Source organism: Kitasatospora sp. NPDC093679, assembly GCF_040683455.1.
In the GTDB taxonomy this organism is placed as follows: domain Bacteria; phylum Actinomycetota; class Actinomycetes; order Streptomycetales; family Streptomycetaceae; genus Kitasatospora; species Kitasatospora arboriphila.
In genome coordinates this window covers 1-51,435 of the sequence record NZ_JBFBDW010000058.1, presented here as the reverse complement: position 1 = coordinate 51,435, position 51,435 = coordinate 1, and the positions used below count along the sequence as shown (strand labels likewise).

The 51,435-nt window shown below is 73.9% G+C and carries 46 protein-coding genes and 1 pseudogene; 24 read left to right on the top strand and 23 right to left on the bottom strand.

Annotated elements, in window-relative coordinates:
* Window positions 1-29: 29 nt before the first annotated feature.
* Together AB0O09_RS32620 and AB0O09_RS32615 are read right to left on the bottom strand one after the other, a co-directional pair.
* Window positions 30-1,247, bottom strand: coding sequence for a hypothetical protein (locus AB0O09_RS32620; protein ID WP_363548156.1), 1,218 nt, complete (start codon window positions 1,245-1,247; stop codon window positions 30-32).
* A 231-nt stretch (window positions 1,248-1,478) separates the two neighbouring features.
* Window positions 1,479-2,120: a helix-turn-helix domain-containing protein gene (locus tag AB0O09_RS32615; protein ID WP_363548153.1), complete on the bottom strand. Its 642-nt coding sequence runs from the start codon at window positions 2,118-2,120 to the stop codon at window positions 1,479-1,481.
* 91 nt (window positions 2,121-2,211) lie between these two features.
* On the opposite strand from AB0O09_RS32615, the gene AB0O09_RS32610 reads away from it, so the two are divergent.
* Window positions 2,212-3,795 carry an FAD-dependent oxidoreductase gene (locus tag AB0O09_RS32610; RefSeq protein ID WP_363548150.1) on the top strand — a complete coding sequence of 528 codons (1,584 nt, stop codon included), beginning with the start codon at window positions 2,212-2,214 and terminating at the stop codon, window positions 3,793-3,795.
* Window positions 3,796-3,838: 43 nt separating this feature from the next.
* Here the strand turns inward: AB0O09_RS32610 and AB0O09_RS32605 are convergent, their stop codons facing one another.
* Window positions 3,839-5,101, bottom strand: a complete 1,263-nt coding sequence (locus AB0O09_RS32605; RefSeq protein ID WP_363548147.1) for an SUKH-4 family immunity protein — start codon at window positions 5,099-5,101, stop codon at window positions 3,839-3,841.
* 155 nt (window positions 5,102-5,256) lie between these two features.
* Between AB0O09_RS32605 and AB0O09_RS32600 the strand changes: the two genes are divergently transcribed.
* The gene (locus AB0O09_RS32600) at window positions 5,257-5,466 is read left to right on the top strand and encodes a hypothetical protein (protein WP_363548144.1); all 210 of its coding nucleotides are present in this window, start codon (window positions 5,257-5,259) and stop codon (window positions 5,464-5,466) included.
* Entirely contained in the window at window positions 5,463-5,834 is a 372-nt protein-coding gene (locus tag AB0O09_RS32595) for a fic family toxin-antitoxin system, toxin component (RefSeq protein WP_363548141.1), read from the top strand. The genes AB0O09_RS32600 and AB0O09_RS32595 overlap by 4 nt, the downstream gene beginning before the upstream one ends.
* 258 nt (window positions 5,835-6,092) lie before the next feature.
* Here the strand turns inward: AB0O09_RS32595 and AB0O09_RS32590 are convergent, their stop codons facing one another.
* The gene (locus AB0O09_RS32590) at window positions 6,093-6,347 is read right to left on the bottom strand and encodes a methyltransferase domain-containing protein (protein WP_363548138.1); all 255 of its coding nucleotides are present in this window, start codon (window positions 6,345-6,347) and stop codon (window positions 6,093-6,095) included.
* 217 nt (window positions 6,348-6,564) lie between these two features.
* Here AB0O09_RS32590 and AB0O09_RS32585 point away from each other — a divergent pair, with 217 nt between their 5' ends.
* Together AB0O09_RS32585 and acs are read left to right on the top strand one after the other, a co-directional pair.
* Window positions 6,565-7,230, top strand: coding sequence for an acetate uptake transporter (locus tag AB0O09_RS32585; protein WP_363548135.1), 666 nt, complete (start codon window positions 6,565-6,567; stop codon window positions 7,228-7,230).
* Window positions 7,223-9,202 carry an acetate--CoA ligase gene (gene acs / locus AB0O09_RS32580; protein WP_363548132.1) on the top strand — a complete coding sequence of 660 codons (1,980 nt, stop codon included), beginning with the start codon at window positions 7,223-7,225 and terminating at the stop codon, window positions 9,200-9,202. Before AB0O09_RS32585 ends, acs begins: the two co-directional genes overlap by 8 nt.
* Before the next feature lie 48 nt (window positions 9,203-9,250).
* Here the strand turns inward: acs and AB0O09_RS32575 are convergent, their stop codons facing one another.
* A complete protein-coding gene (locus AB0O09_RS32575; RefSeq protein ID WP_363548129.1) occupies window positions 9,251-10,279 on the bottom strand; it encodes a substrate-binding domain-containing protein in 1,029 nt (342 codons plus the stop codon).
* A 926-nt stretch (window positions 10,280-11,205) separates the two neighbouring features.
* On the bottom strand, window positions 11,206-12,978 hold the full coding sequence (locus AB0O09_RS32570) for a cation:proton antiporter (RefSeq protein ID WP_363548126.1): 1,773 nt from the start codon (window positions 12,976-12,978) through the stop codon (window positions 11,206-11,208).
* 778 nt (window positions 12,979-13,756) lie between these two features.
* On the opposite strand from AB0O09_RS32570, the gene AB0O09_RS32565 reads away from it, so the two are divergent.
* From AB0O09_RS32565 to AB0O09_RS32555, 3 genes are all read left to right on the top strand, one after another.
* Window positions 13,757-14,677 carry an AsnC family transcriptional regulator gene (locus AB0O09_RS32565; RefSeq protein WP_363548123.1) on the top strand — a complete coding sequence of 307 codons (921 nt, stop codon included), beginning with the start codon at window positions 13,757-13,759 and terminating at the stop codon, window positions 14,675-14,677.
* A 156-nt stretch (window positions 14,678-14,833) separates the two neighbouring features.
* Window positions 14,834-16,288, top strand: coding sequence for an APC family permease (locus tag AB0O09_RS32560; RefSeq protein ID WP_363548120.1), 1,455 nt, complete (start codon window positions 14,834-14,836; stop codon window positions 16,286-16,288).
* On the top strand, window positions 16,285-17,931 hold the full coding sequence (locus AB0O09_RS32555) for an amidohydrolase (RefSeq protein ID WP_363548118.1): 1,647 nt from the start codon (window positions 16,285-16,287) through the stop codon (window positions 17,929-17,931). The genes AB0O09_RS32560 and AB0O09_RS32555 overlap by 4 nt, the downstream gene beginning before the upstream one ends.
* Window positions 17,932-18,042: 111 nt before the next feature.
* Here the strand turns inward: AB0O09_RS32555 and AB0O09_RS32550 are convergent, their stop codons facing one another.
* The 3 genes from AB0O09_RS32550 to AB0O09_RS32540 all read right to left on the bottom strand — a co-directional run bounded on the left by AB0O09_RS32550 (window position 18,043) and on the right by AB0O09_RS32540 (window position 21,798).
* The gene (locus tag AB0O09_RS32550) at window positions 18,043-19,080 is read right to left on the bottom strand and encodes an ABC transporter permease (protein WP_363548115.1); all 1,038 of its coding nucleotides are present in this window, start codon (window positions 19,078-19,080) and stop codon (window positions 18,043-18,045) included.
* Window positions 19,077-20,648 (bottom strand): sugar ABC transporter ATP-binding protein, encoded by a 1,572-nt coding sequence (locus AB0O09_RS32545; protein WP_363548112.1) that lies wholly within the window; start codon window positions 20,646-20,648, stop codon window positions 19,077-19,079. The genes AB0O09_RS32550 and AB0O09_RS32545 overlap by 4 nt, the downstream gene beginning before the upstream one ends.
* A 103-nt stretch (window positions 20,649-20,751) precedes the next feature.
* Window positions 20,752-21,798 carry a substrate-binding domain-containing protein gene (locus AB0O09_RS32540; protein ID WP_363548110.1) on the bottom strand — a complete coding sequence of 349 codons (1,047 nt, stop codon included), beginning with the start codon at window positions 21,796-21,798 and terminating at the stop codon, window positions 20,752-20,754.
* Between the two features lie 310 nt (window positions 21,799-22,108).
* Between AB0O09_RS32540 and AB0O09_RS32535 the strand changes: the two genes are divergently transcribed.
* Complete coding sequence (locus AB0O09_RS32535; protein WP_363548107.1) at window positions 22,109-22,462, top strand: VOC family protein; 354 nt, start codon at window positions 22,109-22,111, stop codon at window positions 22,460-22,462.
* A gap of 59 nt (window positions 22,463-22,521) precedes the next feature.
* Here AB0O09_RS32535 and AB0O09_RS32530 read toward each other — a convergent pair whose 3' ends face one another.
* Window positions 22,522-22,650 carry a hypothetical protein gene (locus tag AB0O09_RS32530; RefSeq protein WP_363548159.1) on the bottom strand — a complete coding sequence of 43 codons (129 nt, stop codon included), beginning with the start codon at window positions 22,648-22,650 and terminating at the stop codon, window positions 22,522-22,524.
* Here AB0O09_RS32530 and AB0O09_RS32525 point away from each other — a divergent pair.
* Window positions 22,588-23,031: pseudogene (locus AB0O09_RS32525) on the top strand (LysR substrate-binding domain-containing protein); the annotation flags it as partial. The gene AB0O09_RS32530 and the pseudogene AB0O09_RS32525 overlap by 63 nt on opposite strands.
* 119 nt (window positions 23,032-23,150) lie before the next feature.
* Here AB0O09_RS32525 and AB0O09_RS32520 read toward each other — a convergent pair.
* Window positions 23,151-25,295 (bottom strand): NPCBM/NEW2 domain-containing protein, encoded by a 2,145-nt coding sequence (locus tag AB0O09_RS32520; RefSeq protein ID WP_363548104.1) that lies wholly within the window; start codon window positions 25,293-25,295, stop codon window positions 23,151-23,153.
* 541 nt (window positions 25,296-25,836) lie between these two features.
* On the opposite strand from AB0O09_RS32520, the gene AB0O09_RS32515 reads away from it, so the two are divergent.
* Window positions 25,837-26,202 (top strand): hypothetical protein, encoded by a 366-nt coding sequence (locus AB0O09_RS32515; protein ID WP_363548101.1) that lies wholly within the window; start codon window positions 25,837-25,839, stop codon window positions 26,200-26,202.
* Window positions 26,203-26,230: 28 nt separating this feature from the next.
* Here AB0O09_RS32515 and AB0O09_RS32510 read toward each other — a convergent pair whose 3' ends face one another.
* From AB0O09_RS32510 to AB0O09_RS32495, 4 genes are all read right to left on the bottom strand, one after another.
* Complete coding sequence (locus AB0O09_RS32510; protein ID WP_363548098.1) at window positions 26,231-26,689, bottom strand: carboxymuconolactone decarboxylase family protein; 459 nt, start codon at window positions 26,687-26,689, stop codon at window positions 26,231-26,233.
* A gap of 26 nt (window positions 26,690-26,715) precedes the next feature.
* Complete coding sequence (locus AB0O09_RS32505; protein ID WP_363548095.1) at window positions 26,716-27,315, bottom strand: hypothetical protein; 600 nt, start codon at window positions 27,313-27,315, stop codon at window positions 26,716-26,718.
* Window positions 27,316-27,503: 188 nt separating this feature from the next.
* On the bottom strand, window positions 27,504-27,806 hold the full coding sequence (locus tag AB0O09_RS32500) for a hypothetical protein (protein WP_363548092.1): 303 nt from the start codon (window positions 27,804-27,806) through the stop codon (window positions 27,504-27,506).
* Window positions 27,807-27,962: 156 nt separating this feature from the next.
* Window positions 27,963-28,799 (bottom strand): EamA family transporter, encoded by an 837-nt coding sequence (locus AB0O09_RS32495; protein ID WP_363548089.1) that lies wholly within the window; start codon window positions 28,797-28,799, stop codon window positions 27,963-27,965.
* A gap of 117 nt (window positions 28,800-28,916) precedes the next feature.
* Here AB0O09_RS32495 and AB0O09_RS32490 point away from each other — a divergent pair, with 117 nt between their 5' ends.
* Together AB0O09_RS32490 and AB0O09_RS32485 are read left to right on the top strand one after the other, a co-directional pair.
* On the top strand, window positions 28,917-29,501 hold the full coding sequence (locus tag AB0O09_RS32490; RefSeq protein WP_363548086.1) for an XRE family transcriptional regulator: 585 nt from the start codon (window positions 28,917-28,919) through the stop codon (window positions 29,499-29,501).
* 217 nt (window positions 29,502-29,718) lie between these two features.
* On the top strand, window positions 29,719-29,850 hold the full coding sequence (locus AB0O09_RS32485; protein ID WP_359985878.1) for a hypothetical protein: 132 nt from the start codon (window positions 29,719-29,721) through the stop codon (window positions 29,848-29,850).
* Window positions 29,851-30,011: 161 nt separating this feature from the next.
* Here AB0O09_RS32485 and AB0O09_RS32480 read toward each other — a convergent pair whose 3' ends face one another.
* The 4 genes from AB0O09_RS32480 to AB0O09_RS32465 form a co-directional block, all read right to left on the bottom strand.
* Window positions 30,012-32,726 carry a BTAD domain-containing putative transcriptional regulator gene (locus tag AB0O09_RS32480; RefSeq protein WP_363548083.1) on the bottom strand — a complete coding sequence of 905 codons (2,715 nt, stop codon included), beginning with the start codon at window positions 32,724-32,726 and terminating at the stop codon, window positions 30,012-30,014.
* Window positions 32,727-32,841: 115 nt separating this feature from the next.
* On the bottom strand, window positions 32,842-33,396 hold the full coding sequence (locus tag AB0O09_RS32475) for a hypothetical protein (RefSeq protein WP_363548080.1): 555 nt from the start codon (window positions 33,394-33,396) through the stop codon (window positions 32,842-32,844).
* Window positions 33,397-33,400: 4 nt separating this feature from the next.
* Window positions 33,401-34,231: a Crystal protein ET79 gene (locus AB0O09_RS32470; RefSeq protein WP_363548077.1), complete on the bottom strand. Its 831-nt coding sequence runs from the start codon at window positions 34,229-34,231 to the stop codon at window positions 33,401-33,403.
* Window positions 34,232-34,414: 183 nt separating this feature from the next.
* Window positions 34,415-34,939, bottom strand: a complete 525-nt coding sequence (locus AB0O09_RS32465) for a hypothetical protein (RefSeq protein ID WP_363548075.1) — start codon at window positions 34,937-34,939, stop codon at window positions 34,415-34,417.
* 281 nt (window positions 34,940-35,220) lie between these two features.
* Here AB0O09_RS32465 and AB0O09_RS32460 point away from each other — a divergent pair, with 281 nt between their 5' ends.
* Window positions 35,221-36,078, top strand: a complete 858-nt coding sequence (locus tag AB0O09_RS32460) for a HEAT repeat domain-containing protein (protein WP_363548072.1) — start codon at window positions 35,221-35,223, stop codon at window positions 36,076-36,078.
* A gap of 194 nt (window positions 36,079-36,272) precedes the next feature.
* Here the strand turns inward: AB0O09_RS32460 and AB0O09_RS32455 are convergent, their stop codons facing one another.
* Entirely contained in the window at window positions 36,273-36,569 is a 297-nt protein-coding gene (locus AB0O09_RS32455; protein ID WP_363548069.1) for a hypothetical protein, read from the bottom strand.
* Window positions 36,570-37,166: 597 nt separating this feature from the next.
* Between AB0O09_RS32455 and AB0O09_RS32450 the strand changes: the two genes are divergently transcribed.
* The gene (locus tag AB0O09_RS32450) at window positions 37,167-37,526 is read left to right on the top strand and encodes a hypothetical protein (protein ID WP_363548066.1); all 360 of its coding nucleotides are present in this window, start codon (window positions 37,167-37,169) and stop codon (window positions 37,524-37,526) included.
* 25 nt (window positions 37,527-37,551) lie between these two features.
* On the opposite strand, the gene AB0O09_RS32445 is transcribed toward AB0O09_RS32450, so the two are convergent.
* From AB0O09_RS32445 to AB0O09_RS32435, 3 genes are all read right to left on the bottom strand, one after another.
* Window positions 37,552-38,211 carry a helix-turn-helix domain-containing protein gene (locus AB0O09_RS32445; protein WP_363548063.1) on the bottom strand — a complete coding sequence of 220 codons (660 nt, stop codon included), beginning with the start codon at window positions 38,209-38,211 and terminating at the stop codon, window positions 37,552-37,554.
* 186 nt (window positions 38,212-38,397) lie between these two features.
* The gene (locus tag AB0O09_RS32440) at window positions 38,398-42,351 is read right to left on the bottom strand and encodes a beta-ketoacyl synthase N-terminal-like domain-containing protein (protein WP_363548061.1); all 3,954 of its coding nucleotides are present in this window, start codon (window positions 42,349-42,351) and stop codon (window positions 38,398-38,400) included.
* Between the two features lie 310 nt (window positions 42,352-42,661).
* Window positions 42,662-43,279, bottom strand: a complete 618-nt coding sequence (locus AB0O09_RS32435; protein ID WP_363548058.1) for a TetR/AcrR family transcriptional regulator — start codon at window positions 43,277-43,279, stop codon at window positions 42,662-42,664.
* A gap of 297 nt (window positions 43,280-43,576) precedes the next feature.
* Between AB0O09_RS32435 and AB0O09_RS32430 the strand changes: the two genes are divergently transcribed.
* The 9 genes from AB0O09_RS32430 to AB0O09_RS32390 all read left to right on the top strand — a co-directional run.
* Window positions 43,577-45,175 (top strand): acyl-CoA carboxylase subunit beta, encoded by a 1,599-nt coding sequence (locus AB0O09_RS32430; protein WP_363548056.1) that lies wholly within the window; start codon window positions 43,577-43,579, stop codon window positions 45,173-45,175.
* Entirely contained in the window at window positions 45,172-45,411 is a 240-nt protein-coding gene (locus AB0O09_RS32425; protein ID WP_363548053.1) for an acyl-CoA carboxylase subunit epsilon, read from the top strand. The genes AB0O09_RS32430 and AB0O09_RS32425 overlap by 4 nt, the downstream gene beginning before the upstream one ends.
* Window positions 45,387-45,611 carry a hypothetical protein gene (locus AB0O09_RS32420; protein ID WP_363548050.1) on the top strand — a complete coding sequence of 75 codons (225 nt, stop codon included), beginning with the start codon at window positions 45,387-45,389 and terminating at the stop codon, window positions 45,609-45,611. Before AB0O09_RS32425 ends, AB0O09_RS32420 begins: the two co-directional genes overlap by 25 nt.
* A complete protein-coding gene (locus AB0O09_RS32415; protein ID WP_363548048.1) occupies window positions 45,608-46,948 on the top strand; it encodes a fatty acid--CoA ligase family protein in 1,341 nt (446 codons plus the stop codon). The genes AB0O09_RS32420 and AB0O09_RS32415 overlap by 4 nt, the downstream gene beginning before the upstream one ends.
* Window positions 46,945-47,706 carry an SDR family oxidoreductase gene (locus tag AB0O09_RS32410; protein ID WP_363548045.1) on the top strand — a complete coding sequence of 254 codons (762 nt, stop codon included), beginning with the start codon at window positions 46,945-46,947 and terminating at the stop codon, window positions 47,704-47,706. Before AB0O09_RS32415 ends, AB0O09_RS32410 begins: the two co-directional genes overlap by 4 nt.
* Window positions 47,700-47,987: a phosphopantetheine-binding protein gene (locus tag AB0O09_RS32405; RefSeq protein WP_363548042.1), complete on the top strand. Its 288-nt coding sequence runs from the start codon at window positions 47,700-47,702 to the stop codon at window positions 47,985-47,987. The genes AB0O09_RS32410 and AB0O09_RS32405 overlap by 7 nt, the downstream gene beginning before the upstream one ends.
* Window positions 47,988-47,991: 4 nt before the next feature.
* Window positions 47,992-49,035, top strand: a complete 1,044-nt coding sequence (locus AB0O09_RS32400) for an AvrD family protein (protein ID WP_363548039.1) — start codon at window positions 47,992-47,994, stop codon at window positions 49,033-49,035.
* 38 nt (window positions 49,036-49,073) lie between these two features.
* Window positions 49,074-49,778, top strand: a complete 705-nt coding sequence (locus AB0O09_RS32395) for an AAA family ATPase (RefSeq protein WP_363548036.1) — start codon at window positions 49,074-49,076, stop codon at window positions 49,776-49,778.
* 103 nt (window positions 49,779-49,881) lie between these two features.
* A partial coding sequence (locus tag AB0O09_RS32390; RefSeq protein WP_363548034.1) for an MFS transporter occupies window positions 49,882-51,435 on the top strand: 1,554 nt, incomplete at its 3' end.

Genomic DNA, 51,435 nt, shown 5'->3' with positions numbered 1-51,435 from the left:
GCCGCCCCCCCCGCCGCCGTCCGTCCGGATCAGTCGGGGAGGCGGTCCAGGATCCATTCGCCGAGTTCACGCGTGACGGCGGTGTGTTCGGTGGTGGTGCTGGAACACAGGAAGTCGTCGAGGTCGCTCTCGGACGGGTCGAGGTCGTCGATGTCGGCGTACAGGGCCTTGTTGTCGTCGAGGTCGCGGATCGAGACCGCACTGACGGAGGGGACGAAGCAGACGTGTTCGTGGCGCAGGTCGACCTGGGCCCCGAACTTCTCGAGCATGTCGGCGAGGATGCCGTAGGAGCGCAGCGTGCCGCCGGGGGCGCCGTCGAGCTCGGGGAATCCGCTGGTGGTGACGGTCTTCTCGGCCTGGGGGAAGCGCCGCTTGAGTTCGGCGACGACGGCGTTGTCGCCCTGGGACTGGGCGTAGAAGGTGGTGCCGGGGTAGATCCGGTTCACGGTGAGGGTGATGTCGCCGGGCTCGACGGCGAGGCCGGTGCCGTCGCCGCGGCCGTTGGCGACGCCGATCAGGCGCGGGAGGCGCGGCCAGCCGCCGAGCCGTTCCAGCTGCTGCAGGAACTCGGTGCGCTCGGGGGCCACGCCGATCGTCCCGGTGGCGGGGTCGTAGTGCCGCCAGAGCATCTGCCGCGCGGCCGGGCTGTCCATCTGCCGCGCGAAGTCGTTGGGCACGGGGATGAAGTGGGAGAACGCCTGGAGCCCGATCGGGACGACACCGCCGCGGTGCGGGCTGTCGTACGAGAAGTACAACCGCGTGCGGTGGTCCATCCGCTGCATCTCCAGCCTCGCCAGGGCGTAGCGGGTGATGATGCCGCCCATGCTGAAGCCGCCGACCGTCAGCCCGGCGGAGCCCAGTTGCTCGGCGTTGGTCCGCATGATGCAGGCGATCGCGGCCTCGGCGTTGGCCGTGATGGAGGCGGAGCGCTCGTCGAAGCCGAGCAGGACGACGTCGCGCCCGCGGCTGCGGAGCTCGGTCAGGAAGGGGTAGTCGCGGTCGAGGCCGGCGTAGAGCCAGGTGAGGTCGCTGCGGCCGAGGTTGAAGCCGTCGGCGATGATCACGGGGTGGGTGATGCCCTGGTTGCGTTCGCCGTAGAAGACGTGGGCGAAGCCGTTGGGGAGCTGCCACTCCTCGTCGGGCGTGGGTACGGGGTACGGCAGCGGGGTGGGGGCGGTGGAGTCCAGCGGGGCCGCGAGGGTGAAGGCGCCGACGCTCTGCTCCGCCTTCTCGTCCTGGTCGGACAAGGGGTTACCTCCTTCGGGTACGCACGGGCCGCAGCAGCCGCGGGACGGGGCTGGGGACCGCAGGCCCGTGCGGGTGACGCCTGCATCATCGGACGGTGCGGAGCGGGGCGGCCGGTTCCCACGCGAACGGTTCCCCTCGACGGACGAATCATCAGCTGATCGCACAGCGCGGCGCCCGGGGCGGGCGCCCCCTGCCCACGGGGCACCCCCGGGGCCCGGTGCAGCCCCGGGTCACCGGCGCGGCGTCAGGTCCCGCAGCCCGTCGGCGAGGAGGGCGAACGCCTGTTCCGCGTCCGCGACGGCGCCCGGGTGGCGGGTGTCGGCGGGCGTGCCGGCGGCGAGGCGGGCGGCGTTGTCCTGCGCCAGCACCCACTGGACGCCCACGATCTGGACGGCGGCGAGGCGCGCCGTGAGCTCGGGGGTGCCGGCCGTCTCCTGCAGGGCCCGGGCGAGAGCCTGTTCGGCGCCGGCCTTGAAACGGTCCATCCGGGCGGCGAGGGAGGGCGCGTCCTGGATCATCCGGGTCAGCCGCAGCACGTGGGGGTGGTCGTTGAGTCCGGTGATCGGATCCCGTTCGTGCAGCCCGCGGAGGAAGTGCGCGCGCAGTTCGGCCAGCGGGGCGGTGCCCGGCGGGCGGGCGCGGACGACGCGGGCGGCCTCGGCCTCGTGGTCGGCGAGGCGGTGCAGCACGAGGTCTTCCTTGGTCGGGAAGTAGGCGAAGAGCGTGCGCTTGGACACCTCGGCCGCCTCGGCGACCTGGGCCACCGAGACCTGGTTGAAGCCGTGTTCGAGGAACAGGGCGATCGCCGCGTCGGAGATCGCCGCGCGGGTCCGCTGCTTCTTCCGCTCCCGCAGCCCTGGCGTGCCGTCCACGGCGACCAACCTAGCAGAGGGCTTCTCCCGGGATATTTCTGCACCTGGTATACATTTGCCCCGAGGCGAGAAACAGAGCGGAGCGAGGACCTTGACCGAGAACGAGACCGAGAACGGGACCGTCGACGAGACCTGGACCGCGGCCGGGACCGAGGTGGTCGTCGTCGGTGCCGGCCCGGCCGGGCTGGCACTGGCCTGCGAACTGGCCCTGGCGGGCATCGACACCCTGGTGCTGGAGCGGCTGCCCCGGCGCGTCGAGCAGGTGAAGGGCGGCGCGATCCAGCCCCGTACCGCCGAACTGCTGGAGCTGCGCGGACTGCTGGAGCCGGTCCTGCGCCGGACCACCCCCGGCGACCCGGTGGGCGGCCACTTCGCGGCCCTGCCCGTCCCCCTGGACTGCACGCCCTGGCAGACCCGGTACCCCTTCCCGATCGTGCTCCCCCAGTGGGAGATCGAGGAGGTGCTGGAGGAGCGGGCGACCGCCCTCGGCGCGCGGATCCTGCGCGGCACGGCCGTCTGCGCGGTCGACCAGGACGAGGACGGCGTCGTCGTCACGGCGGACGGGCTGCAGGTGCGGGCGCGCCACCTGGTCGCCTGCGACGGCGCGCACAGCACGGTGCGCCGACTCCTCGGCCTCCCGTTCCCCGGCCGGCCGGGAACCCACCGGGCGGTGCTGGCCGACATCCGCCTGTCGGCCGCGTCCCCGCTGGTGCCGCAGCAGCTCGGACACATGAGCACCCTGATCCGCCGCGCCGAGGACCACTGGGCGATGCTCGCCCCGCTCGGCGGAGACCGCTACCGCTTCACCTTCGGCCGCACGGACCGCACGGACCGCACGGACGGGACGGACCGCACGGACCAGGAGGACGCCTCCCGCGACTCCCCCGTCACCCGCGAGGAGATCGCCGAGGCGCTGCGGGCCGTGTACGGCGAGGAGACCGCGCTCGGCACGGTGGACAACTCCTCGCGGTTCACCGACGCCACCCGGCAGCTGGAGCAGTACCGCACCGGGCGTGTCCTGTTCGCCGGAGACGCCGCGCACGTCCACCCGCCGCTCGGTGCCCAGGGCCTCAACCTCGGCATCCAGGACGCCTTCAACCTCGGTTGGAAGCTCGCCGCCACCGTCCGGGGCCGCGCACCGCACGGCCTGCTGGACAGCTACCACGCCGAACGCCACCCGGTCGGCGCCCAGGTGCTGCACCACACCTCGGCGCAGCGCGTCCTCGCGGACCCGAACCCGAGCGAGGACGTGGCCGCCCTGCGCGACATCGTCACCGACCTGCTGCGCCTGCCCGACGCCAACCGCCACCTGGCCGGGCTGATGTCCGGCCTCTCCCTGCACTACCCGCCGCAGGACGGCCACCCGCGGCACCACCCGCTCACCGGTCGGCGCGTCCCGGACACCGAACTCACCCTCGGCACCGGCACCGTCCGACTGTCGGCCCTGTTCGCCGCGGGGCACGCCGTCCTGCTCGACCTCGCCGGAGCCGTCCCGGCCGGTCTCCCGCTCCCGCCGCAGGTCGACCTCGTCCGCGCCACCTGCACCGACGGGCCCGCTGCGGCGGCCGTGCTGATCCGCCCCGACGGCTACGTCCGCTGGGCCACGGACGGCACCCCCGCCGACGCGGACGGCCTGCTCGCCGCGATCGCCGGCCACCTCGTGCGGCTGCCCTGACTTCGTGCGGGGCCCGCTGACGGTGCGGCGCCCGCGGGCGTCGTCAGGCGCCCAGGGAGTAGCAGTGGTCCTCCGTCTGTTCCAGCCACCACCAGTCGTCGTCCTCCGCGGCGGCCGCCGCCTCCGGATCGATCCGCACGAGCGAGGAGCGGACGAAGGCGAGGAAGGCGTAGTGCTCGCCGAACCCGTCGTCGCCACGGGTCGCACGGCCCACCGACAGGCAGAGCGCCCAGTCGCTCATCGCGAGGCAGGCGGCGAAGGCGGTGAGCGAGGTGTTGACCGTGTCACCGTACGAGTCGACCACCCGGCCGGTGGCCAGGTCGAGCCGGAGGGCCGGCTCGCCGTGGACCTCGGCGATCACCAGGCGGCCGTCCGTGACGGTGAGTTCCTTCATGGCCCGGTCGGTGTCCAGCCAGCCCAGCGCCGAGATCCTGGGCAGCCCCAGCGTCGCCAGCGCCCGGGCCGTCGCCGCGTCGCCGGTCGCCGCGGCGAGCTGCCCGGGATCGGCGAGCACCACGCCGCTGTAGTACGTCTGCACGTCCTCGGGCGTGAGCCGTGCGGCGTCCCACCAGGCCTCCCGGGGCAGCAGGTTGGGTGCGGTCACCCGGTGGTGCGCGCCGGCGACCGCGTCCTGACCGGTGAGCGCGGCCGTGGGTGCGGGTGCGGCTGCCGGTGCGGCCGTGGCCGGCGGGCCGAAGTCGAACAGTGCGGCGCCGCTGTAGCCCGCGATCAGCACCCGGTCGCCGGGCAGCACCTGGATGTCGTCGTCGTGGGCCACCGGGTAGAGCGCGTGGACGGAGGCCGTTCCGGCCCGGGTGACGGTGACCTCGACCATCGAGTGGAGCGGGTCACCGGTGTCCAGCGCGGAGGCCACCGCGGCCGGCGGCTCCTCCTGCGCCGGTTCGTCCGGCGACGGCTCCCCGAGCGGGGCACCGTCCGCCAGGGCGTACCACCGGTAGGTGTGGTCGTAGCGCGACTGCAGGCAGACCTCGCTGCCACCCGCCCGGAAGCCGTGCAGCGCGACCGGGCCGGTCCAGCCCGGCGCGACGGTGCCGGTGTCCCACACCTCGATCGGCCGCCAGTGCGCCCACAGCACCCGCCAGGGCATCGCGAGGCCGAGGCCGTCCAGCCAGTCGGCGAGCGCCCGGTCACCCCGCATCAGGGCCGCGAACCGCAGCCTCGCCGCCCACTCCTCCGGTCCGGCCCCGTCCTCCGTCCCGTAGACCCGGGCGACCTCGGACAACGCCTCCCCGTACTCCGCCACCCGCGCCGGAAATCCGTCCGGCCGCCACGCCGTCGTCCCCATGCCCCGCTCCCCCGTTCCCCCTGATGATCTTCGACCATGAGCCTACGCCACCTCGCCGACAGCCCTCGGACGGCCGCCAACGGTGCGGCGCGCACCGGGATCACGGGCAGTGAACGCCCTGACGCGACCCTGCTATCACCTGCTATCTTCGGGGTATGGCGAAGACCCAGGTGAACCTCCGCATGGACGAGACCGTCGCCGAGATGGCCAGACACGCGGCCGAGACCCGGCGGATGCCCGTCAACGACTACGTGGCGCAGCTGATCCGGGACGACAACGAGAAGCTGCGCGAGGTCTTCCTGGCCGGTGCGCAGGAAGTGCTGGACGAGTACGGGGACCTGCTCGACGGGATCGAGGCCGCGTGATCCTCCACGTCGATCTCGCCTGGATCCTCGAGGTCGCCGAGCGTGCCGGGGTCGGGGACCCGGCACCGGTGGACTACGGGGTGGCGATCTCCGCGGTGGAGCGGCACCGGGCCGTGGTCGCCGGGCAGGAGGTCTACGACGGGCCGTTCACCCGGGCTGCGGCGCTCGCCCACACGCTCGGCCGGCTGCCGTGGCTGGAGCGTTCGAACCTGCGGGTGGCGGTGGCCGTCGCGCACGGCTACCTGCTGGCCAGCGGGGTCTCGGTCAAGCTCGACCAGGAGCGGGTGTCCGCGGTGGCCGAGGAGCTGAGGCGGCGCGGATCCACCGCGGCCGATCTCGCCGCCGTCCTCAGGACGTGGCTGGCCTGACGGGCGTCCGTCCGGCCACCGGGTGCCGACGGGTGAACCCGCGCGACGCGCGGCGCGCCTGCCCCCGTCCCGCCGGCCGCCCCGTAACGTCGGGGACGGAGGGGCCACCGCCCCTCCTGCGCCGGCCGGCCGCCCTGCCCCTACTCAGGTAGCGGCCCGGCCCGCGCCTCACCCTGCCGGGCGCCGGGTCGTTGCCGGCGGCCCCTCCTGCGCCGCCGTCCCTCAGCCGAAGCTGGCCTCGGTGAAGCAGCCTCCGCGTCAGGCGGCGGACAGGTCGATGCCGAGCACGGGCAGTCCGAGCTCGGCGAGGTACCCCGTCACCCGGCCCGTCCCGCAGCCGACGTCGGCCACCGGGCCCGGCAGGCCGGACGCCTTCACGAGGCCGGCGAAGCCGGTGATCTGCGCCCGGTCGAGCGGCTTCGCCGCGAGCTCGGCGCGGAAGTGGCCGGCGTAGTCGGCCGCGACGGCGTTGTAGGAGTCGCGGGTGGCGCGCAGGAAGTCCGGTTCGGTCACGGACGAGCAGCCTACCGGGCGGCCGGTTTGCGGTGGGGTGGACGGGATAGGCGCGCCCGTGCGACGGGCTGCCGTGCCGGCGGGTGCATCCGACGGCCGGCGGCGCGACCCGCCGACGAGCGGGTGCCGGAAGACACGCTGTCTCGTCCCGGTGCCGTGTCCGGTCGTCGGACGCGGGTGGGCGAGCACGTCCGGCACGCCGCGGAGAGGAGTCATCGTGGCAGGTCCCGTGCTTCCCCCGAAGGCGCCGGCGCCGCCGGTCTCCCCCGCCCCACCCGCCGTCATCGCCGATCCGGGCGCCCTGGGCCTCGCCGCGTTCGCGATGACCACCTTCGTGTTGAGCTGCTTCAACGCCTCGCTCGTCAACGAGTCCGTGGTCGCCGTGGTGCTGCCGCTGGCGCTGTTCTACGGCGGCATCGTCCAGATCCTCGCGGGCATGTGGGAGTTCCGGCGCGGCAACACCTTCGCCGCGACCGCGTTCGCCTCCTTCGGCGCGTTCTGGCTGGCGTACTGGGGGTTCGTGGAGACCGTGGTGCCCCACCTGCTCCGGGTCCACCAGCTCTACCAGGCGACCGGGCTGTTCCTGCTGGCCTGGACGATCTTCACGGTCTACATGACGGTGGCCGCGCTGCGGACGACCGTCGCGGTCCTCTCGGTGTTCGTCACGCTGAGCCTGACGTTCCTCTTCCTGACCGTCGGCGCGTTCGCCCGGTCCGACACCTGGACGGAGGTCGGCGGATGGGCCGGGCTGGTGACGGCGGTGGTCGCCTGGTACGCCTCGTTCGCGACGGTCGCCAACGCCACCTTCAAACGGACGCTGCTACCGGTGTGGCCGCTCGCCGGCCCTCCCGCCGCGGCGGCCCCGGGGAGTGGCGATGAGTGAGCGGACGCTGGCCAACCTGTCGCACGAGGAGCGCCGTTTCCCGCCCCCTCCGGAGCTCGCCGCGGCCGCCAACGCCACGGACCGGACGGTGCGCGAGGCGCAGCAGGACCGGCTCGCCTTCTGGGCCGAGCAGGCGGGCCGGCTCAGCTGGGCGGAGCCGTGGACGGAGGTCCTGGACTGGTCGCAGGCGCCGTTCGCGCGGTGGTTCGTCGGCGGTCGGCTGAACGTGGCCTACAACTGCGTGGACCGGCACGTCGAGGCCGGGCACGGCGACCGGGTCGCCTTCCACTGGGAGGGCGAGCCCGGCGACACCCGGACGATCACCTACGCGGAGTTGAAGGACGCGGTGTGCCGGGCGGCCAACGCGCTGGCGGAGCTCGGGGTGGCGGCCGGCGACCGGGTGGCGATCTACATGCCGATGATCCCGGAGACGGCGGTCGCGATGCTGGCGTGCGCCCGGATCGGGGCGCCGCACACCGTGGTGTTCGGCGGATTCTCCTCGGAGGCGCTGAAGGACCGGATCGTCGACTGCGACGCCCGGGTGGTGATCACCGCCGACGGCGGGTACCGCAAGGGCTCCGCGGCGGCGCTGAAGCCCGCGGTCGACCGGGCGGTGGCCGAGTGCCCGGGGGTGCGCAACGTGCTGGTGGTCCGCCGCACGGGTCAGGAGGTGCCGTTCACGGCGGGTCGGGACCTGTGGTGGCACGAGCTGGTGGGGCGGCAGTCGGCGGAGCACGAGGCGCAGCCGTTCGACGCCGAGCACCCGCTGTACATCATGTACACCTCGGGGACGACGGCGAAGCCGAAGGGCATCCTGCACACCTCGGGCGGTTACCTGACGCAGGTGGCGTGGACGCACTGGGCGGTCTTCGACCTGAAGCCCGAGCGGGACGTGTTCTGGACGGCGGCGGACATCGGCTGGGTGACCGGCCACTCGTACATCGTCTACGGCCCGCTGGCGAACGGCACGACCTCGGTGATGTACGAGGGCACCCCGGACACCCCGCACCGGGGACGCTGGTGGGAGATGGTCGAGAAGTACCGGGTGAGCATCCTCTACTGCGCGCCGACGGCGATCCGGGCGTTCATGAAGTGGGGCGAGCAGGTGCCGGCCGCGTTCGACCTGAGCAGTCTGCGGATCATCGGCTCGGTGGGCGAGCCGATCAACCCGGAGGCGTGGATCTGGTACCGGCACAACATCGGGGGCGACCGGTGCGCGGTGGTGGACACCTGGTGGCAGACCGAGACGGGTGCTCAGATGCTCAGCCCGCTGCCGGGGGTGAGCACCTGCAAGCCGGGGTCGGCGCTGGGGCCGCTGCCGGGTGTCGGTGCGGACGTGGTCGACGACCACGGCGATCCGGTGCCGGACGGCGCGGGCGGCTACCTGGTGCTGACGGAGCCGTGGCCGGCGATGCTGCGCACGGTGTGGGGCGACCGGCAGCGCTACCTGGACACCTACTGGTCGCGGTTCCCGGGGCTGTACTTCGCCGGGGACGGCGCGAAGCGCGACGAGAACGGCGACATCTGGCTGCTCGGCCGGGTGGACGACGTGATGAACGTGTCGGGGCACCGGATCTCGACCACGGAGGTGGAGTCGGCGCTCGTCTCGCACCCGAAGGTCGCGGAGGCGGCGGTGGTCGGTGCGGCGGACGAGGCGACCGGCCAGGGCATCGTGGCGTTCGTGATCCTGCGGTCCGACGCCGGCGGGGGCGGCCCGGAGGTCGCCGGCGAGCTGCGGGCGCACGTCGCCCGGGAGATCAGCCCGATCGCCCGGCCGCGGGAGGTCCTGGTGGTGCCGGAGCTGCCGAAGACCCGCTCGGGCAAGATCATGCGCCGGCTGCTGCGGGACGTCGCGGAGCACCGCAGTCTCGGTGACGTCACCACCCTCACCGACAGCTCGGTCATGGAGCTGATCCGGGATCAACTGCCCGCGTCCGGCGGCGGCGAGGGCGAGGACGAGGACGGACGGTAGGCACGGCTGAGGCCGTGCCCTCCGGGGGAGGGCCACCGGGACGGCCGGTCAGTCGCAGGTGGCGCCGGAGGCCCGCCAGGTCTCCGGGTCGACCATGGCGGTGGGGGCGAACGCCTCGGCGGGGAAGGGCCTGCCGCTGCGCACCTTGTCGTACATGGTCTGCACGGCGAGGGCGCCGACCTCCCGGCCGCTGATCGACAGGGCGGCGCGCATGGCGAAGCGCTCCCCGTGTTGCCATCCCCGGCAGGCGAGGTAGCCGCCGAGGCCGACCCCGATGACGTCGGCCTCGGCGACGCCGGCGGCCCGCAGTGCGGCGATGCCGCCCTCGACGTTCTCGTCGTTGCAGCCCCACACCACCCAGTGCTCGGGGTTCCCCGCCTCCGCGGCCGTGGTGGAGGCGACGGCGCTGCGGGCGCCGTCCGGCGTGTTGTCGGTGCTGACGTTCAGGGTGCGGACCTGGCCGCCGTCCCGGAGGAACGCCAGCTTGGCGGCGTCGATGCGCTCGCGGCAGACGCTGAGGTCCATCCGCGCCGCGGCGACGATCCTGGTGTCGGCGGCCTTCCAGCCGGTCGTGCGGTACTCCTGGGCGGCGCGGCGGCCGACGGCCTCGCCCATCCGGCTGCCGCTGAAGCCGACCCTGGGCACGAGCTTCTGCCGGGCGCAGACGCTCGGGTCGTCGAGGTCGGCGCAGATCTGGTCGTCGGAGGCGAGCAGTTCGATCCGGGCGTCGTACGCGATCCGCACGAGTTGCGGTCCGAGCGCCGGGTCCGGCACCGCCACGACCACGCCGTTCGCCCCTCGGGCGGCGGCCGACCGGACGGCGTCGAGGGTGCGGGCCGCGTCGGTGCCGACGTCCACCACGTCCAGGTCGACGCCGAGTTCGGAGGCCCTCGCCCGCGCCCCGGCCGCCTCGTCCCGGAAGTACTGCTGGTCACCCTGCTTCTGGATGTAGGCGACGGAGATCCGCGCCGTCCGGTGCATCTCGGGGCCCTGGGTGGTGCAGGCGCCGAGCGTCGCGATCGCGGCGAGGACGGCGACGGTGCACGAGGGCGTGGACAGGAACGGGGGACGGGACATGGGCGGCCTCGGGGCGGTTCTGGGCTCCCCCGTCCACGGCCCCGACCACGGCCCGGGCGGCGGACGTGGGCGGGACGTGAGCGGGACATCGGCGTGGAGCGCGGGACGGTTCGACAGCAAGAACGCGGCAGGGGTGCGTCAGGGAACGCGCGGGCGCGCGGGCCACCCGGCCGGCGGACCGGTGCGGTTCTTGACGCGGCGTCCGGGGCTGCGGTGTGATGATGCCGCGCGTTCGATTCTGTTGGTGTGTGGGGTTTTCTGATGGAGCGACGCCGCGCCCGCACCGTCGGCTGCCACCGGTCCGGGCACACCGCCGGCGTGGCACGTCCGACTCGTCCCCGGGCGCGCCGCGCCGGCGGCCCTTCCCGGGCGGTCGACCCGTCGCCGCGCTGTCCCTGGTGCGTCGAACCCACGTGCCGAGGTCGTGCCGTCCTGCGCCACGGGCGCCTGACCGGTGGCACGGCCCACCGCCTCGCAGGAGTCTTCTCCGGTCCCGCTGCGACGCGTGAGTCCCGGGGTGACGCCCCAGCGCATGGTGTGCCGGGCGCCCGGTTCCAGGGCGACGATCGAGGTTCCGTCGACGACGTCGAGATGATGTTCTCGCGGCACGCGGAGCGGATCGCGGCCGATCAGCCCGACACGCTCGTCCACACCCCGCTGTGGGCCGCGGTCGAGGCGCACATCCGGTCGGAGGGAACCCACCTGCCCTCCTTCTACCTCTTCCTGGCCGTCGCCGGGATCATCGGGGCCGTCGGCATCATGTCGAACTCCCGGATCCTCATCGTGGCCGCCACGGTGGTCGGTCCCGAGTACAACGCGATCGTCAGCGTCGCCCTGGGCATCGACCGGGGCAGCCGCCCTCGCCATCGTCGTGCCGCTGGGCTTCTCGGCGCTGTCGCGGGCCCTGGACCAGGAGTCCGACGCGTTCAAGCACGGCCTGCGACCGAGGCGTTCGGCACGGGGCCCAGGAGCACGAGCGTGTCGTCGGCCGCCGGAACGACGTCCCGGGCCTCGGTGACGGGTTCGAGTCGGCCGTCGGCCCGCACGACGAAGAGCAGCTCGTGGCCCGGGGGGAGCGGGTCGGCGGCCGGCCGCACGACGAAGCGCGCGCCGAGCTCGTGGCGGTCCTCCAGGACGCTCCGGACGAGGCCGGGGCCGAAGAGGACGCCGCCGCCGGTGTACGGGGCGACGATGCCCTGACCTCCGGGGTGCGGGCCGACCCGGTACACCGGACCGTCGAGGCTGTCCTGCACGACCACCGAGGCGAGCGCGTTCAGGTCGTCGTCGTCCGTGAGCAGCAGCGCGGTCGTGACGCCCTCCAGGCGGGCCCCGGGGTCGGTCGCCGTGGCCAGGAGCTCCCCCGGGGCCAGCTCCATCCCCGCCTCCCTGATCCGGTCCCGCTCCCGGGGCAGGCCGGCCCACATGAGCACGTCCAGGCCAGCCGCACGGAGCGACCGCGCGAGGTCGATCACCCACGGTGCGCCGCCGACCAGCAGGGGCCGTGAGCGTGCCGACTCGCCGACCCCCAGCCGTGCGGCGACCGGCCTGACGGTCAGTGCGTAGACCAGGACGGTTCCGACGATCACCAGGAAGGTGACCGGCAGGATCTTGTCGGCGCCCGCCAGGCCCCGGTGGACGAGCGAGGCGGAGAACGTCGCGGCGGTGGAGGCGGCGACGATGCCCCGGGGCGCCATCCAGCCGATGACGGCGCGCTCCCCGGAGCCGACGTCCGTCCGGGCGGTCGCCACCACGGACACCAGCGGCCGCACCACCAGGACGAGCGCCGCGGTCAGCGCCAGCGACGGAAGCAGCACCGACGCGACGGACTTCGGCGCGACCGAGGCCGAGATGGAGATGAACAGCAGGCCGATGACCAGTTGGACGACCGTCTCGAAGAACGGGCGGCGGGCCGGCATGTCGAATCCGGGCAGGTTCGCCACCCCGATGCCGGTGACGATCGCCGCGATGAGCCCGGTGTCGTCCAGGACGATGTCGCAGCCCGCCGCCACCGCGACGACCGTGGCCAGTTGCGCGAGCGTGCCGAGCGTCCCGCCGAGCCGCAGCTTGCGCAGGGTCAGCCACAGCACCGCGACGCCGACGGCGCCGCCGGCCAGCCCGACGGCCATGCTTCCGAAGAACAGGCCGACCCGGTAGCCCTCCTTGTCCTGCAACCGGACGATGAGGTGGAAGACGACGGCGCCGAGGATGCCGCCGAGGGGGTCGACGAGGGTCCCCTCCCAGGTCAGGACGGAGCGCACCCGGTCGGCGAGCCTGGCATGCTCGAGCAGCGGACCGACGACGGTCGGCCCGGAGACGACGAGGATGACGCCGAGCATGAGCGCCACGGCGACCGGAACGTCGAACAGCGCGACGACCAGCCCCAGGCAGGCTCCGGCCGTGATGGGGATCCCCAGCACGATCAGCCGGGTCACCACGCTCCTGGTCTCGCCCTTCATCTGCTGCGGATCGAGTCCCAGCCCCGCGTCGTAGAGGATCACGGCCACCGCGAGCGACACCAGGGCCGTGAAGTCGGGTACCAGGTTGTCGGGGCGGACCACCTTGGTGAGGGCCCCGGCGGCGAATCCGACGGGCAGCAGCACGATCAGCGACGGGACGTGCAGCTTGCTCGCCAGGATCTGGGAGCCCACTGCCAGCGCGACGGTCAGCGCGGCGCCCAGGAGGATCTGCTCCTGGGTCACGACGGGCCCGCCCCTCCCGGCCGCGGAGAAGGCCCGGGGCCGATCCGGTCCCGTACACCCGCCGCTCCCCCGGCCTCCCCGCGCCCGGGGCGGTGGACGACCGCGCCCGCCGTCAGGCGCTTCCGGGCGGACGCCACCGGCTCGCACGGACCGCCGCACCGGGCCGGACGGGCAGGAGGCACGTCGTCGGTCACCGTCCCCACAGCTGGCTCCCTCCTCGCTCCGCGCCCGGCCGCGTCTGAAGTCCGGCCGCCACACAATCACCGTGCACGGGAGGCTGCGCGCCGGAAGGGCCGTCCTTGCGCCACCCGGTCGACGGCGTTCCACCGCTCCGCGGCGCGTCGCCCCACCCCGCCCTCCGGGAGCCCGCCGATCCGCCGGAACGGCGCCGAGCGGCCCCGGGCGCGGATCCTGACGCACGAGTGGGCCCTGTCGGCCCCGGCCCGGCCGCGCCGGTTCCCGGGCCTGCCCGGGCCGCGGCGCGGCACCGATGCGGTGCACGGCCGCTTCGCAGCGGGTGCGGTCGTCGGGGGTCCCACCAGTGGGTGCGGAGGCGAGCAGCGGGCTGCGGCGGTCGCAGGCCGACGGTCCCGGACCGGACGGCCCGTCCGCCGTGGCACCGGACACGGCTCGACCGCCGCCCACGACCCGTCGGTCGGCTCATGACGACGCGGCACGCACCGGGCCACGACACACCCGCTCTGCGGACACGCCATAGGCTCGGCGGGGCGGTGGCGGGCGTCGTCGCCGGCCGGTCGGCGGGAAGGGTGTGGCGGCGGTGCTGGACAGGCTGGATGCGGCGCTGGTCCGCGAGCTGCAGCGGGACGGGCGGGCGAGCTACCAGCGCCTGGCCGAGCTGCTGGGGGTCTCGCGGGAGGCGGCGCGGGCGCGGGTGCACCGGCTGACCTCCTCCGGCGCGGTGCGGGTGGTGGGGATCGTCCGGCCGTCGGTGGTCGGGATCACGGCGGTCGCGCATGTGTCGCTGGCGGTCGAGGGCCCGGCGCGGCCGGTGGCCGAGGCGGCGGCGGCCCGGCCCGCCACGTCGTTCGTGTCGTGCACGGCGGGCGGCGGCGCGGTGGTGGCCGAGGTCCGGGTCGCGGACGACCGTGCGCTGGAGCGCGAGTTCACCGCGCTGCGGGGCGTCCCGGGGGTGCACGGCATCGAGGTGTTCCGCTGTGCGGAGCTGCTGCGGGACGCGTACTCGCCGCTGCCGGGCGGCCCGGCGGCGCCGCGGCCGGCCGAGGGGCCTCCGCCGCCGGTCGACGAGACGGACCGGGTGCTGCTGGGCCTGCTGCAGGTGGACGGGCGGGCGTCGTTCGCGGCGCTGGCGGAGCGGGTGGGGCTGTCGCAGCCGGCGACCCGCGCCCGGGTGCTGCGGCTGCTGGAGTCGGGGGCCGTGCACGTGACCGGGCTGGTCGCCTCGCAGGCGCTCGGGGTGCGGGAGGCGGTCGGCGTGGGGCTGGGGGTGCGGGGCGCCGCCCGGGAGGCGGCCGCGCTCGCCGTCGGACTGCCGGGGGTGAACTACGTGGCCGCGGGCCACGGTCGCTTCGACGTGGTCTGCGGGGTGGACGCCGCGGACCGGGCGGCCCTGCTCGGCGCCCTGGACGCACTGCGCGCCCTGCCGGGCGTGGTCCGCGCCGAGTCCTGGTACCACCTCGACATCGTGAAGGAGACGTACAGCTACGATCTCCCGGCCTGACCGGTGGATCGATCGCCGCAAGCACTACCCGTTTACGAATCGCAGGATCAGAGGCGAATTGCCTGCGGAAATGTATCCGCAGGTCATTGACGCGGTGTTTTCGCCGGGCATTGAATGACCGGCGCCCCCCTCTCCCCCACCCTGTCGGGACGGCTGATGTCCAGATCCCCCCAGAGCGGCGTCGCCGCGCTGCCCCGCTCGCTCGGCGTCTTCGGCGGCGTCCTGCTGACCCTCTCCTGCGTGACCCCGGCCTCCTCGCTGTTCATCGTGGTGCCGCCGCTGCTGCAGACCCAGGGCAGCGGCACCGTCCTCACCCTGCTGATCGCCGCGCTGCTCTCGCTCGGTGTCGGCTTCTGCTACGCGGAGCTCGGCACGCTCGTCCCGAGCGCCGGCGGCGAGTACTCGATCGTCGGGCAGCTGCTCGGCCGGCTGGCCGGCTGGCTGGTGTTCGTGATCTCGGTGGTGTCGCTGCTGGTGATCCCGCCGATCATCGCGCTCGGCACGGCCGGCTACCTGTCCTCGGTGGCCGCCCTCGACCCGGCGGTCACCGGGGCCGTGGTGATGGCCCTCGCCGTCGCCGTCGGCGTCCTGGACATCAAGTCCAACGCGCTGATCACCGGCCTCTTCCTCGGCCTGGAGGTGCTCGCCGCGGCCGTGGTCAGCGTGCTCGGGCTGACCCACGTCCACCGGCCGCTGGGCAGCCTGGTGCACGCCGTCGTCCCGGACGGGCACGGCGGCACCGGACCGTTCACCGCGGGCCTGCTGGTCTCGGGCCTGGCCGTCGCCCTGTTCACCTACAACGGCTTCGGCACCGCCGTCTACCTCTCCGAGGACCTGCGCGACCCCCGCCGCACGGTGGCCCGCACGGTGCTCTGGTCGCTGCTGGCCGGCGTGCTGCTGATCACCGTGCCGGTCGCCGCGATCTGCCTGGGCGTCGACTCGCCGGACCGGCTCGCCGAGGGCGACCTCGTCGCGATCGTCGACTCCTGGGCGGGCAGCACCGTCGGCACCTTCGTCAGCCTCTGCATCGCCGCCGCCGTCCTGAACGCCGTCATCGTCATGGTGCTGCAGAACGGCCGGGTGCTGTACGCCTCGGCCCGCGACCGCACCTGGCCCGACCCGGTCAACCGGGTGCTCGGCTCGCTGCACCCCCGCTGGGGCTCGCCGTGGGCCGCGACCCTGGCGATCGGCCTGCCCGGGGTGGTGCTCGCCCTCGCGGTGCCGATCGACGCCCTGCTCGGCTTCACCGGCGTCGTGGTCGCGGTGATCTACCTGCTGCTCGGGTGCGCCGCGCTGACCGCCCGGCGCGCCCGCCACCGCGCCGTACCCGCCTGGCGGATGCCGCTCTGGCCGGCCGTGCCGCTCGTCACCATCGCCGTCCTCGGCTACTCGCTGACCCGGCAGACCGGCCGCGACCTGCTGATCACCGGCGGCGTGCTGCTCGCCGGCACCTGCTACTGGTTCGCCTACCTGCGTCCGCGCAGCGCCACCCACTGGGTGCTCAGCCTGCCCGCCGACGTGGTCGGCGACCCCGACGGCGCCGACCCCGGCACCCCCGATCCCGACGGCACCGGGGGCGCCGCCGCCCCGCTGAACGGGGCCCGGCCGTGACCCGCCCCGCCGACCTCGTCCTGTACAACGCCCACGTGCACACCGTGGACGACGCCCGTCCGCACGCCGAGGCGGTCGCCGTCCGCGACGGCCGGATCGCCTGGGTCGGCGACGGCGACGGCTGGCGGGCGTTCACCGGCCCGGACACCGAGGCCGTCGACGCCCGCGGCCGGCTGGTGCTGCCCGGGTTCGTCGACAGCCACAACCACGTCCGGCTGGGCTCCGACGCCGACTGCGTCCAGCTCGCCGGGGCCGGCACCCTCGACGAGATCGGCGCACGGATCGCCGACCGGCTGCGCAGCCACCCCGACGCCGCATGGATCGAGGGCGAGGCCTTCGACTACTCGGCGATCCCCGGCGGCCGGATGCCCACCGCCGCCGACCTGGACCGCTTCACCGGGGACCGGCCGGCCTTCGTGCTCAGCTACGACGTGCACACCGCCTGGCTGAACACCGCGGCGCTGCGCCGCCTCGGCATCGACCGGGACACCGCGCAGACCGCGTACGGCACCGTGCGGAAGGACCCGGCGACGGGCGAACCGACCGGCTTCCTCACCGACTTCGCGGTGCGCGGGCTCTCCCGGGACGGCCACCGGGCGCTTCGGGCGGCCGGCGTGCCCTGGGCGGACCCGGACCGGCAGTACCGGCGGCTCGCCGGCAGCCTCGACATGGCCGCCCGGTACGGGATCACCACGGTCGTGGAGCCGCAGAACTCCCTCGACGACCTGCCGTTGTTCGAGCGGGCGCTCGCCGAGGGCCGGCTGCGGTCCCGGCTGGTCGCCGGGCTGTTCCACCCGCGCGGCACCACCCCGGAGGACCTGGCGGCGTTCGCCGCGGCCGCCCGGCGCCACGCCTCCGACCGGTTCCGGGTCGGGCCGCTGAAGCTCTACATCGACGACGTGGTGGAGCCGCACACCGCGGCCCTGCTGGAACCGTACGCCGGCCACCACGGCCACCGCGGGGGGACCTTCTACCCGCCGGAGGAGTTCGCGGAGGTGCTGGCCGGGCTGGACGCGGCCGGCTTCCAGGCCTTCGTGCACGCCACCGGGGACCGCGGGATCCGCACCGTGCTGGACGCGGTGGCGCACGCCCGGGCCGTCAACGGGCCGAACGACGCCCGGCACCAGGTCGTCCACGTGGAGTGCCTGGACCCGGCCGACGTGCCGCGCTTCGCCGAACTCGGCGTCGTCGCCTGCATGCAGCCGCGGCACTGCTCGCCGGACATCGCCGGCCCCGGACGGGACTGGGCCGAGGCGGTCGGCGAGCACCGCTGGAACAAGGCCTGGCCGATGCGCAGCCTGCACGAGTCCGGCGCGGTGCTCGCGCTGTCCAGCGACTGGAACGTCGCGGAGATGGACCCGCTGGTCGGCCTGTACACCGCGGTGACCCGCCGCGGCCTGGCCGGCGGCGAGCCGTGGATGCCGGAGGAGAGGCTCGACCTGGCGACCGCGCTGCGCGGCTACACCCTGGGCAGCGCGTACGCCGTCCACCTGGAGCACGAGCTCGGCAGTGTCGTCCCCGGCAAGCTCGCCGACCTGGTGATGCTCTCCGACGACCTGTTCGAACTGGAACCGAAGGCGTTCCTCGACGCCCGGGTGGAGCTGGGCGTGCTCGGCGGCGAGGTCGTCCACCGGGCCGCCTGACGGTCCGTCGCCGATAGGTGCGGCCCGCACCCCCTCCCCCGGGGTGCGGGCCCGCGGCCTGCCGGTCCGGGCTACGGGTCGAGCCCGGAGGACTCCGACCGGGGGCCGGCGTCAGGCGGGCAGGCCGATGGCGCGTTCGCCGCTGCGGCGCTGCTGGATGACGACGGCGATGACCAGCAGGGCGCCCTGGGCGACGTTCTGCCAGAAGGAGTTGATGCCTTCGACGGTCAGTCCGTTCTCCAGGCAGCCGAGCAGCGCGACGGCGAGCAGGGTGCCGCCGATGCCGCCCTTGCCGCCCTTGAGGGCGCAGCCGCCGAGGGCGGCGGCGGTGATGGCCTTGAGTTCGAGTCCTTCGCTGCCGGAGGTGGGCTGGCCGCTGCCGGTGCGGGCGGTGAGCAGGATGCCGGCGACCGCGGCGACGGTGCCGATCAGGGCGTAGACGGCCACCAGGTACTTGTTGATGTCGATGCCGGCGAGCCGGGCGGCGGTGTCGTTGCCGCCGATCGCGTAGACGTTGCGGCCGATGTCGGTGTACTTCAGCAGCAGGTGGACGGCGAGCGCGGTGACGATGAGGATCCACACCATGACGGGCAGGCCGGCGATCCTGCCGCGGCCGAGGAAGACGAAGACGTCGTCGTTGAGGACGTAGCCCTGGGCCCGGCCGTTGGAGATCAGCTGGGCGACTCCCTTGTAGGCGGCGAGGCCGGCCAGGGTGGCGATGGTCGGGTTGACCCGGCCGTAGACGATGACCAGTCCGTTGAGGAGGCCGATGAGGACGCCCGTGCCGACGGCGGCGGCCATGCCGGCGAGGGCGTTGGAGCCCGCCGACGTGAAGGCCATCGCGCTGACCACCGAGGCGACGCCGGCCTGGGAGCCGACGGAGATGTCGAGGCCGCCGCAGATGATGACGACGGTCTGGACGACGGCGAGCAGGCCGGTGATGGTGGCGGCCTCGGCGATGACCTGGAGGTTGGAGATGCTCAGGTAGTTGTCGTTAAGCGCGCCGAAGAGGGCGAGGACGACGACCAGTGCGCCGATCAGGCTGAGGTTCTGCCCGCCGACGGAGGCGAGGACCGCGGCGGGGTTGCCGCCCTTGCGCGTCCCGGTGCTGCCGGTGCCGGCCGGCGGGGTGTCGGTGGTGGTGCTCATGCGGCGGCTCCAGGGGTGGCGGGGGCGATGTCGTCGGCCATCGCGAGGCTGAGGACGGCCTCCTCGGTGGCGTCGGCGCGGTCGAGTTCGCCGGTGATGCGGCCGTTCTGCATGACGACGATGCGGTCGGCGAGGCCGAGGACCTCGGGGAGTTCGGAGGAGATGACCAGGATCGCGACGCCCTCCGCCGCGAGGTCGGCGATGATCCGGTAGATCTCGGCCTTGGCCCCGACGTCGATGCCGCGGGTCGGCTCGTCCAGGATGAGCACCTTCGGCCTGCGGGCGAGCCAGCGGGCGAGGACGACCTTCTGCTGGTTGCCGCCGGAGAGCTTGCGGACCTCGTGCTCGATGGAGGGGGCGCGCACCCGCAGCCGGTCCGCGTACTCCTGGGCCAGCTGCCGCTCCGCCGAGCGGCGCACGAAGCGGAAGCGGCGCAGGCGTTCGAGGACGACGGTCGAGGTGTTGTCGCGGATCGACCGGTGCAGGAAGAGGGCCTGGGCCTTGCGTTCCTCGGGGGCGAGGCCGAGTCCGGCGCGGATCACGGCGCCGGGCCGGCCGGTGGGCAGCGGCCGCCCGTCGAGGGTGACGGTGCCGGAGCGGACGGGCAGGTCGCCGGCGAGGGCGAGGGCGAGCTCGGAGCGTCCGGCGCCGATGAGTCCGGCGAGGCCGACGACCTCGCCGGCGTGGATCCGCAGGTCGATGTCGCGGACGTCGTCGGTGGTGAGGCCGCGGACGTCGAGCACCAGGCGGTCGGTGGCGACGTGCGGGCGGGAGAACACGGCGGACAGGTCGCGGCCGACCATGAGCCGGACGAGTTCGCCCTCGCTGGTGGCGGCGGCGTCCTCGATGCCGGCGAGCGCGCCGTCGCGCAGCACGGCGATGCGGTCGGCGAGTCGGAAGATCTCCTGCATCCGGTGGGAGACGTAGACGACGGCGACGCCGTCCGCGCGCAGCCGCCGGATCAGTGCGAAGAGCGCCTCGACCTCGTGCTCGGAGAGCGAGGAGGTGGGCTCGTCGAAGGCGATGACCTTGGCCTCGCCGGTCAGTGCCCGCATGATCTCGACCAACTGGCGCTGGGCGGGGGTGAGCTCGGAGCCGAGCAGGTCGGGGTCGAGGACCTTGTCGAAGCCGAGGCGTACGAGGTCGGCGGTGATCTTGCGGCGCAGCTCGGCGCGGTCGAGGCGGCGGCCGGCGGCTCGGGGCAGCGCACCCACGTAGACGTTCTCGGCGACGGAGACGTGCGGGACGATCTCGGGTTCCTGCGGGATGATCCGGATGCCGGCGCGGTGGGCGTCGGTCGGCGAGGCGAGCTGGACGGGTGCGCCGTCGACGAGGACGCCGCCCCCGGTGGGCCGGTGGTCGCCGGTGAGGATCTTCAGCAGGGTCGACTTGCCGGCGCCGTTCTCGCCCATCAGCGCGGTGACCCGGCCGGCGGGGAAGTCCAGGGTGACGTCCGACAGGGCCTGCACGGCGCCGAACCGCTTGGAGAGGTTCCGCACTCCGGCGCCGCCCGGGGCCGGGGCGGTGGGCGGACGGGGATCCGGCTTCTCGTCGTGGGCTCGGCTCATGGGGTCACCTTCGTTTCGTGCGGGGAGGGTTCGCGGAGCTGCGCAAAGGAGGGGCCGACGCCGGCCCGGCCCTCGGACGTACCGGGGATCGACCGGCGGGGCGTCAGCTGCAGCTGACGCCGGCGGACTTCCAGGTGGTCGGGTCGACCATGGTGGTGGGCGCGAACGCCTCCTTCGGGAAGTCCTTGCCGTTCTTGAGCCGGTCGTACATGGTCTGGACGGCCAGCGCGCCGACGTCCTTGCCGTTGATGAACAGGGCGGCCTTCATGCCGGAGGGCTTGCCGCCGCTCCAGTCCTTGCAGGCGAGGTAGGCGCCGAGGCCGACGCCGATGACGTCGCCGGGGCCGATGCCCGCGTTCTCCATGGCGGTGACACCGCCCTGGACGTTCTCGTCGTTGCAGCCCCAGACGACCCAGTGCTTGACGCCCGCGTTGGCGGTGACCGTCGCGGCGATCTTGTCCTGGGCGCCGGTGGGGGTGTTGTCGGTGGCGACGTCGATGTTCTGCACCTGGGCTCCCGACCCGGCGGCGAAGGCCTCCTCGGCCGCCTTCACCCGGTCGCCGCAGACGGTGACGTCCTGCTTCCAGGCGGAGACGATCCGGGTCTCGGCCGGGTTCCAGCCGGCCTTCTTGAACTCCTCGGCGGCGCGCTTGCCGACCTCGGTGCCCATCTGTCGGCCGGAGAAGCCGATCCGGGCGACGAGGTCGTCCTTGCTGCAGGCCGCCGGGTCGGGGCCGGTGGCGCATATCTGGTCGTCGGAGGTCAGCAGCGCCACCTTGGCGTCCCGGGCGGCCTGGACGACCGACGGGCCGACGGCGGGGTCGGGCACGACGATGATGATGCCGTCGGTCTTCTGCGCGACGGCGGACTGCACCTCGCTGACGGTCTTGTTGGCGTCGTTGCCGAGGTTCACCACCTTGAGGTCGATGCCGAGTTCGGCGGCCTTGGCCTTGGCGCCCGCGGCCTCGCCCACGAAGTACTCCTGGTCGCCCTGCTTCTGCAGGTAGGTGAGCGAGATCCTGCCGTTCACCGGCGCCGTGGGGCCCGCGTCGCCCTTCAGCGACTCCTGCCCGGTGGAGCAGGCGGTGGTCAGGCCGAGGGTGAGCAGCAGGCCCGCCGCGGCGGCGGCACGGGTGGTGGTGCGGAACATGGGAGCTCCTTCGGGCATGCGCCGGCGGCGGCGCGGCGGGTGCGCTCGGGCCGCCGCAGCAGACGTCCCGAGTTCCATCAAGAACAAACACGTTCAAACGGTATGCAACATATGACACCCGTGTTGCATGGCACCGTCAAGGGGGCGGGATCGTCGAGACCAGCTTGTGACCATGGAGCGGACGGCTGCGCCTTCGTTCCGTCACCTCTCTTTCTCAGCTGCCAAGTTGACGTTGCGTCCCGGCCACGGCCCGCGGCGCCGGTCGGCGGTGCTGCCCGCGCTCCGGGACCGGCCCTGGCAGGATGGCGCCATGGAACGTGTGCTTGGAATCGGTGGGTACTTCCTGCGGGCGGCCGACCCGGCGGCCATGAGCGCCTGGTACCGCGACTGCCTGGGGCTGGACGCGGACGAGTACGGCCTCTGGCAGCAGGAGGCCGGGCCGACGGTGTTCGCGGCGTTCGACTCCGGGACGGACTACTTCGGGTCCCCCACCCAGCAGACCATGCTCAACTTCCGGGTCCGCGACCTGGACGCGATGCTCGCACAGCTGCGGACCAAGGGCGCCGACGTGTCCGGGGAGACCCAGGAGATGGAGGGTGTCGGCCGGTTCGGCTGGGTCACCGATCCCGAGGGCCGCCGGATCGAACTGTGGCAACCCGCCTGAGCGGGCACCCGTGCGAGGCGGGCGGGACCCCCGGGCCGGTGCCGCAGGCGAACGGCGCGTCAGGTGGTGACGATCGCCGCGGGTTCGAGGCCGTAGGTCCGCGCGTAGCCGTTCTCGGCACGTACCCGGAGACCCGGGTCGAGCAGTTGGTCGGTCTGCGCATGGTCGCGGCCGTCCGGCCCGGACATCCGCTCACCGAGGGGCCGCTGACCCCGGCCCGGCTCGCCGCCGCGGAGCACGTCGTGGTCAGCCGTCGCGGCCGGTTCACCGGCCCCTCGACACCGCGCCGGCCGAGCTCGGCCTCCGCCGGCGGGTGGGCGTCGTCCTCCCGGGCCGCCTGGCCGCGATGGCCCTCGCGGCCCGCAGCGACGTCGTCTGCCTGGTGCCCGCCCGCGCTCCCCGGCGCCGCGCCCTCGCCCCTCACCCCCGACGCCGTCGCCCTCGGACTGCACCTGCTCGACCTCCCGCTGTCCCTGCCGCCGGTCACCATCGGCATGGCCTGGCACCCCCGGCACACGGCCGACGGAGGCCACCGCTGGCTCCGGGACGCCGTCCGCAGGGTCCTCCGTCCGCCGGCGGCGGCGCCGGGGGCCGCCGTGGTGGACGGGGCCGACGCCGGGTGGGCCGCGGAGGAGCGGCCGGGCGGAGCCGGTCCCGCCGCGGGTGGCGGGACCGGTCGGGGTTCCGGTCAGACGCAGGTCAGCCGGGGTGCGGCCCAGTCCGCGTGGTCGTAGGTGTTGCCGTTGTCGGCGGCTCCGACCTCCAGGGTCAGTTCGTAGGCGCCGGTGAGCGGGGCGTCGAGGTGGACGGCGCCGCCGGCGCCGGTGACCGTGCCGCTCCCGGCGACCTTCACTCCGTCGGCGAGGACCTGGAAGGTGACCGAGCCGTTGGAGCCGACCTCGTCGTCCACACCGGCGTCGGTGCTCAGGGCGGTGCACCGGCCGCCGAGGTAGTAGGTGACGGTGGAGGTGGCGTGGACGCCGAGGCCCTTGGCGTAGGCGGTGCCGCCGACGGTGAGGGTCCGTCCGTCACCGGCCGCCGCCTCGCCGTTGCTGCGGTCGTGCTCGACCGGGCCCCAGCCGTTGAACGCGGCGGTCCACGCCAGGTCGCCGAGGGCGTGGGTGCCGGGTGCCGGCGCCGTCCCGCAGCCGATGCGGGCGCCGGCCCAGTCCGCGTGGTCGTAGTCCTTGCCGTCGCCGGCGTCGGTGACGACGAGCCGCAGGTCGCTGCCGCCGGTGAGGTCGGCCGTCAGCCGCAGGGCCGGGTCGGTGCCGCGGCGGATTCCGCTGTCGGCCACCAGAGTGTCGTCGCGGTAGACCTGGAAGACCGCGGATCCGTTGCTGCCGACCTCGTCGTCGATGCCGACGTCGACCACCAGTCCGGTGCAGGTGCCGCCGAGGTGGTAGCGGACGTCCGAACCGGCGTGCACGCCGAGGCCCTTGGCGTAGGCGGTGCCGCCGACGGTGAGGGTCCGTCCGTCACCGGGTGCGGTCTCGCCGTTGCTGTGGTTCCGCTCGACCGGTCCCCAGGCGTTGGCGGGCGCGGTGGACCAGGCCAGGTCGCCGAGCCAGTGGAGTCCGGTGGGCAGCGCGGTCGGCGCGGCGGGCGTGACCCGGAACATCACCGTGCCGTGCGAGGGGACGGAGGCGCTGATCGCGCCGGTCGTGGTGGTGGTCTGCTTGGACCAGAGGTCCTTGAGGGTGTACGAGGCGGCGCCGCCGATGCCGGCGGCCGCGGCGGTCGTGGCGACCGTCCTGGTGGCGGCGGTCTCGTTGGTCAGGGTGACGGCGCGGCTGCCGTCGGCGAGCGGCTTGCTCATGACGACCAGTCCGTCGCCGGAGGAGATCACGGCGCCCTGCCGGCCGAGCGGGTCCTGGTCGACGGCGATGACGTCGGCGTTGGTGAGGACGGCCATGGTCGCGGCGCCGGCGGTGCGCAGGTCGGAGCCGATCAGCAGCGGCGCGGCCATCTCCGCCCAGAGGCTGAAGTGGGTGCGGTACTCGGTGTCCGTCATGCCGCCGTTGCCGACCTCCAGCATGTCGGGGTCGTTCCAGGCGTTCGGGCCCGCGTAGGGGGCGAGGGCCTGGTTCTCGTGCGCGATGGAGATCATGCTCGACCAGGAGTCGGAGATGTCGCCGGTGGTCCGCCAGGAGTTGCCGGTCTCCTGGGCCCACGTCCAGGGCCGGCTGCTGCCCCATTCGCAGATGCTGTAGAGGATGGGGCGGCCGGTGGCCTTCAGGGCGTCGCCCATGGCCTTGTACCGCTGCTTCGCGTCGACGCCCTGGTTGTTGCAGTTGTCGTACTTCAGGTAGTCGACGCCCCAGGACGCCCAGAGGTTCGCGTCCTGCTGTTCGTGGCCGAGGCCGCCGGGGAAGCCGAGCCCGTCGCAGGTCCTGGTGCCGGCGCTGGAGTACAGGCCGAACTTCAGCCCCTTGGCGTGCACGTAGTCGGCGACCGCCTTGATGCCGTTCGGGAAGCGCACGGGGTCGGGCACGAGGTCGCCGGCGGCGTCGCGGGTCGGCATCGCCCAGCAGTCGTCGAGGTTGACGTAGGTGTAGCCGGCCGCCTTCAGCCCCTTGGAGACGAAGATGTCGGCGATGCCCTTGACCATGGCCTCGTTGAACTCGGCGCGGCAGTGCGTGGAGTTCCAGTTGTTGAACCCCATCTGCGGGGTGACGGCCTGGGAGTTCTGCAGCGCGGCGGCCGGGGCGGCGCCCGCCACCTCAAGGCCGACCAGCGCGGCGGCGCCCAGGGTGCCGCCGCCGCACAGCATGGCCAGGGTGGTGGCCACTCCGACGGCCCGGTGTCGGATCTTGTGGGGGATCAGGGTCATGCATGGCCTCCGGGACGCGATCAGCACACAAAAGCACTGAATCCAACGGAATCGAGCAGTTCCGAGCGTCGGCCCGTTGACTCCCGGTTGTCAAGAGAATCCGCAGTCCGTGAGCGGACTCCACCAGCCTTGCTGCACAAGGAAGTCGGCTGGTTCTCGACTAGTGCCGCCCCCGCGGCTGCCCCGGGCGGATCGCCGTGCGACCTGACGGCCGGTCAGCGCGTTGTGAGAGGTGCCGAACCGGCACAGCTTTCCTCAGGGGGATTCCATGAACGACTCCGTTTCCGTGCACCGCGCCCCGCTCCTCGGCGCGGCGGCCGCCTCGCTCCTGTTCGCACTCACGGCCTGCGGCTCGCCCGAGCCCGCGCCCGGCCGGGCGGAGCCCGCTCCGGCGCGTTCGTCCGTGGCGGCACCGGCGGCTCCGTCCGCTCCCGCATCCGGCAGCGCCCCGGCTCGTCCGACCGGCGCCCCCACCGGTGCTCCGAGCGTGGCGGCGGCTGCGGCCGGCGGAACATGCGGTGCTCCGGCCGGCGCGGCCTGGGTGTTCGTGTCCTCGGCCGCGAAGACCGCCGACGGCGGTGCCGACCTCGTCGTCTCCGACACCAGGGTGACGTGCAGCCCCGACGGGCTCGACCCGGTGGTGGAGGGCGCCGGCGGGACGGGGGTGAGGACGCTGCACCTCGTCGCCGGCGCGGCCGTCCACCTGCTCAGCCCCGACAACCGGCCCGCCACCGCGACCCCCGCGGACCTCACCGGCCTGTTCGCCGCCCATGCCGCGGGCCGCCCGGACACGGGCGCCCTGGGCTGGAAGGGCAACGTCTTCACCGTCCGCGTCGACGGATCGGGCCGGATCGACTTCCTCGGGCAGGGCCCCTGGTCGACGCTGAACACCGCACCGCCGAAGTGACCCGGCGGCGGCGGGTGGGTGGTGCCGGTCAGTCGTCGTGCACGGGCAGCAGTCCGCGTTCGGCGAAGACCCGCTTCGCGGCGAGGGTGGCGTTGATCGCCTTCGGGAACCCGCAGTAGGCGGCCGCGTGGAGCAGCGCCTCGACGATCTCCCGGGCCGTCAGGCCGACGTTGAGGGCGGCGTGGACGTGCACCTCGATCTGGGGTTCGCAGCCGCCGAGTGCGGTGAGCATGCCGAGGGTGAGGAGTTGGCGGTCGCGGGGCGGCAGGGCGGGCCGGGAGTAGATCTCGCCGAACCCCCAGGCGGCGATCTGGTGCGCCATCTCCGGGGAGACGTCCGAGAGTGCGGCCACCACCCGCTCGCCCGCCTCGCCGTCGATCCGGGAGAGCACCTCTATGCCCCGTTCGAACCGGGCCCGGCGGGTGCGTGCGTTCGCACTGTCGGTCGTGCTGTCGGTGGTGCTGTCGGTCGTACCGTCGGCTGTCATGGGGCTCCGTGTCGTCAGGTGGTCGTTCACGCGGTCGCGGGCGCCGTGCTGCGCGGCCGGGCCCGGCCCCGCGACCACGCGGCCGCGCCGACGAGCAGCGCCGTTCCCAGCGCGTACGCCGGCAGCCAGCGGGTGGTCGTCGCCGCGAGGCAGTCGTCGACGGCCTCCTGCCCCTGCTTCTGCTGCACGCGGGCGAGCGCGGCGGCATCGCGACCGGCGAGGTCGCCGAGGGCGGCCTGCGCCTGCAGGCTCTGGTACCGGCCGGACTGCACGCAGGCCTGCCGGGTCCCGGGCATCGGGAAGAGCCAGTCCCAGCGCTGCAGTGCGGGCGCGAGCGCCAGTGCCACGCAGAGGCCGACGACCAGCGAGTAGGCGGCCAGGCTCCACCGGTAGGCGCTCCGGCGGCCGGGCGTGGGCTCCGGCACCCGGCCGAAGGAGAGGACCACCGCGAGCAGCGTCACCCCGAGGTAGCTGGAGAACCACTGCCAGGAGCCCTCCGCGAGCGAGAACGCCAGCACCACGCCGAGGGCCGTCCCCAGCACACCGGCGTCGGCGGCCGGCCGCTCCCCGCCGGCGGTCCGGTCGACGTCCCCGCCCACCCTGCCGCCGGGGCTGCGCACACTCACACGCCCTCTCCCGCCTGCCGCCGTACCTCCAGCCTGCTACGGCCGCCCGCCCGGGCACCGGCACCACACCACGAGCGCCCCGCCTCCCACCCGCACGGCCCAGCCCTCCGGACCGTGCCCGCGGACCGGCCACGGGGGACGGCCGCCGCACCTTCGCGGCGGCCGTCCCGGCCGAACGGTGCGGGCGGTCAGCCCTCGAAGCCCCGCTCGTTCGTCACCTCGAGGTTCCGGAAGACCGGCGGCCCGTCGCAGAGCGCCGCGGCCTGCGCCGCGAACTCCCCGGTCTCCGGGCGCCGGGAGTTCTCCATGGCCTGCTCGTAGGAGGGGAACTCCACGATGTTCAGGTAGGTGTTCTCGGCGTCGCGGTCCTTGGCCTGCACGGCTCTGGTGGCCACCCGGTTGCCCTCGTTCTTCTCCACCCAGGCGTCCAGCAGGGCGTTGAACTCGTCGATCCGACTGGTCTTGTACTCGATGATCTGAATGAACGTCACGTACGGCCTCCTCGACTCGGCGGACGGTGGCCGTCCGCCCGTCCAGCGTCCCCCCGCCACCGGCGTGCCGCAAAGGCAGACGGGTGTGCGGCCGGAGTGCGCCAGCGCCCGCCGACGGCGGGGCGTCCGGCGGACGCGCCGCACGGGTCGGCCGTCTCAGGCGAGGGCCAGCAGGCTGACGGCGAGCGCGGCGACGCCGAGACCGGCGAGTTGGCCGCGGTGGATGCGTTCGCCGAGCACGGCACGGGCGAGCAGGACGGTGCCGGCCGGGTACAGGGCGGTGATCACGGCGACGACGGTGAGGTCCCCGCTGCGCACGGCGAGCAGGAACAGCAGGTTGGCCACGGAGTCCAGGACGCCGGCGCCCGCGGACATCGCGTAGGCGGGCCGTTCGGTGCCGAGCCTGCGGCGGAGCAGGCCGGCCGCGGCGAGGACGACCGCGGAGGAGACCGCCCGTCCCACGATCAGCGGGGCGATGCCGCTGTCGTTCGGCGCCTGGTGCAGGAAGACCAGTTGGAGGGCGATGGCGGCGCCGGCGCCGAGGGCCAGCAGCAGGGCGGCCCGGGAGGGGCGGGCCGCGCCTGTCCCGGGGCCGGCGCTGACCAGGACGACCGCGAGCAGGGCGAGCGGCAGGCCGAGGACTCCGGCGGTGGTCAGGTGCTCGCCCTGCAGCAGGCCGACCGCGACCGGCAGGGCGGCGGAGACCAGGGCGGTCACCGGGGACAGCACGTTCATGGGGCCGATCGCCAGGGTGCGGTAGAGCAGGGCGAACGCGGCGGCCGAGGCGACGCCGGAGGCGGCGCCCCACCCGACGGCGCCGGGGCCGAACGTGGCGCCGAGCACCGGCCAGAGCAGCAGTTCGACGGCGAGCGAGGCGGGGGCCGCGATCAGCACGGTGCGCAGCACGTGGGCCTTGCGGGAGCCGAGGCCGCCCAGGAAGTCGGCGCAGCCGTAGGCGAGGGAGCTGCCGAGGGCGAGGAGCAGAGCGATCACGGTTCATTCCTACGATGTCAGTGGAACGACTGGAACGTACATCGGATCGACCGACATGGTCCAATGGAGTGACCTCGCAGTGCACTCTGCTGGCCCGAACGAGGGGATGGTGACCAGGTGGCGGACGCGACCGAGGCTCTGCGGACGGTGGCGCACAACGTCCGGGCGGCCCGCACGCGGGCGGGCCTGTCGCTGGACGAGCTGGGCCGGCGCGCCCGGGTGAGCAAGGGCGCCCTGGTCGCCCTCGAGAAGGCCCAGGGCAATCCCAACCTGGCCACCCTCGTCCGGCTCGCCGACACCCTCGGCATCTCGGTGTCCGACCTGATGCAGGGACCGCCCGAGGGCCGGGTGCGGATCGTCTCCGCCGACGCCGCGGCGCCGCTGTGGACGGGCGAGCACGGGGGCGAGGCCAGGCTCGTCCTGACGACCTCGGGCCCGGCCCCGGTCGAGGTGTGGCGGTGGCGCCTGGAGCCGGGCGAGGAGTACACCAGCCACCCGCACCGGGCGGGCGCCGTGGAGACCGTCAGCGTCACCGCCGGACGGATGACGCTGGTCGTCGACGGCGCCGAGCACACCGTCGAGGCCGGGCAGACCGCCACCTTCGACGGCGACACCGCCCACGCCTACCGCGGGGCGGGCACCGGCCCCTGCACCCTGGTCATGACCGTCCACCTGCCGCCCGGCCCAGGCTCCCCGGCCTGATCCGGCCCGATCCGGCCTGATCCGGACGGACCTCACGGCCGCCCACACCCGCAGGCCACCACCCCTTTGGACCTTCGATAGAAAGGCACTTATCGGTGAACGCCAATTAAACGAAAGCAACTGCGCCCGGGTGGGTGTAGAATCTGAGATGCGAGGGCGGCCTCCAGGACCGGCATCACGGTGATGCCCACAGCCGCCCACCAAGGGGGAGACCACCATGGGCTACCAGCTCGATGCGGCACGCGCGACGATGGACGAGCGGCTCCGGCAGGCCGAGCAGCACCGACTCGCCCGCGCGGCCCAGCGCAAGAACCGCACCGCCGCCCGCGCCGAGGCCCGCAAGGCCTGACGCCGACACCCCGTCCCCCGACGACGGCAGGTGCTCCCGGGTCCGCCCGGGAACGAATGACGAGGTCCCGCCCGGTCCCGACGACCGGACGGGGCCTCCGTGTTTGCCACGGCAGACGCTCCGCGTACCGTGTGCGGCCGGCGGGCTCCGTCCACCGGGCCTCAGGCGCGGCCCGGGCGCCCCGTCTCGGCCGCACGGGCGCGGTACTCGGCCGCGTCGGCGGTGAAGCCGTCCTGTTCGGCGAGACGCGCGGCGCAGGAGAAGTGCTCGGCGGCCTCGCCGGGCCGACCCAGCCTCAGCAGGGCCTGCCCGCAGAGGTCGGTGAGCATCGCCCGGCGGGCCGGGACCTGCTCCGCCGGGGCCAGGTCCAGTCCGTGGCGGGCGAGCGCGAGCGCCTCCGCGGGGCGCCCGTCGTTCAGGTGGTGACGGGCCAGGTGGTACGTGGTGAGCATGTGCGTCTGCGGACTGCCGGCGTCGCGGGCCAGCAGCTGCGCCCGCTCGTATCCGCGGCCGGCCCGGGCGGGGTGGCCGAGCCGGTCGTGCAGCTGGGCCAGGTTGGCGGTGGCGATGGCCTCGCCCTCGGTGTCGCCGGCCCGCCGGGCGAGGTCCGGGGCGGACTCGAGGTGGCGGACCGCCTCCTCGTGCCGGCCCTGCTCCGTCAGCACCCAGCCGAGCAGCGTCCTCACCCGTGACTCCGCGTCGGCGTCCCCGAGTTCGGCCGCCGAGTCGAGCGCGCGGCCCAGCGGCCCGTCCCACTGCGCCTCGGGCTGCTGCACCACCAGGGGCCACAGCAGGACGGCGAGCCGCCACGCCCGGTCGTGGTGGTGCGCGTCGGCCGCCGCCCCGACGGCCGCGACCAGCGTGCTCCGCTCGGTCGCGTACCAGGCCATCGCGGCGGCCCGGTCCGCGAAGTCCGGTTCCGCAGCCGGCCGGTGGACGTCCGCGGGGAGCGCGCAGCAGGGCTGGCTGCCGGCGACGGCGGCCGCGGAGGCGGCCAGTGCGCCGCACAGGTAGTGGTCGAGGAGCGGCAGGATGCGCCGGGGGTCGGGCGCGGGCCGCAGCGTGCGCGCGTACAGCCGGACCAGGTCGTGCAGGGCGTACCGGCCGTCCGCCCGTTCCTCCAGCAGGTTGGCGGCGACCAGCCGTTCCAGCGCCGCCCTGGTCTCCCCCGGTGCGGCGGCGGCCAGCGCGGCCGCCGCGCCGAGGTCGATGTCGGGCCCGAGGTGGTGGGCCAGCAGTCCGAGGAGCTCTGCGGCGGCGGCCGGCAGCTGGGCGACACCGGCTCGCAGCACCGAGGCCAGGTCGAGGTCCCCGGCGGCGAGCAGGGCGAGCCGCTGCTGTTCGTCGTGCAGTTCCTCGGCGGCTCGGCGCAGCGGCCGCTCCGGCCGCAGGGCGAGCCGGGCGGCGGTCAGCCGCAGGGCGAGCGGCAGGCCGTCGCAGAGCCGGACCAGGTGCGCGACGGCGTCGGGTTCGGCGGCCACCCGGTGCGTGCCGAGCACACCCGCGAGCAACGCGGCGCCTTCCTCGGGCCCCAGGCGGTCGATCAGCAGCGGTCGGGCGCAGTCGCCGGCGATCAGGCCCTCCAGCCGGTCGCGGCTGGTGACCACGGTCGCGCAGCCCGCGGCGCCGGGCAGCAGCGGCCGTACCTGGTCGTGGTTCAGGGCGTCGTCGAGGACGACCAGCGCGCGGCGGTGGCGGAGCAGGGTGCGGTAGAGGCTCTCGGCGGCGACGGGGTTGCGGGGGACGTCGTCGGGCCGGATGCCGAGGGCGACGAGGAAGTCCCGCAGGACGAAGACCGGGTCGGCGGCGGGCACGGTACCGGCGAAGCCGCCGAGCCGGGCGAAGAGGACTCCGTCGGGAAAGGCGTGGGCGGCGCGCTGTGCCCAGTGGGCGACCAGGGCGCTCTTGCCGACGCCGGCCGGTCCGGTGACCAGGCAGACGGGGGCGTCCGCGGGTGCGGCCAGGACGGCGTCCAGCGCGGCGAGTTCGCGCGGCCGGCCGGTGAATCCCGCCGGGCTGCGGGGCAGCAGGAGCGGGGGCGGCGCGTCGACGGACCTGGCGGGGCCGTCGACGGCTTCGGCGGGGCCGGCGGGGGTTTCGGTGTGCTCGCCGGGGCCCGTGCCGGTGCCCGCTGGCGCGCCGGGTGCGGCGAGGATGCGGGCGTAGGCGCCGGTCATGGCGGGGCCCGGGTCCACGCCGAGTTCGTCGGCCAGCCGCCGGGCCGTGTCGTGGTAGAGCGCGATGGCGGCGGCCTGCCGGTCGGTGGCGAGCAGGGCGTCGAGCAGCGGGGCGACCAGCGATTCGCGCAGCGGGTGCCGGCAGACGGGGCCGCGGAGCAGGCCGACGGCCTCCTCGGCGAGGCCCGCGGCGGTCAGGGCCTGGCCGAGCTCCTCGACGGCGATGAGCCGGGATTCCTCCAACTCGGCCGCCAGGGAGGCGATCAGCGGGGTGGGGCGGAGTCCGGCGAGGGCGGGTCCGCGCCAGAGCCGCAGGGCATCGCGCAGCACGGGCACGGCGGACGCGGGTGCGCCGCGGTGGTGGCGCCGGGCCTCCTGGACGCCGGTGCGGAAGCGGCGGGCGTCGACCCGGTCGGTCGAGGTGCGCAGCAGGTAGCCGTCGCCGGCCGTCACGATCGCGGCGCAGCCGGTCGGGTGGAGCCGTCGGCGCAGCTGCGAGATGTGGCCCTGGACGGCGGTCCTGGCGTGGGTCGGCGGCTGCTCGTGCCAGAGTGCCTCGCTCAGCCGGTCGGTGGTCACCAGTGCGCCGTCGGCGAGCAGCAGCATCGCGAGGACGGTGCGTCGTTTCGGCGGCCCGAGGTCGACGCCCGTTCCGTCGCAGTGCGCCTCCACCGGGCCGAGCAGGCGGAAGTCGAGCAACGCGTTCTCCCCACGGTTCGTCCGCTGAACGGTGGGGAGCTACCCGACTTGACCGTGTTCATACACGTGCCCCCGATCACACCGGGCGATCGGGGGCACGGGCACCACGGGGCTGCTACACGTGGGCGTTGACGACGTACCAGAAGTAGGCGGTCGCCGCGGTGACGGCGACGTTCGCCGCGTTCAGCGCGAGGTAGCGGCCGGTGACGCGGTTCCGCAGCGCGACGGTGCCGCCCGGGCCCGCGACCGCGGTCCAGTCCCAGGTGCCGCCCTGGCCCCAGTTCGCCTCGACGGCCCCGTTGTCGTCCTGGAGGCTGCCGCCGAAGTCGACGTTCTGGAGCTCGACGCTCCCGTCACCGGCGACCCGGGCGGTCCACAGCGCGTGGTGGTACTGGTTGCCGTACCAGAGCCTGCTCGCCCGGGCGACGATGCTGTTCCAGCTGACCTCGCCCAGCCACTGGTCGGGTGCGTGCTGCGGCGCGAGGACGTAGTGCTGGCCGTCGCTGATCGCCGACAGCGCGGCCGGGCCCGGGGCCGGCGCGCCGACCGCGTTGCTCGTGGTGGCCGCGGTGGCGGCCCCGGCGGTGCCCAGCGGCAGGAGGGTCGCCGCGGCGAGTGCGGCCGCGACCAGCGCCCGGGTGCCGGGCGGGGTGCGCAGGATGCGGGTCATCGGCTCAGCCCTTCCGCACGGTGAAGGCCACGTAGGCGTTGTCGCCACCGCCGCCGTCACGGCTGCAGGTGTAGCCCTCCGGAACGTCGCAGCCGTACTTGTTGCTGCCGGAGTACGGGTTGTCCCACCAGATCGAGACGTTCCCCACCCCGTACATGTTGTAGACGGCCCGGCCCTCCGTGCCGGTCATGAAGCCGTTCGACTCCGACTGCCAGGCGCCGTTGGACATCGGGTACACCGCGTCCGGGGGCAGCATGTTCTCCGTCCACGTGCCGTGCTGCAGGGCGGAGGACGTGCGCTCCAGCACCGACGTCGTGCGGTTCTGCAGCGCCACGTGGGTGCTCCTGGCGGCCGCCTGCACGGCCGGGGCCCGCCGCTCGGCGGCGGCGCCCGCGAGGGCCGGGCTGCCGCCGAGGGTGAACGCCACCGAGGCGTTGTTCCCGCCTCCGCCGCTCCACGAGCAGGTGTAGCCACGCGGAACGGAGCAGCTGTACGAGTTGCCGCCCGCGTACGGGTTGTTCCAGTGGATCACCGCCTCGCCGCCCGCCAGCTGGTAGCGCGCCTCGCCCTCGGTCCCCGTCATGAAGCCCGAGGAGTGCGAACCCCAGTACGCCGTCGCGGCGTGCCCGACGGACTCCGGCGGGGTCGAGTCGTCCCAGACCCCGTGCGAGAGCCCGCTGTAGTTCCGGTAGATCACGTCCGCGGTGCCGTTGTACAGCGAGACGCTGGTGCTGCGCGCCGACCGCAGCGCGGCCGGCCCCTCGGCGGCCCCCTGCCCGCCCGCGGCCACCGCCGCCGGCGCACCCGCCAGCACGACCGCGCTCACCGCCGCCACGACGGCCGCTCCCCCGACCCCTCGCATCGCCCCTGCGCCGCGCCTGCCGGCACTCCCCTTGCGGAACATCACGCCTCCTCGTCGACCGCCGCTCCGTACGGCGTGGTCCCACGGTCGACGGCACCACTAACGCTCCACTACCGAACGGCTGTCGGACCGCCCACGGGGCCCGCCCCGAGGACGCTACGAGCGACGGCAGGCCTTGGCCTCGAACTCCGCGACGGGGACGGTGACCGCGGAGGCCTGACCGTCGGCCGAGAGGTCGACGTAGCGGACGTTCCCCGGCGTGAGCAGGTCCCGGTCGGCGAGGGTGAAGGAGACACCGGCCGAGGACCAGGAGTTGTCCTTGGTCCAGCCGTAGAGCGTGTAGTGGGCCCCGGCGGTGAGCGGAACCGAAGGGCCCGTCGCCACCCAGCCGGCCGCGGGCGAGTCGAGGGTCCAGGTGGTGAGGCCCGGCTTGAGGGCCTGGTCCGCGGTCCACGATGCGACCGTCTCGTCGGGGTCGGCGCTTCGCACGTAGAGGGTCGCCCCGTCGATCCGGTGTCCGCAGACCATCATGACGCCGAGCAGATGGCCGTCACCGCTCACGGAGATGCCCGCGACGGCATCGACGGGAACGGTGCAGCCCGAGGTCGCGGCCAGGGCCGCCCCCGCACCGACCGCGCAGACGAAACGCCGGACCATCGGCTGTGGACCGCCCGACCGCATGATGAGCTCCCTCCTCGGCGAACGCCGAGACCCCTGACTTCGGACCAACGGGGTGGGCGGCGCGAATGCGGTCACCCGTGGATCATCGCTTCGCGCAGTCCGACGACCGGTCGGCGACCGCGGGCCACAGCGTAGACCTTCGGCTGCATCTCGTCGTGGCGCGGGCGCGTCCGGCCTGCTGACGGCCATCGCACGGGCGGCGCACGGAATCCCCGTCCCGGCGGACTGCCTCCCTCCCGGAGGGTGCTGATGGTGACACCGCTCCCCGTAGGGTGAGCGGCATGGCAGGGACGGATCGGGAGGAAGGCCGCACGAAGCGGGCCGCGCTGCGCCGCGCGTTGGACGAGTTGGACGCGCGGCTGGCTGCAAGCGCCGAGCGCGGGCCCGGGGCCCACCGTCGGTTCGAGCCCCTGGTGGAGAAGCTGCGGACACCGGCAGCCGCGTTCCTGCGGCCGGAGCTGGAGCGGCGACTCGCCCGTCACGTCGCCGCGGACGATTCCTTCGCGCGGGACCGGACGGCCCACGCCCTCGCGGGCGCCTGTGGCCAGGAGGCCCTGCCCGCCTTGCTGCGCGCGATGGTGACGGATCGCAACGAGGACGGGGACATGCTGCATGCCGACGTCCTCGATCTCTTCGAGGCATGGCCCGAGACCGCGTTCGAGCTGTCCGTGGACTGCACCGCTTCCGACGATCCGGGCCTGCGGAGAGTCGGCCTCCGGGGCGTGTGCTTCTTCGACCTGCTCGGGACGGAGTACTTCGACCTGGTCGCCGACGCGGCCTGCGACCCGGCTGCCGAGGTACGCGCCGACGTGATGACCACCCTCGGCTCCGGCTTCGGCCTGGGCGATCCCTCACGTGCCCTGGCCATCCGGATCGCCGGCACCTCCGACGCTGCACCCGAGGTCCGCCGAGCAGCCGTGCGGTCCCTCCATCAGCCACCGGAAGGGCCGGCCGCCGACGCCGTGGTCGCCTGCACGAGCGACGCCGACGGCCTCGTCCGGTACTGGGCCGCACTGGCACTGCAAGGGATGCAGGCACCCGAGGTCCGGGCCGCACTCGAACGGCTCACGACGGACGGGGAGGCGATCGTGCGCGATGCTGCGCGCCAGGCCCTCGCACCGCCGACCACGTGGCTCTGAACGGCTCCAGGTCCTTCGGTGCGTCTTCGCGATCGTGTCGGTCCCACGGCCCGCTCCGGCCGGCCAACGGCGCACCGCCGAAGAGTTCGTCCTCGGCGGCGACGACCTGGCCCCCGGGGTACGCGGATCACCCGGAAGGCGGCGTTCTCGTGGGCGGCCCGGACGGCAGGGGTTTGCGCGACGGCCCCGGAGAATCAGGTGCCGGAGTTGTCGACGAACCCCACGATGTCGAGGTATTCGATTGTGGGCGGGGCGCCGTAGATCCCCGTCACCATCTCGACGAGTTCCTCCGTGAAGAAGGCGCGGGCCTTGTCCTCGTCGTCCCACACGTAGAAGTTCCTCGCGTGGACGCCGTCCTCGTCGAGCATGAAGCTCTTGAAGCGAAGGCCGGCCATGCCTTCGAACGGTCCTCGCAGTTCGCCGGCAATCTTTGCGACGGTTGAACGGTCGAACTTTTCGGTCCGCGTGAAAGTCACGAGCACGCCGATCATCGGGCTTCCTATCGATTGGGTGAGCAGCGGTCGATCGAGTGATGCTAGGGGCGGACTCTAATACACCGGTCCGGGAATTCTCGGCCGTTGGGCAGCGAGTCGGGCTTTTCGCACTCGCCTGCCGGACACGTTGACGGGCGACCGATCCGTCGGGGCTGCGCCGGCAGTTCGAAGGGCGCGTTCCGGCGGCCGACTCGATCACGGAACGACCGGAACGACGTTACGAGTGACCGGAGTTGTCCGAGCAGGGGGCATTTCGGTCGATGCGGGCGGGGGTGGACACGGCGACCCTAGGATGCGGTCTCGTGGCCGGGAGAAACCACGGTGCGCCGACGGGCGGGAAGGCTCGGGGAGCCCCGCGCCGGCCGCACACCACCCCCGGAAAGGTGATCGGTGGCCCCGCATTCGCAGAATCCTCCGTCGCGCGGCGGCCGGCCGCCGCGCAAGCAGGCCCCGGCTGGCGGGAATCGGCCCGCCAGGCCGGGCGGCTCCGCCAAGTCGGCGAAAGCCGCCAAGTCCGCCAGGTCCGCCAGGAGTGCCAGGAGTGCCCCGCCGCCGCAACGGCGGTCGGCGTGGAGCTCCCGACAGGAGGAGGAGATGGAGTTCCTGGGCCGGCTCATCCGGGCGAGCGCGTGGCCGGAGCAGCAGTACAAGCGGCTGTTCAAGCGGCTCCCGGTGCCGGGGCGCGTCGTCGTGCTCCTCGCGACGGCGGGCGCCCTGTACTGGCTGTTCGAGTCCGGCGTGTGGATCCCGCTGCTCGTCCTGGGCGTTGCCGCCTTCGTCGTGACGGTGATCGTCCACGAGACGCGGATGGAGCGGAAGTACCCGACGCCCCGCAGTCTCCTCACGCCCCGCGACGACCGCCCGAAGCCGCGGCGCAAGCCCTCCGGCGACGACGCCTGGTGGGACGAGATGATGGCCCGGCGCCAGCGCGAGGAGGAGCCGAGGATCTTCTGACGGGGCATCGCCGGGGACGGGGCGGTCAGCGCACGGCGGCCTCCTCGGGGGCGGGGGTGGTGAGGACGCCGTACAGCATGAGGTCCAGGGTGGTGAGCAGTTCGTCGGTGAGGGCGCCGGTGGGGTCGGTGGGGCGTCCGCACCAGCGGTAGAGGGTACCGAGGTAGAGGTCGCGCAGGGCGTTGCCGATCTGTTCGGCGGCGATGCCGGTGCGGAGTTCGCCGCGTTCGAGGCCGGTGGCGGCGATCCGGGCGAAGAGGTCGGCGAGGTACGGCTCCTCGACCAGGGGGTGGCCGGCGCGGACCCAGGCCATCAGCATGGCGCCGGTCTCCTTCTGGTGCTCCTCGCTCATCCGGCCGAGGGTGGTCATGCAGCGGCGCAGCCGTCCGGCGGCGGTGTCCATGTCGGGGCCGTCGTCGACGAGCGCGGCGGTGAGGGCGGCGCGGCGCTTCTCGCCCCAGGTGCCGAGGAGGTCCTCCTTGCGCTGGAAGTAGTTGAAGAAGGTGCCGCGGGCGACGTCGGCGCGTTCGGCGATCTCGTCGATGGAGGTCTCGTCGTAGCCCTGTTCGGTGAAGAGGGCGAGGGCCGCGTCGTAGAGGCGCTCCTTCATCCTGATCTTGTTGCGCTCCCGTCGGCCGAGGGGTGCGGCGGTCTGCTCGGCCGGGGCGGTCTGTGTGGTGTTCACCGGTGTCTCCGATCTGCCGGGTGGGATCGGGGAGGCATCCTCCCCGCAGGTCGATGCACCACAGTTTAACTATGTTTTGCAGTCAAAATTGGAAGGTTGCCCATCGCTTCCCTTCTCCGTGGTGCCCGGGGGTCGTGGCCTGCGGGCGGGCGACGTCGGCCGCCCGCAGGATCGACCGGGGTTCGGTCAGGGCATCGTGGCGAGGATGCCGTTGAGGCTCTCCGGTCCGAGCAGGCGGCCCGCGGTGAGGTCCAGTCCCCAGTCGGTGCGCAGGTGGGCGCGGAGCTGGGTGGCCATCAGGGAGTCCAGGCCGAGGTCGCGCAGGGGGCGGCGGCGGTCGAGCTGGTCCTCGGGGATCTCCAGGACGCGGGCGACGCGCTGGACGAGGGCCTCGGCGGCCGTCGCCGCGGAGCGGGACCGCTCCGGGCCGGCACCCACCGACGCGTGGCCGCTCGGCGCGGGACCGCGGCCGCCCGGCGCGGGGCCGGCGGCCACGGTCGGCAGCGCGGCATCGACCACGACGGGTGCGGTGCGGACGTGCCCGCGCCCGGCCGGGGGCAGCAGCCGGGAGCGGACCGCGGCGAGGGAGGAGGCCAGCCGCTGCGGCGGGCGGTGGTCCAGGGCCCGCAGGTCGATGTCGAGGAATTCGGCGAGGACGGTGCCGTCGGCGCCGACGAAGATCACGTCGCCGCGGGCGGTCCGGCCGCCCGGCGCGCTCCGCACCCGGCAGAGCGACCAGAACTCCTCGGCGAGGTCCCCGTGGATCCGGACGGTGCCGAAGGCCAGCGGGGTGTAGGCGGTGCGGGCCGGGTACGCGGCGATCAGCGCGAGCAGGCCGGACTCCCAGGCGGCGGCGCGGGAGGCGGCGGGGGCGGGCCGCAGCCGGGCGGCGGCGTGGCTGCCGCGGCGCCAGACGTGCTGGACGGCCCGGAACCCGGCGCCGATCCCGATGCCGTGGCGTTCGGCCTCGGCGTGGAACCCGGCGGCGGACAGGTAGCCGTGGTGGCGGCCGAGGACGGCGTCCAGGAGGTCCCGGCGGTTGGGCGGGTCGGCGGGGCCGACGGGGCACAACCGGCCCTCGGCGCACGGCTCCAGGGGCCCGTCGGCGCCGCGGCGGGCCTGGACGAGGACGGGGCGGACGCCGTCGGGCCCGGGCCGGCCGAGGGTGACGCGCAGGGCGGTGTGCGGCAGGTCGTCCAGGGTGAGCGCCGCGCTGCCGAGCCGGACCCCGGTGAGGGCGAACCGGGTGTCGGGGGCGGCGGCGCGGGCGGTGTCGAGGACGGCGTCCAGGTAGACGGTGGGCACGATCGGGGCGATGCCGTGGACGGTGACGCCGGTGCCCCGCTCGCCGACGCCCCACTCCCCGGGTGCCGCCTCGCGGACGTACGGGGCGGTGTCGCCGGTCGTCACGGCGGTGCGGGTCGGGGCGGCGGTCTCGCGGCGGAGTTCGGCGGTGTCCCACGGGTAGGCGGGCAGGTCGAGGACGGGCGGCGGGGTGCCGTACCAGCGGAGCCAGTCGACGGCCGCGCCGTGGGCGAAGGCCCGGCCGACGGCGTCCAGGAGTGCGGCGGGCTCGTCGCAGCCGCGGCGCAGGGTGGGCAGGCAGGTGCCGTCGGCGCCGTTGTCGCGGAGGGTCTCCTCGACGGCCGCGGCGAGCACGGGGTGGGGGCTGACCTCGACGAAGACGGTGCCCTCGGCGGCGAGCCGGCGCACGGCCTCGGTGAGGCGGACGGGCTTGCGGAGGTTGTCCTGCCAGTACTGCGGCAGGAGTTCGTCGCCGCGGACGGGGGCGGCGAGCACGGTGGACATCAGCGGGGTACGGGCGGGGCGCGGGGCGAGGCCGTCGAGGGCGGCGACGAGGTCGGTGGCGATCAGGTCCATGTCGGGCGAGTGGGAGGCCACTTCGACGCGGACGGTGCGGCACAGCACGTGCCGTCCCTCCAGGTCGGCGCTGATCGCGGCGATCGCCTCGGGCGGTCCGGCGAGGACGGTCGCGTTCGGGGAGTTGTCCGCGGCGACGCAGACGGCGGCGGACCCGGGCCGGGAGGCGAGGTAGTCGCGCGCGGCGTCCGCGGAGAGTTCGACGGCGAGCATGGCACCGCGCCCGGCGAGGCGGCGCATCAGCCGGCTGCGGCGGCAGATGACGGCGGCTGCGTCGCTGAGGGCGAGGGCGCCGGCCGTACTGGCGGCGGCGATCTCGCCCATGCTGTGGCCGAGGCAGACGTCCGGGACGAGGCCGAGGTCGGTGAGGGCGGCCGCGAGGGAGACGCCGACGGCCCAGAGTGCGGGCTGCACCCGGTCGATGTCGGTGGGCAGTTCGGTCGCCCGGGTGAGCAACTCGGTGACGGACCAGCCGAGTTCGTCGCGGATCGCGGTCTCGCAGCGGGCCATGGCGGCGGCGAAGGCGGGTGAGGCAGCGAGCAGGCCGCGACCCATGCCGAGCCACTGGGAGCCCTGGCCGGGGAAGACGAAGGCGGTGCGGCGCGGGCCGGTGAAACCGGCCTCGGCGATGCCGCCCTCGGCCAGGGTGTCGCCGGCGGCGAGGCGGCGCAGCCGGGCGGCGAGGGTGCGGTGGGTGTCGGCGCGGACCCAGAGCCGGTGGGGGTGGGCGTCGCGGCGGAGGGCGGCGACGGCGCACAGCTCGCGCAGTTCCTGGTCACGGCCGGGACCGTCGAGGTGGTCGGCCCAGGCCCCGGCCAGCAGTGTGAGCGAGCGGCGCGAGCGGGCGCTGAGCACGAGCAGGTGTTCGGTGTTCTCCGGCGCGGTGGCTCCGGCGGCCCCGGCCGTCGCGGCGCTCTCCGGCACGGGGATCCCGGCGGTCGTGGGCGCGGCGCGGGGCCGGTGTTCGCCGACGACGACGTGCGCGTTGGTGCCGGAGATGCCGAAGGAGCTGACGCCGACGAGGGCGCGGTCGCCGGATGCGGCGAGTCCGGTGTTGCGGGTCACCACGCGGACGGGCAGGCCGTGTTCGGCGATCACCGGGTTGGTCCGGTGGCAGTGCAGCGAGGCCGGGACGGTGCCGTGGCGGACGATCAGGACGGCCTTGATGAGGCCGGCGATGCCTGCCGCGGACTCGGCGTGCCCGATGTTGGTCTTCACCGAGCCGGTGGGCAGGGGGCGGTCGGCGGGCCGGGCGGTGGCTTGGGCGAGGGCCCGGAGTTCGACGCCGTCGCCGACGGCCGTTCCGGTGCCGTGGGCCTCGACGTAGTCGAGCTGCCGGGGTTCGATGCCGGCGGACGCGCAGGCGGCGCGGAGCATGTCGACCTGGCCGTCGACGGCGGGCTGGAGCAGCAGGCCGCTGCCGCGTCCGTCGTTGTTGACGGCGCTGCCGAGGATGGTCGCGAGGATCCGGTCGCCGTCGCGTTCGGCGTCGTCGAGGCGCTTGAGCACGACCACGCCGACGCCGTCGCTGCGGACGAAGCCGTCGGCGTCGGCGGCGCCGAAGCGGCAGCGGCCGCCGGCGGAGAGCATGCCGCCCTGGGAGTAGGCGATGGCGTCGTGGCTGGAGAGCAGGAAGTTGACCCCGGCGGCGAGGGTGAGGCCGCATTCGCCGGTGAGCAGGCTCTGGCGGGCGGCGTGCACGGCGACCAGTGAGGAGGAGCAGGCGGTGTCGAGGACGAGGCTGGGCCCCTGGAGGTCGAGGGCGAAGGACAGCCGTCCGGCGGTGACCGCGCGCAGTCGGCTGCCGGCGACGTCGCGCACGTCGGGGCCGTTGGGTGCGTGCGAGGCCTCGGAGTACTCGGCGGTGGCCTGGCCGACGAAGACGCCGGTGCGGCTGCCGGCCAGGGCGGAGGGGCGGATGCCGGCGTCCTCCAGTGCCTCCCAGGCGGTCTGGAGCAGCAGCCGCTGCTGGGGGTCGACCGCTCTGGCCTCGGCGGGCGATATGCCGAAGAAGGCGTGGTCGAAGGCGAAGGCGTCGGCGATGAAGCCGCCGTGGCGGGAGGCGGTCTTGCCGGGGGTGCCGGGCGCGGGGTCGTAGTCGGCCGCGATGTCGAAGCGCTCGGCGGGGACGGGTGTGACGGAGTCGGTGTTGGCGAGCAGGTTCCGCCAGAACTGCTCCGGCCCGTCGGCCCCGGGGAAGCGGCAGCCCATGCCGATGACGGCGATGGGGGTGCCGGGGCTCTGTCGCACGTGCTCCATGTGGGTGGTCCAATCTCTTCGAGTACGACCGGACGGACGGGACAGCGGGCGCTCGTTGTTAGCGCGATGCAAACTTACACTGGAAGCCAAGTTTGGTCCCGGTGTTTAACTATGCGATTCCGAGGACCTGCCGCCCGGCCGGCGCGAGTTGGCGGGGTACGTCCTCCGATGGGCGATTCGCGCACCGGCACGCAGACGAACGAACGGCCCCGGACAACGCGGAACGGGCCGCCCGTGCGCGCAACGACAAGAGCGTCGCGAGGCACGGGCGGCCCGTTCGAAGGGGCGGGGAGGCGGGGCCTCCCCCGGGTCACCGCGGGGGGTTCGGCCCCGGCGGCGCGGCGATGCCGTGGAGCAGCAGGTCGAGGGCCTGCTGCAGTTCGGCGCCGAGCGAGTGGCGGCGCCGGTCGGCCGGATCCTTCCGGCTCCAGCGGTACAGCGTGCCGAGGTAGAGGTCGCGCACGAGCTCGCCGACCCGTTCGGCGTCCGCCGCGGCGGGGACCTCGCCCCGGGTGCGGCCGGCCTCGACGATGTCGGCGAAGATCGCGCCGAGGTAGGACTCCTCCTCCAGCGGCCGCCCGGCCTGGACCCAGGCGGTGAGCATCGCCACGCTGAGCTCCGGCTCCTCCTCGTTGAGGGCGCCGAGCACGGCCAGGCAGGCGCGGAGGTCCGCCACGACCCCCGATCCGCGCCGCAGCTGCGGGGACAGACGGCGCATCAGCTCCGTTCTGCGCTCCTCGGCCCATACGCTGATGAGCGCGTCCTTGCGCGGGAAGTAGTTGAAGAAGGTGCCACGCGCGATGTCCGCGTGTTCCGCGATCTCCGCGACGGACGTGTCCGCATACCCCTTGCGGCCGAACAGGGTCTTGGCCGAGGTGTAGACGCGCTCCCTGGCGCGCTCCTTGTTGCGGGCCCGCCGCGAGGTCACGGCCGTAGGGGCGTCCGAGGGTCGACGCACACAGGCCTCCAGATGACATCGTCGCTGCTGCACTGGAGTGCATTGATGTGCTCCAACTCAAACATAGGGAGAAGTCCATGTCAACGGACGGCACCGCCCCGGACCAGGCCGGATGAAGACCTGCACACAGGACCTCCACCGCCGCAGCAGGCACTCATGTACTCGAATACATTTTTAGCCCCCTAGCCATTCCGTGGACTTGAGTGTACGTTTGAGCCATCGAGCCCGGACCGACCCGGCCGGGCCTGCCCCAGGGGGAGGCATCCCATGACGACCCGTCCCCGCGCCCGGCCGAACGTGCCGGCGCCGCTCCGTCCGGACCTGCGCGGCCGTACCGCCGAACTGGCCGCGGTGCACACCCAGGTGCTGGAGGGCCCCTCGCCCCGCGCGACCGAGGCCCAGCACGCCAAGGGCAAGCTGACCGCCCGCGAGCGGATCGACCTGCTGCTGGACGAGGGCTCCTTCCAGGAGGTGGAGCCGCTGCGCCGGCACCGCGCCCAGGGCTTCGGCCTGGAGGCGAAGAAGCCGCACACCGACGGTGTGGTGGTCGGCTGGGGCACCGTGCACGGCCGGACGGTCTTCGTCTACGCGCACGACTTCCGGATCTTCGGCGGCGCGCTGGGCGAGGCCCACGCCCAGAAGATCCACAAGATCATGGACATGGCCCTGGCCACCGGAGCGCCGCTGGTGTCGCTCAACGACGGCGCCGGCGCCCGCATCCAGGAGGGCGTCACCGCCCTCGCCGGGTACGGCGGCATCTTCCGCCGCAACACCAAGGCCTCCGGCGTGATCCCGCAGATCTCCGTGATGCTCGGGCCCTGCGCCGGCGGCGCCGCCTACTCCCCCGCGCTCACCGACTTCGTCTTCATGGTCCGCGGCATCTCGCAGATGTTCATCACCGGCCCGGACGTCGTCCAGGCCGTCACCGGCGAGCAGATCACCCACGACGGCCTCGGCGGCGCGGACGTCCACGCCGGCGTCTCCGGCGTGTCCCACTTCGCCTACGACGACGAGGAGACCTGCCTCGCCGACGTGCGGCACCTGCTCTCCCTCCTACCGCAGAACAACCGCGAGTTCCCGCCCGCCGAGCCGTGCACCGACCCGGAGGACCGGCCCTGCGAGGCGCTGCTCGACCTCGTCCCCGCGGACGGCAGCCGCCCTTACGACATGCGCACCGTCATCGAGGAGGTCGTCGACGACGCCGACCACCTGGAGATCCAGCCCACCTGGGCCACCAACGTCATCTGCACCCTGGCCAGGATCGGCGGCAACGTCGCCGGCATCGTCGCCAACCAGCCGCACGCCCTGGCCGGCGTCCTCGACATCCACGCGAGCGAGAAGGCCGCACGCTTCGTCCAGATGTGCGACGCCTTCAACATCCCGATCGTCACCCTGGTGGACGTCCCCGGCTTCCTGCCCGGTGTCGACCAGGAGCACGAGGGGATCATCCGGCACGGCGCCAAACTGCTGTACGCCTACTGCAACGCCACCGTCCCGCGCATCCAGCTGATCCTGCGCAAGGCCTACGGCGGCGCCTACATCGTCATGGACTCCCGCTCCATCGGCGCCGACCTCTCCTACGCCTGGCCCACCAACGAGATCGCCGTGATGGGCGCCGAGGGCGCCGCCAACGTGATCTTCCGCCGCGACATCGCCGCGGCCGAGGACCCGGAGGCGATGCGCGCGCAGAAGGTCAAGGAGTACGAGAGCGAGCTGATGCACCCGTACTACGCGGCCGAGCGCGGCCTCGTGGACGACGTCATCGACCCGGCGCGCACCCGTGCCGTGCTCGCCCGGGCCCTGGCGATGCTCCGCCTCAAGCACGCCGACCTGCCGAGCCGCAAGCACGGCAACCAGCCGGTGTGACGGCGCAGCGGACCGGGTCGCCGGCGGCGCTGCGCGTCCTGCGGGGCAACCCCGACCCGGAAGAACTCGCCGTACTCACCGCCCTGGTGGCGGCCCTCGCGACCCGCCGGACGGCCGACCGGCCCGTCCCCGACCGCCCCGCCTGGGACCGCATCCAACGCCACCGCCCCTCCTGGCTGACCGCACAGGGGCGCACTTCCAGGGAGCAGCCATGCACGGCACCGACCGCTCCGTGATCGACCGCACCAGAACCTGTCTGGCCCTGCACCGCGCGAGCTGGGGCAGTGAGCTCGACCCCGACGAGGCCGCCCGCGCCGCCTGGCGCCTCCACCGGACGACCGAGCAACTCCTCGCTCTGACCGAGGAGTTGCTGGCCGACAGCACCGAGAACGGCACATCGCACAGTCAGAGAACACCTGAGGGAGGGATCCGATGAGCAAGTTCCTGGAACGTCTGAAAGCCTTCGGCGAGACCGAGGCGATCGTCTTCAACGGCGTGCCGACCGGCTACGCCGAGCTCGCCGAGCGGACCGCCGACTGGCGGGCCCACCTGGCCGGGAACGGCGTGGGCGCCGGGCAGGTCGTGGTGGTGGAGGGCGCCAGCGGCGTCGAGGCCTGTGCGGCCCTGCTCGCCCTGGTCGAGCTGTCGGCCGTGGTGGTGCCGCTGACGCCGCTGCCCGCCGCCAAGCGGGCGGAGTTCCACGAGATCGCCGAGGTGGAGGCGGTCGCCACCGTCCGGCCCGACGGCTCGCGGGAGTTCGAGCGGACCGGCCGCACGGCCGGCCACGAGCTGTACGGCCGGCTGCGCGCCGCGGGCGTGCCGGGCCTGGTGCTGTTCAGCTCGGGCACCACCGGCCGGTCGAAGGCGACCGTGCTGGACTTCTCCAGGATCCTCGCCAAGTACGGCGAGCCGACCCGGCCGGCCCGCACGCTGGCCTTCCTGAACCTGGACCACATCGGCGGCATCAACACCCTGCTGCACACCCTCAGCCAGGGCGGCACGCTGGTGACCGTCGCCGAGCGGACCGCGGACACGGTCTGCGCGGCCGTCGCCGCCCACCGGGTCCAGGTGCTGCCCACCACGCCGACCTTCCTCAACATGCTGCTGATCTCGGGTGCCTACCAGCGCCACGACGTCGGTGCGCTGAGGCTGATCACCTACGGCACCGAGCCGATGCCGCTGCGGACCCTGCAGGCGCTGAAGAAGGCGCTGCCCGCGGTGCGGTTCAAGCAGACCTACGGCCTGTCCGAGCTGGGCATCATGCCCACCAAGTCGAAGAGCGACGACAGCCTCTGGGTGAAGCTCGGCGGCGAGGGCTTCGACCACCGGATCGTCGACGGCGTCCTGTGGATCCGCTCCGACATGGCGATGCTCGGGTACCTCAACGCGCCGGCGCCGTTCGACGCGGAGGGCTACTTCAACACCCAGGACGCGGTGGAGACCGACGGCGAGTACGTGCGCATCCTCGGCCGGAAGTCGGAGATCATCAACGTCGCGGGCGAGAAGGTGTACCCCAGCGAGGTCGAGAACGTCCTGCTGGAGATCCCGGGCATCGCCGAGGCGACCGTCTCGGGCCGGCCCAGCCACGTGACCGGCATGGTCGTCAAGGCGACCGTCAAGCTCGCCGCTCCCGCCGAGCGCGCGGACGTCGTCCGGGCGGTGCGCGAACACTGCGGCCGTCGGCTGGAGGCGTTCAAGGTGCCGGTGGTCGTCGAGATCTCCGACGCCGACCAGCACTCCGACCGGTTCAAGAAGATCCGGAGCGCCGCGTGAGCGCGCTGCCGGAGCGGTCCGACGGGCCGGCCGCGCCGAAGGTCGCGGTGGTCAGCGGCGGCAGCCGAGGGCTGGGCCGCACGCTGGTCGAGCGGCTGCTCGCCGACGGCTGGCGGGTGGCGACGTTCAGCCGCAGCGCCAACGCCTTCACCACGGCGATGGCCGAGGAGTACCCGGGCTCCTTCCACTGGGAGCGGGCCGACCTCGGCGAGCCGGACGCGATGCGGGTCTTCGTCCGCACCGTGGGCCGCCTGTTCGGCCGGGTCGACCTGCTGGTCAACAACGCCGGCGTGCTCCACCAGGAGCTGCTGCTGACCACACCGCCGAAGCAGATCGACTCGCTCGTCACCAACAACCTCACCTCGCCGATCCTGCTCACCCAGGCCTGCACCCGGCTGATGACCCGTCACGGCGGCGGCAACATCATCAACATCTCGTCCATCAACGCCATCCGCGGCTTCCGCGGGGTCTCGGTGTACGCCGCGGCCAAGGCGGGCCTGGACGGCTTCAGCCGCAGCCTGGCGCGCGAGCTCGGCACCTTCAACATCCGGGTGAACTCCATCGTCCCCGGCTTCTTCGACAGCGACATGACCGCGGACGTCACCGAACGCAACCGCGAGAAGATCCAGCACCGCACCCCCCTCGGCCGGCTCGGAACGGCCGAGGAGATCGCCGACGCGATCCTCTTCCTCACCTCCGCCCGCGCGCACTTCGTGACCGGGCAGTCCCTCGTCATCGACGGAGGTATCACATGCTGACCCCCACCGAGATCCGTGAGCTGATCGAGCGCGAGGCCCGCGCCCTGCTGCTCGACGCCGACAACGACGCCGCTGCCGCCGCCGACAGCGAGGACCTGACGGAGCTCGGCTTCAACTCGCTGACCCTGGCACAGCTGCTGATCGAGCTGGAGATGCAGCTCGGCGTCGACCCCTTCGAGGAGGGCGTCTCGATCACCGACATGCGCACCATCGGCGACCTGGCGCAGGCCTACACCGTGGCCCTGGGCGCCGAGCCGGCGACCGCCTCCGCGGGGGCCTGACGCCGTGGCCACCGACCAGCAGCTGCTGCTGCACTCCATCGACGACTACCTCGGCCCCGGCGAGACCCGCTTCTTCTCCCGCGGCTACCAACGGGCGGGGTACCGCGTCCACGGCCTGCACGCCACCCCGGCCACCTCCGGCTCCTCCGCCGCCGAGCCGGGTGTGCGCGGCACGCTCGACCTCAGCTACCCGGCGGACTGGTCCCGCAAGAAGGACGGCACCGACCTGCGTCCGCACCTCAGCACCGTCGACGCGCTGGTGCTGGGCGTCCAGCTCGCCGAACTCCACCTGGCGCACGCCTACGGCCTCGGCGAGGCCGAGCGGCGCACCGTGCGCCTGGCCAAGGTGGTGCTGCGGGCCGGCACCGCCCCGCAGGAGGACCTCACCGGCGTGCCGCTCTCGGCCCGGCTGCGCAGCACCGAGCCGGCCGGCGCGCGGTACCGCTCCGTCCACGAGTGCGCCGTCGGCAACCTGCGGGTGCGCGTCGAGACCGAGCACCCGATCGTCGAACGGGCCGCCGAGGAGGCCCGCTTCGGCAGCCTCGACGCGGCGCTCGGCCGCGGCGAGTACCGCTTCTACGGCGCCGGCTTCAAGTACCGCCACCACGAGATCACCGACGTGGCGGTGGACAACCGCGAGCACGGCGCCACCGCCCTCGTCCGCTTCACCCGCAGAGCCGGCGCGCCCGCCCCGGTCGACGGCATCGCCGCCGGCGACCGTCCCACCGTCAGCCTGATCGACTGCTTCGTCGTCAACCTCCAGCTGGCGCAGGTGCTGATGTACGAGCTCGACGGGCTCAGCCGCGCCGACAGCAACACGCTCTGGATGATGCAGACGGTGCTGACCGCCCCCGAGGAGGAGCCCGCGGTCGAACTCGTCGAGGGCCGGCCGTTCACCACCCGGGCCGCCCTGACCGGCCGCCGGCTGCTGCCGCTGCGCGGCGGCACTTGGCGCAACGTCGAACTGAGCGGCGGCCTGGCCGGCATCGGCATGCGCTGCTCCTTCGCCCACGAGCTGCCCGCGCACATCGCCGCGACCGCCCGCTGACCCCCGGCACCCGCCGCATCCGACAAGGAGCCACCACCATGCGCATCTCCGTCTCCGGCACCTACTCCGCGGGGAAGACCTCCACCGCGATCGCCCTCTCGCACCTCACCGGCATCCCCCGCTCGCCCGCGAAGACCATCCGCGAGATCATGCCGGACGCCGTCCCGGGCAAGGCGCTGACCGAGGTCACCCCGGCCGAGTACATCCAGCTGGCCGTCCGCCGGCACGTCGGCCGGGCCGTCAACGAGGCGCTGCTCGGCGGCAGCTTCATAGCCGACGGCTCCTCGCTGCAGGAGTGGATATACGCCGCCGTCCGGGTCGAGTTCGGCATGGACCCGGGTGCGGCCGAGAACGGCCACCCGCCCCGGCAGGACGCCGAGATGGCCTTCTTCGAGCAGGTCACCGCCCAGCTCGGCCACTACTTCAAGCAGCACGTGAAGGAGTCGTTCGACGGCTTCGTGCACCTCACCAACGAGCTGAAGCTCTCCGCCGACGGCCACCGGCCGATGAACGAGCGCTTCCGCGCCACCTGCGACGCGATGCTCCTCGCCGCCCTCGACGAGCTGGAGGTCCCGTACTTCGTGGTCTCCGGCACCCCGCACGAGCGGCTGGAGAAGATCGTCGCCCACTTCGACCTGCCGACGGTCTGCACCGTCGACGAGGCCGTCGCCCGCGCCCAGGCCGAGTACGCCCGGATCGACTGGCGCCTGGAGCAGGAACGCTCCAAGACCGCCGCCGCATAAGGCGGACCGACAGGGGCGCGGGGAACTGCGCAGTTCCCCGCGCCCCTGAACCGAACCCAGCCCCACGAAGAAGTCGCACAACCCCCCGAAGGGACCCACTGCCATGTCTCTCACCCGGAACGGGGCCGCCGCCGGTCCGGCCGCCACCGCGGCCCCCGCGGCCGACCCGGCCCCCTACGCCAAGCGCTGGCTGATGCTGCCGGTGATCCTGGCGGCCATGTTCATGGCCCAGTTCGACCTGTACGTGGTCAACGTCGCGGCCCCGTCCCTGGAGCACGACCTCTCCGCCGGTCAGGCCGCGCTCGAACTCATCGTCGCCGGCTACGCGTTCACCTACGCCAGCGGCCTGATCACCGGCGGCCGGCTGGGCGACCTGTACGGCTCCCGGGCGGTCTTCCTGACCGGCACGGTCGCCTTCACCATCGCCTCGGTGCTGTGCGGCATCGCCCAGTCGCCGGGCCAGCTGGTGGCGGCGCGGCTCGTCCAGGGCCTGACCGGCGCCGCGATGGTGCCGCAGGTGCTCGCGCTGATCACCGCGACCTTCCCGCCGGCGGAGCGGGCCCGGGCGCTGTCCTGGTTCGGCGTCACCGTCGGCGTCGGTGCGGTCGCCGGCCAGGTGCTCGGCGGTGCGCTGCTGGAGGCGGACGTCGCCGGCCTCGGCTGGCGGGTCATCTTCCTGGTCAACCTGCCGATCGGCCTGGTCATGCTGGGCTTCGCCGCGCGGCTGCTGCCGCACCGCAAGCCCACCGGGAAGCCCTCGCTCGACCCGGTCGGTGCGATCGGCGTCCCGGTGAGCCTGGCGCTGGCGCTCGTCCCGCTCATCCTCGGCCGGATCCAGGGCTGGCCGGCCTGGACCTGGGTCAGCCTGGTCGCCTCGGTGCCCGCGATGGCCCTGACGCTGCTCTGGGAGCGCGGCCTGGCCCGGCGCGGCGGCCAGCCTCTGCTCAACCTGTCGCTCTTCTCCGACCGGGCGTTCAGCCGCGGTCTGGTGGTCAGCATCGCCACCTTCGCCGGCTTCTTCAGCTTCATGTTCACCCTGACCCTGGTGCTCCAGTCGGGTCTGGGTCTGAAGCCGCTCGCCGCCGGGTTCGTCTTCACCCCGCTCGGCCTGGCGTTCTCCGGCGCGTCGATCGCCTCCCAGCGGATCACCGCCAAGTACGGCAGCCGCATGATCACCACCGGCGGCTCGATCGCGGCGGTCGGCTTCGTCGTCCTGCTGATCGTGCTGGGCGTGTCGGGCGACCACACCGGCCCGGCCCGGCTGATCGGCCCGATGGTGCTGATCGGCCTCGGCAACGGCCTGGCCGTGCCGGCCCTGGTCGGCTCGGTGCTGGCCGGTGTCCGCCCGCAGCAGGCCGGCGCCGCGGCCGGTGTGCTCACCACCGCGCAGCAGTTCGCGAGCGCCGCCGGCGTCGCCGCGATCGGCTCGGTCTTCTTCGCCGCCCTCGGCACCCCGAAGGGCGTCGGCTCCTACGCCACCGCCTTCCAGTGGGTCGGCGTGATCGACCTGGTGCTGGTGCTGATCGCCGCCGCCGTCAGCCTCGCCCTGCCCCGCCCCGCCCGCACCGCCAACACGCCAACGCACCGGCGGGGGGGCGGCCCCGAGGGGGCGCCCCACGGCGACCCGAGCCCAGGGCGCCGGCGCCAACAAAAAACC

Excerpts from the sequence above, each read along its gene's own strand:
- AB0O09_RS32440 (WP_363548061.1), bottom strand. The coding sequence starts at position 42,351 with ATGGAGCACGTGCGACAGAGCCCCGGCACCCCCATCGCCGTCATCGGC.
- AB0O09_RS32430 (WP_363548056.1), top strand. The coding sequence starts at position 43,577 with ATGACGACCCGTCCCCGCGCCCGGCCGAACGTGCCGGCGCCGCTCCGT.
- AB0O09_RS32455 (WP_363548069.1), bottom strand. The coding sequence starts at position 36,569 with ATGATCGGCGTGCTCGTGACTTTCACGCGGACCGAAAAGTTCGACCGT.
- AB0O09_RS32510 (WP_363548098.1), bottom strand. The coding sequence starts at position 26,689 with ATGACAGCCGACGGTACGACCGACAGCACCACCGACAGCACGACCGAC.
- AB0O09_RS32450 (WP_363548066.1), top strand. The coding sequence starts at position 37,167 with ATGGAGTTCCTGGGCCGGCTCATCCGGGCGAGCGCGTGGCCGGAGCAG.
- AB0O09_RS32540 (WP_363548110.1), bottom strand. The coding sequence starts at position 21,798 with ATGTTCCGCACCACCACCCGTGCCGCCGCCGCGGCGGGCCTGCTGCTC.
- AB0O09_RS32605 (WP_363548147.1), bottom strand. The coding sequence starts at position 5,101 with ATGGGGACGACGGCGTGGCGGCCGGACGGATTTCCGGCGCGGGTGGCG.
- AB0O09_RS32545 (WP_363548112.1), bottom strand. The coding sequence starts at position 20,648 with ATGAGCCGAGCCCACGACGAGAAGCCGGATCCCCGTCCGCCCACCGCC.
- AB0O09_RS32465 (WP_363548075.1), bottom strand. The coding sequence starts at position 34,939 with ATGCGGTCGGGCGGTCCACAGCCGATGGTCCGGCGTTTCGTCTGCGCG.
- AB0O09_RS32395 (WP_363548036.1), top strand. The coding sequence starts at position 49,074 with ATGCGCATCTCCGTCTCCGGCACCTACTCCGCGGGGAAGACCTCCACC.
- AB0O09_RS32550 (WP_363548115.1), bottom strand. The coding sequence starts at position 19,080 with ATGAGCACCACCACCGACACCCCGCCGGCCGGCACCGGCAGCACCGGG.
- AB0O09_RS32600 (WP_363548144.1), top strand. The coding sequence starts at position 5,257 with ATGGCGAAGACCCAGGTGAACCTCCGCATGGACGAGACCGTCGCCGAG.
- AB0O09_RS32575 (WP_363548129.1), bottom strand. The coding sequence starts at position 10,279 with ATGTCCCGTCCCCCGTTCCTGTCCACGCCCTCGTGCACCGTCGCCGTC.
- AB0O09_RS32530 (WP_363548159.1), bottom strand. The coding sequence starts at position 22,650 with ATGTCCGGGCCGGACGGCCGCGACCATGCGCAGACCGACCAACTGCTC.
- AB0O09_RS32485 (WP_359985878.1), top strand. The coding sequence starts at position 29,719 with ATGGGCTACCAGCTCGATGCGGCACGCGCGACGATGGACGAGCGGCTC.
- AB0O09_RS32520 (WP_363548104.1), bottom strand. The coding sequence starts at position 25,295 with ATGACCCTGATCCCCCACAAGATCCGACACCGGGCCGTCGGAGTGGCC.
- AB0O09_RS32535 (WP_363548107.1), top strand. The coding sequence starts at position 22,109 with ATGGAACGTGTGCTTGGAATCGGTGGGTACTTCCTGCGGGCGGCCGAC.
- acs (WP_363548132.1), top strand. The coding sequence starts at position 7,223 with ATGAGTGAGCGGACGCTGGCCAACCTGTCGCACGAGGAGCGCCGTTTC.
- AB0O09_RS32415 (WP_363548048.1), top strand. The coding sequence starts at position 45,608 with ATGAGCAAGTTCCTGGAACGTCTGAAAGCCTTCGGCGAGACCGAGGCG.
- AB0O09_RS32460 (WP_363548072.1), top strand. The coding sequence starts at position 35,221 with ATGGCAGGGACGGATCGGGAGGAAGGCCGCACGAAGCGGGCCGCGCTG.
- AB0O09_RS32560 (WP_363548120.1), top strand. The coding sequence starts at position 14,834 with ATGTCCAGATCCCCCCAGAGCGGCGTCGCCGCGCTGCCCCGCTCGCTC.
- AB0O09_RS32420 (WP_363548050.1), top strand. The coding sequence starts at position 45,387 with ATGCACGGCACCGACCGCTCCGTGATCGACCGCACCAGAACCTGTCTG.
- AB0O09_RS32405 (WP_363548042.1), top strand. The coding sequence starts at position 47,700 with ATGCTGACCCCCACCGAGATCCGTGAGCTGATCGAGCGCGAGGCCCGC.
- AB0O09_RS32475 (WP_363548080.1), bottom strand. The coding sequence starts at position 33,396 with ATGACCCGCATCCTGCGCACCCCGCCCGGCACCCGGGCGCTGGTCGCG.